The sequence below is a fragment of the Mycolicibacterium obuense genome (genome assembly GCF_055397605.1).
Genome location: NZ_LC872746.1, coordinates 114,999 through 170,220, shown reverse-complemented (window position 1 = coordinate 170,220; position 55,222 = coordinate 114,999). Strand labels below are relative to the sequence as shown.

Sequence of the window (55,222 nt, the reverse complement as noted above, 5' to 3'; positions counted from 1 at the left end):
ACGTTGAATCGAGGCCGAGGCCGTAGGACACCACTACCGACGGTGGACGCGAACCGTGTAGGCCGGACAGTTCCAATTCTGTTGTGGCACAGACATTCATTCGTAGGCAAACTCTCCGTGAGGGTGTCTATAGCCTACCATTGCTGATAGGCTATAGACAGCCGCCACTTATGGCGGTGAGCCCTATCTCCTACACGAGAGGTGATGCCCCGCATGAACTCCAGCGCTTCTGTTGACTCCCCGATCGCCTACAGCCTCAACGAGGACCACTGCGACGTACCTATCGCCTACACGCTCACGCCAGCGGGCATGGGGGCGGCGACCCATGCCGCTGCTGGGCTCACTTCTGGAAGGTAGGCCGGGCTAAGGGTCGCCTCGATACCCCGCCTACTCCAGGGTGGACTGCCTCGCAGAACCTGCACCCCACGTTTTCCGTTGACGCAACCCATCGAACGAAAGAAACTACAATGCCTCTCATGAGCCAGCTCCAGCGCCGACCGGTGACCTACACCCCAGAGGAAGCATCATCTCTGGCCATCGCCGCCGCCGGCCTCGCCGGGTTCCCCGACAGCGACTCTGTTCGCGACCTCCTGGCCCGCATGGACCGTGGTGAACTCAACGAAGACCAGGCCGCCGCTGAGGTGGTCGCGCGCTTCACACAGCCGGGATTCAGGGACAGGTGACGTCCTACGACACGTGGGATAGCTACTTCTGGCCTGATGCGCCAGGCGTGCTCAAGAACAAATTCGGCATCAAGAGCTACCCCGACCTAGCGGTTGCCGAAGCGCATGCCGTCGCGCCGCGCATGCGCGGCATCATCCTCGATGACCACTCCGCGCTTCCCGAGACCGTCGACCTCGATTACTACCGCCGCGTGCACCACCGCATCTTCCAGGACGTGTACGCGTGGGCCGGAACAACGCGAGTTGTTCCGGAGAACGCGATGGCAAAGCAGTGGCGCGATGTCGTCAATTTCGCCCCCGACGACCGGTCCGCTCCATGGGTCACCTACCGCTACCCAGCGGGGCGTCTCGTAGAGGAGCAGGCCACTGCTGTGTTTGCCCAACTCCAGCACGCATTGAGTGACCCCGCAAACCTTGCCCCACAATCGTTTATCCCGACGATAGCCCGGCACTGGGGGCAACTCGATCAGGTCCATCCCTTTCGTGAAGGCAACACGCGCAGCCAAACCATGCTGATGGCCACCGTATGCCGCAAATACGGCTACGCCCTCGATGGCGTGCAGCTCCTCGCACGTCGGGAAGAGTTCATCGGCGCCCGCTACCACGGGCACAGCACCGGGCAGTACGGCCGCCTCACAGCGCTGCTGCTGGACACCGTAGAACCTCGCTCAACAGAACAGGTCACTGACCAAGAACGCCGGTGGGCCAAGTCTCTCGCTCCGCCCAGCCACGGCCTCAGCCTCTAGCCGTAGGCACTGGCCAGATAGGTGAATCCGGGAAGCCGACCTGCGATCATCCGAGACCGCGGATCGACCTGCGGCGGGGGCCGCTATCGTGGCCTAATCGCCAGGTTGCTTCGAAAAACTGGAGACTTTCGAAATGCGCGGTTCAGGACGGACGCAGGTTTGGGATGGGCACCGCAAGCGCTCTGATCGCAGTGTGGTGTCGGCGCGCACCCTGCAGTTCAAGGGCTGGACTTCCGGTTCGTCGCCGAACGGGTGACTGCGCCCACCGACTGGTGCTTCCAGGAACCTCACCACGTGTTCGTCGTGCACCGCCGCGGGGATCTTGCGTCGATGGAAATCGAGTTCGAGGACGGGCCGTCGGGCCCCTGCCTTCCGCGTGTGGGCGACGTGTGGGTGATCCCGGCCGAGCGGCGCTACGCCGCGCTGGCACGTGGGTCTACAGTTGGATTCTGCGAAATCACCGTCCCCACAGCTATTTTCGGAGGAAGGGATGTCAACCCTCGTGTCGGCCACGCGGACACGCTGCTGCACCGCCTGGTGGACCGCCTAGCCAGCCAGGCCCTTCAAGAGGGTGCAGCAGCACAGCTGTTCCGGCAGTCGCTGGCCCAGACGATGCAGATGCACATAGCCGACCTGTACCCCGCGACCGATGTACGTCGGCGTCTCGCCCAACCCAAACGCAGCATGGAAATCCACGATCAGCAGATCGTTATCGACTACCTGCACACCGAACTGGACCATCGTATCGATCTGAACAGGTTGGCCAACCTCGTGGACATGACACCGAGTACGTTCCTGCCAGCATTCACAGCCGCCTTCGGTACAACCCCGCACCAGTATCTAATCGAGCAACGCATCGCGCGAGCACGGGAGATGCTATCGGCGAGTTCGGTAACCATCACCGAGATCGCCGCTGCACTGGGATTCTCCACGCCAAGCCACTTCTCCACCACGTTCAAGCGACGCGTCGGTATGAGCCCGACCAGCTACCGCACTCTGTCTGCAGGGGCATAGCGCCTAGCGAATAGGCTGCTCGTTGCGCGAGCACGTCACACGCATCTAGTTTCCGTCGTCGAAGCTGCCGGTGTCGGTGCTGTCGTCGAAATCCGGTGGTGTGTCGTCGATGACACCATCGTCGTTGGAGCTTTCCGGGGTGTCGTCGAATGCGGGGCCATCGTCGGAATCAGGTGGCGGGTCGGTGTCTCCGGTGTCATTTGTGCCGGCATCGCTGGGTTCGTCGGTGTCGATGGAGTCGTCGCCGGGAGTGGTGTCAGTGTCGGGTGTATCGCCGCCGCCGTGGTTGGGGTTGGTGCAGATGGTGCCGTCACAGTCGTCGCCGCCGCCGTGGTTGGGGTTGGTGCAGATGGTGCCGTCGCAGACGACGTAGCTGTTGGTGCCGTCGGGGTTCTTGATCGCGTTGGGTGCGACGTAGGTGCCGGTCGGGCAGGCGGGGTCTTGGTTGCGGGCGCAGTAGTCGTGGGTGAGGTTGTTGCCGGTGGAACCGTCAGCGCCGGCTGGGCCTCCGTTGAGGGGGTTACCGTTGGCGTCCCAATACCCTGGTGGATCACCGCCGCCGTGGTTGGGGTTGGTGCAGATGGTGCCCTCACAGACGACGTAGGTGTGGCTTCCGTCGGGATTCTTGATCGCGTTGGGTGCAACGAAAGTGCCGATCGGGCAGGCGGGGTCTTGGTTGCGGGCGCAGTACTCCTGGGTGAGGTTGTTGCCGGTGGAACCGTCAGCGCCGACCGGGCCTCCGTTGACGGGGTTACCGTTGGCGTCCCAATGCCCGCCGTTGGGGGTCAGCGACACGAACGGCCCGACATAGCTGCCCGGCGTGCAACTGGGATCAAGGTTGTGGCCGCAAAATTGCAGGGTCACGGTGTCCACGGAATGTCCAGCAGGGCCCGATGGCCGTGGCGCGGCCGGGACGCCACGCTCATTGCTGGGCGTTGCAGAGTCGCCTGTGCAGCCGGCCAGCAATAGTGTCAGCAGTGCGCTGGCCACGACGGCGAGAACACGTGGGAACATCAAATCTGTACCCTCATATAGGTATTCGAGCTTTCTGTGCTGGGACGACCGAGAGGCTCGGCATACGCACCGCACTGTGGCGACGGATGCGTCGTAGTTAGCCCCTCTCTCAGGGGCGGGCCGCAAACACCTTAGGGATGGAGCACCTACCAACGCTTTCGAAAAATAACCGGCCTTGCAGAATCCCACCGATTTCACAGACGCTGCCGGCCGGCCGGCAGTTTTAGGTCGGAACCTGGACCATCATCTGTTGATCACGATGGATGTAGAGACCGCGACCTGCCGGCAGGCGGTGGCCCCTGCGGCGGCCCACGAGGTTCGCGATGTCCGGACTGGCCGGTCATGCACTCAGGGCCCCCTCCCGCTGTTTCCTACGATCCGTCCGGCCTCAGCCGTGCCCGCGTCAGTAGAACTACGCCTGGATAGAAGAAGGACACGGACATCGCATGCCTGCTCGCGTCGAGCCTGTCGCGGCCTTAGGTGTCGCGAATGGTCCAGTTCAGGGCCGTTTTCCCGTTGACTTGCCCTAGCTTTAATGGTAGGCTATAGCCATCCACTTAGAAAGGCAGGCGCGTTATGTCCACCTTCACCGTGTACACCAAGCCCAACTGCGTGCAGTGCACCGCGACTTTCAAGGCGCTCGACAAAGCGGGGATCACCTACGCGAAAGTCGACATCAGCGTCGATGCCGAGGCCCGCGACTACGTGATGGCCCTGGGCTACCTGCAAGCCCCCGTCGTGGTAGCCGGCGATGATCACTGGAGCGGCTTCCGACCCGACCGCATCAAGGCCGCCGGCAACCCTGCGGTATCCGCACCCGATGCAACAGCGATGCCCGCATGAGCGCCCACCGGCACTGCCTCGTCAGGCTGTGCGCATGCGCCCCACGCTGACACCCGACCAACGCCACCTCCTGGCGTTCGTCGGCAGATCATCAGGCAGTGCCCTCCTGGACGCATTCCTCGAGGAACGCGCACTGCGATCCCTGCTGGCCCGCGCAGGCGGCGCCAGCGGCCCGACCGCCCCTCACGGCGCACCCGACTGGATGACCAGCTACTGGACCGTCGGATCAAAGTTCATCAGCCCCCGCCCCGGCTCCGGCCCCCCGCGTGCCACGGTCACCGCCACTCAGATTCAACGACTCGGACAGGCCCTGCCAACCGCGCTGCGCAGCCAGATAGCTGACCTGCTGACCGCGACCCGAGCCGAGCAGCACCGCACATGGCAGTGGTGCCGCTGCCCCCACGCCCGCACGCCCCCCAACGCACACAGCCGACCATGCTCTCGCTACCACCCCACGGACGAGGAAGACCGCGAGCATTACCGCCGCACCACAGAGATGCACGAACAGGCCGACGCCCTGCTGCGCCGCGTTCTCGACCTCGGTGCCGACGCTCAGCTCGACCTATTTGACCAGCTGACCTAACCACAAGCCCCACATATTGGATGGCTATCACCATCCATTCTGTGGTAGGCTATAGCCATCACCCATTGTTGAGAGGACCCCCCCATGCTGACGATCACCGACCTCTACTGCGGCGCTGGAGGCTCCACGGCTGGTGCTGTGATGATCAACAACGTCGTGGCCAGGGTCGCCAGTAACCACTGGGACAGGGCCATCGAAACCCACAGCGCCAATCACCCTGACACCGACCACATTCAGGCCGACCTCTCCCAGATTGACCCGCGTCTGTTCCCCACCACTGATCTGCTGTGGGCCAGCCCGAGCTGCACCAAGCACAGCATCGCCCAGGGCCGCAAACGTCAAGACGCCCAACCGGATCTGTTCGGCGAGATTCTCCCCGAGGCCGCCGCCGAGCGCTCCCGCGCCACCATGTGGGATGTCGTGCGCTTCTCCGAGTACCACATGTACCGCGCCGTGATCGTGGAGAACGTGGTCAACGTGGTGTTCTGGCCGCCCTTCCAGGCGTGGCGCATGGCAATGGAATCCATCGGCTACGTCGGCCAGATGGTCTACCTGAACTCAATGCATGCGCAACTGCTCGGTCGCGGCGCCCCCCAGTCGAGAGACCGGTTCTATGCGATCTTCACCCGCGCAGGCGATCCCCGCCCCGACGTCAAGCGGATCGTGTCCCCCTACGCGGTGTGCCCCGCCTGCGGACCGGTCCGCGCCGTCCAGAGCTTCAAGCGCACCGACCGCGCACCGTGGGGTAAGTACCGCGCCCAGTACGTCTACCGCTGCCCCAACGTCGCGTGCCGCAACCAGGTGATCGAGCCGACCTACCGCCCGGCCGCCGACATCATCGACTGGTCACTGACCGGCACACGCATCGGTGAGCGCACCCGCCCCCTGGCCGACAAGACCATGGCCCGCATCGCCGCCGGAATCCAGCGCTACTGGCAGCCCATGCTGGTACCCGTCGAAGGACGCGACGGCAAGAACGCCGCCCCGGTCGACCAGCCGACACGCACCATGACCACGCGCAGCGAGACCGCGCTGCTGGTCCCGACCGGAGGCACCTGGCGCAACGAAGCTGTCGCCGTCGATCAACCCATCGCCACCCGAACCACCCGCGAGAACGACGGCATCGCCTTCGCGCCCTTCATCGCCGAACTCCGCGGCGGCTCCAGCGATGCCCGCTGCACCACCGAAGCACTCTCGACGGTCACCGCATCCGGCAACCACCACGGCCTGGTCTACACCCCCGTCACACGCGGCGACGTGTTCCACGGACGCTGGAACCCCACCGAGCCCCGCCCCCTGATCACGAGCTACTACGGCAAAGGCGGCAGCACCCCTGCCAACGAAGCCCTGCCCACCGTCACCACCGTCGAGCGCCACAGCCTGATCACCAGCGGACCCGCCCCCGCACCGCCACAGCACATCGACATCAACGACGTGTTCTTCCGGATGCTGGAGCCCCGCGAAATCACCGCCGCGATGGACTTCCCCACCGACTACCGCATGCTCGGCACCCGACGAGAGCAAGTCCGCCTGGCAGGCAACGCCGTCACCCCACCAGCCGCCCGCGATCTCGTCGGACTCGTCGTGGAAACGCTGACCGGCGAACCCGCCACCGTCACCACCTGACAGCCCGCACTGCCAGCCCCCTCCCCCAACCCAAGGAGTGTTCCGATGACTGAACAGCACGCCGCCACCCCCGGGCGCCCCATCGCCCTCCCGCTGACCACCGCCCGCATCCACGCCTACCAACGCGACGGGATCACCCCCGCCCATCACCAGCAGCGGACCGAGGCTCATAACCCCTTCTACGCAACCGAACTGGGGGACGTGAACCTCTGGACGCCCAGCGGCCCCCGCCTGATCGCCTACAGCACCGACTTCGATCCGCTCGACCCCCATGCCCGCGCCCGTGATGTCGCCGCCCGCCTCAACCACCACCTGGCGAGCCTTCGCTGACATCCGCGACCCCGCGCGAACGGAGAACACCATGACCCTCAGGCTCGTACACCCCGTCCACAGCAACTCCGATACCCGCCAAGCTCTGCGGCGCGAATTCGAACACGTCGACCCCGCCGTGAACCGCGACGACCACGCACCCTCGGTCCCCGACACCCTCACATACATCACCAACGTCCTCAGCGGCCACCGACGGGCCACCGGCACCCTTGCCAGCCGCGTCGCAATCATCATCACCACCAGCCCGGCGTTGCGCGACGCGATGCTCCCCCTCCTACTGAACGACCCTGATGCCGGTGCGTCGCTATGGACGCGCTTCGCGCGCCAACTCCGATCCAGCGCCCGCGTCGAGGCACTGACTATCGCCGGATGCGCCTACTGCCTCGCCGGGGACAACGTGCGGGCCGCCATCGCATGCGAACTCGCCATCGCCGAAGCCGCCGAGATCGACGGCCGCGCTCCGCGCCTTGCCGACTTGATCGTCTACACCCTCGATATCGCCGTCGACCCCAAAGCGGCCATGCGCCACGCCATTCTGGCCTCACAGAGCGCTACCTAGCTCCCGCGCGTGCTGTGAGCCCGCCACCGCCACAACAACGGGTTCACTGCGGGGTTTGTTGCGCGATTCGCATGTTCCCTTCGGCCGCGCGCCTGCGGCGCGGATGCCCGCCTCGCGGCGGGCGCATCCGTAGCCCCTCACCTTCACACCGTCAGCAGGGGGCGCAGCCTAACCGGCCGGGGGCCCGACCGGTCAACCCACACCGACGTCGACCTACACAGGCCGAGTGACCTTTTCGGCCCTACCAAGCTCGCTGCCGCTCGCGGGCCGAAAACCCTGCTCCACCCGCCGCCGCCTCTTCGGGGTTGACCGCCCACCCTCACCCGGTTGACCGCACCCCAGCGCCGACCGGCGCACCACCAAGTCACACCACGAAACGGAGAACCATCATGCCCATCCCCACCACCGCAGCACTGGCCTACGCCCGAGCCGACATCCACGCCGCGGTCGCTGCCGCCGACGACCCCCACCGCCGCCGCCAATACGCCCTCTCGGCCCGCGACTACGCCGTCACCGTTCTCCTGGCCAACGACGCCACCGCCGACCAGACCCGCCACGCCGACTACTACCTCACCGACGCCGAGGCCTTCATCGCCACCACCGCCGACCACTAGCCCCATCCGCGCCACCGCCTGCGGGACCGCCCCACCCGGGCCAGTCCCGCAGGCCATCGCGCGGACTAGAACTACCGAAGGCTCACCATAGACGAGGCTGGCCGCCCAACAGCGCAGCCTCCACCGCCGCGCCGTCCCAGCCGGAACGCACCGCCGCACGCAACGCCAGCGCCTGCTCCCGCCGTGCCTTCACACCCGCCTGGCGCGCGATCACCGCAGGCGATCCCCCGCCGCGCCGCGCCCGCGCCATCCTCTCCATGTTCTCCCGCTGCGTCCCACCGACCACATGAGGCCGCACCCCGTCGCGCAACTCGTCGGCAGTGATCACACGAACACACATCGGCACATCACACTCGTGCAGCGCCCGCACGTACCCATCGAGTGCCGCACCGTCTGCGGCCACCGCAAGGGCATACCGCGGTGGACGCACCATGCGCAGCCTGCCGTCGCGGCGAATCGCGAACCGACCGTAACCGTCATCACCGATCGCACCGGTCCACAGCCAGCAGTCCTGGCGACCCGGCCCTGCGACCACGCGGCTGAAAAACCTTGCCACCTCTGCCATGTCGCGGTCCGGATCAACCGCCAACTCCCGCGCCAAAGCGCCCACCCGCCGAAGCCTCGCTACGCGCTCAGGCTCGCGGCCGCGCCTACCGTCAGCTCCTCAGCGTCGGTCGCCTCCCTGTCGCCGAGCTCTCCACCAGCAGTGCCTGCGTCCACTCCACTGGCCGACACCACCGCGGCATCCTCAGCGCCGGCTCCCCCGTCCTGCATGGACCCAGCCTGCCCTGCCTGCGCCCCGTCAGGGTCCGCCGCCTCAGCTGCGTCCTGCGAGCCGACCGCCAGCTTGCCCAAGTCGCGCACTCGGTTCTGGCTCTGACCCGTCTGGCTCGCAATGGCCGCCACCGTCTCACCCTGCCCCCGTAGCCGCATCACAGCCTCACCGGCCGCCCGCTCACACCGCGCCGTTTCCTCCCGCGCCGCCTCGGTCAACGTGGCGATTCGTTCCTCGGTCTCCCGTTCAATCCGCTCGACACGTTCGGCGGCCTTCGTGCGCGCCGCCGCTACCTGCTCTTCGAGCTTCATCCCCACCGCCGCCGCACGGTCAACTTCGGCGAGAAACTCCGACAGACCGTCGACAATGGCCGCCTCGCGCGCCTCCCGTGCGGCCTTCTCGGCGCGCCGCGCCTCCAGAACCCGCTGCTTCACTGCATGTTTCGTCGTTGCTTTAGCCATGTTTCCGGATGCTAGCCATCCCTTACGACGCAATCACGCTTCCCTTCTTCCGCAGCCACCCACTCACCCCTGATTTCACCCTCACCACCGTCTCACCCCTGTTGACCTGCATCGTTGCTTTCCAGCCTGGCTTGGTCCCACACACCTCTTGCACTTAGGTCACGAAGGTCGCGAATCAACCTGAAGTTGACGCGTATATCTGGCGCATGGGACCAGCGCCGGATGCGCTTCATTGAACCACTTTCGTGTTCCTCCTGGTAGACGGATTTCGCTCGCAGGTGTGGTAACTTGCGGTTGTCATTGACAACTCTAAGTTGACGATAGATGGAGGTTCTCTTGTGAGCGTTCCGGGGTCGGCGCACTTGGTTCTTGCCTCGGGCGTGGTTCACCTGGACGAGGCCAGCGCAGTCTTCGAAGCGATGCTGTCTGGGTGGGGTCGTCAACAGGCGTCTCGGCTACTCGCTGCTGAGGCCACGATCGAGCCGCGGCTGGCGTTGGTGCGGCGGTTCGCAGAGTTCGCCGGGGCGCCTCCGTGGGACTGGACTGCCGGCGATGTCGAAGACTTCACGGCCGCTTTGATGTCGGGCCCGGAACGCAAAGCACCGTCGACCATTCGCGGCTATCACATGTCGTTGCGGATGTTCTGCGACTACCTACTCGATAGCCGCTACGGTTGGATCGCGCAATGCGAGAACAGGTTCGGACGGATCCCATCGCAGGTCTGTCACGACTACAACACCGCCGCGCATCTGGTCGACTACGAGGGCAAGCCCGCGCGTCGCCCGTTCACCTACGACGAACTGGAAACATTGTTCGATTTCCTCGATGATCGCGTCGATGTTCTCGCTCGGTCCAGGAACAAAGGCGCGTTCGCGGCGCTGCGCGACGCACAGATGATCAAGACGGCCTACGCCTTCGGTTTACGCCGCCGCGAGCTGTGCTATCTCGATCTCGCCGACCTGCGTCCGAACTCGCGGATGCCGGCCTGGGGCACGTTCGGCGCCGTCCACGTTCGCTACGCCAAATCACGTCGCGGCAGCTCTCCCAGGCGTCGCACCGTGCTCGCCGTTCCGGAGTTCGACTGGGTGATCGACGGACTGCGCCAATGGGTCGACCACGGCCGCCCACTCCTCAGCCCCGGGAACCGTCAAGAGCTCTGGCTGACCGAGCGTCGACGGCGCGTGGCGACCAAGACCATGGATAGGCGATTCGCCGTCGCACGGGTGCAAGCGGGACTGCCTGCCGAGCTCACCTTGCACTGCCTGCGGCACTCCTATGTCACCCATCTGATCGAGTTCGGTTATCCGGAGCGGTTCGTCACCGAACAGGTGGGGCACTCGTATGCCTCGACCACCGCGATCTATACCTCGGTGTCCGACGACTTCAAGACCAAAACACTGCAGGCGGCGCTGCGCCGCGTCTACGGATCATCCACGACGACAGGTGAAGGCGGAGATGAGCACTAGGACCGTGCTGCGGTGGAACCTGCGTCAGCTGATGGCCCAGAACGGAATGTTCGCCACCACCGACCTTGTCGCACCGCTGCACGAGCGTGGCGTGGAGATCTCCCGACAGATGGTGCACCGGATCGCGACCAAGCCCCCGCAGCGCATCAATCTCGACCTGCTCGCCGCCCTCTGCGACATCTTGTCGTGCACGCCCAACGACCTGCTCGAGCTCGTCGCCGAACAAGTCCGTGAGGCGCCCGCGGTCAACGACAGCGGACCCGGCATCGGCGACCTGCGACCCATCCGCGCCACCATCCGCCGCCCCCACGACAACCAGTGACTCAGCGGGCCTGCTGGGAGTGTGCAAGCACCATCCGGCTAACCCCACTGACGCACGGGCGTCGCATCTGTGTCGCATGCCGTCGCAGACGGCACTATCACCCCGAGAAATGCCCGCGGTGTGAGACCGTGCGGCCACTGGCGTGGCAGCTCGACGATGCCATCGTGTGCGCCTCCTGCGCCGGTGTCGCATCGATCTTCACCTGCAGCGAATGCGGCCGCGAAGAACACCCCTACGGGTTCTACCGATGCGCCCGCTGCTTCCTACGCGAGCGCCTCACCGAGCTGCTCACCGACCCGATCAGCGGCACGATTCATCACCGACTACGGCCCGTGTTCGACGAACTGATCAACGCCGACCGCCCACAGACGGTGCTCTGGTGGCTGCGAAAGAAGCCCGGTACCGGCCCGCAGCTCCTTCGCGACATGGCCTGCGGAACGCGTGAAATCAGCCACGACACCTTCAGCGATCTTCCCTCGGACCGAGCCCACGATTACTTGCGCAGCCTCCTGGTCGCGGTCGGCGTTCTGGGCCCGATCGACATCCGCGTCGAACGGATGCTGCCCTGGATCGAGGACGTTGTAGCCGAGCTTCCGGCCGAAGACGCCGCCATCATTCGCCGATTCGCGCATTGGCATGTACTGCGCCAGATGCGCAAGGCCTCCCACGAGAACCGGCTGACGAGATCGATGACCGATGCCTGCCGTCGTCGCGTCCGCGTGGCGATTCAGTTCATGGCGTTTCTGCACACCCACGACGCCACTCCGGCGACAGCGACACAGGAGATGCTGGAGCGCTACCAGGCGCTCCACCGGAGGCCGCTCACTGCCGAGTACGCCTTCCTCGTCTGGCTACGCCAATCCCGCATCAACACCACACTGAGGGTCACCGATCCGCCACGGTCACCTCCCTCGGTAACCGTCTCGGATTCCCAGCGGTGGGCCGCCGTCGGGCGGCTGCTGCACGACGACACAATCCGCCGCAAAACCCGCATCGCGGGACTGCTCACATTGTTGTTCGCCCAACCTCTTTCGCGCATCGTCGCCCTGCGATCAAGCCAAATCTCGATCTCCGACGATCACGCCGTGCATGTCGTCTTCGCCGCCATCCCCATCCAAATGCCTCCCCTACTCGACGACCTCATCCGCGAGCATCTGGAGCAGCAATGCGAAAGCCGCTACACCCCATCCCATACGGGCTGGCTGTTCCCCGGCCGACTTCCCGGCACCCACCTGTCCACCGAGAACATCCGCACCCAGCTCGTCGCGGTCGGGGTGAAACCCTACGAACATCGCAAAGCCGCCCTCTTCCAGCTCGCCAGCGACATGCCCGCACCCGTGCTGGCCGAACTGCTCGCGATCACCACCAAGAACGCAGCCGCCTGGGCCAAACTCGCCGCCCGCGACTGGACCGATTACGTCACCGAACGCGGCAGATCAATGCCGCATCGAAGGCGGAGCTAACTCGCAACAGCGATGTCGTAACCACTCCATGCCGCCGAGGCCACGATTCGCCTGCTCTCGTCAAAGTTGTTCTTTGTCAATCCTCCTCGCCACAAGTCAAGCAATCGAGAAACGGGTTCAAGCAGTTGCGCGCCCTCAAGCGTCTGAGACGCCGAACCGCGGGTGACCTGCACTTCGGGTAGCTCACTACCCTGCTGCGAGTCTCCGCACCTCGCTGTGGAACGGAAACCAGCGTACGGCCTCGCCGATGATGGCGACGAATGGTCCTTCGATGCCATCACCGACGCGATTTGCGAGAGGCGAAAAGGGCCCGAAGACCAGCCGGCTCGACATTGTGATTTCGTTGTGCCTAGCGAGCTGAGCGCGCCGGGCGGCCCGTCTTCTTGGTGGCGATGTTCGATTTTATGGCGTCGCTGTCGGTGTTGCGGTGGGCGGCGAGAAAGTCATCGACGATGTTCGCGCAGTCATTGTGAGTGATAGTGCGAAGCCCGGTCATTCGGGCGAAGGCGAGTGGTCCGACGAGTTGGCAAAGCGCCAGTTCCTGGTCGAAGTCGTTGAGTTCGGCTTGAGCTTTTGGGCTGGTGAGTACGGCGTCAAATGGTTGACGATATTGATCGACAACTCGGGTCCGTAGCGCCCCGGATGTGTGGCGGTCTTCCGCTTGGGCATTGGAGCCGGTGGGCCCCAATGAGAGCCACGCGAGTGTCGTGACATGCAGCGGTGCGTCGTTGAAAAGGGCGGCTTGGCGGCTGAGCAATTCGATCAGCTGCTCACGGAGGGGTCCGCTGGTCGGTGCCGGAGTGGTCACTTGTGGAAGTAGGCGTTCGAACGTGGCTGCCAGTAAATGCGACGAACTGTGGAAGTGGCGGTACAGCGTGGTTCGGGCCACTTTGGATGCTTTGGTGACGGCATCGATAGTGACCGCTTCCACCCCACCGGTGCTCAGTAGCGTTGCCGCAGCATCCAGCAGCCGGGTGCGTGACCGGATGAGCCGAGGGTCCACGTCGTCGTCAGGGACGGGCACTGCCTGACTGTCGCTCACTCGTTCACCTCGGCGGTCGATCTTCACGCGATGCTGTCACGGCAGTCTAGCAGTGTGGTACTAACGGTAGCGCAGCGAAACCGATCGTATTGGAGGGTGACGGTGCCCGAAAGCCTGTTGCCGCCCGAGCGGCTGCCCTCGCACACCACGACATGCATGGGTTGCGGCCCGGACAACCCCCACGGACTGCGGTTGGTGGTGCATCGTAGCGGCGACGCGGTGTACACCGATGTGACGTTCGATGAGCGCCATATCGGGGCCCCGGGCCTGGCCCATGGCGGGGCAGTGGCCGCGGCATGTGATGACGTCCTGGGCTTCACGTTGTGGATCGCCGGAACCCCGGCGGTGACCCGCACCCTGACGGTCGAATATTTGCGGCCGGTGCCGCTGCATCAGACCCACCGGATTACTGCCCACATCGTCTCTCGTGAAGGGCGGGCGCTGCATGTCACGGCGACAGGCACGGGTGAGGGTGGGATCGCCCGCTTCACCGCCAGTGCAGTGTTCATTGTCGTCAGCCCTGAGCACTTCGCCGCACACGGCGATGTCAGCGCTTTCGGCGATCTTCTGGAGCAGTTCTCGCGCCGCGGCGGCCTCGACCCGGAGCCGTCATGACTGTCCCTCAGGCGCGCAGCCACGGGAAAACCCCGCCTTCGGAAGCGAACTCGGTCGCTGCAGAGAAGCGAGCCGCTAACGCGTCGCGTTCACGCGCGTCCGCACGGCGCCGGGAGACCATTCTTGATGCAGCTTTGGTCGTGGCCGCGGCGGGTGGTTACGAGGCGGTTCAGATGCGGACAGTTGCCGAGCGGGTCGGCATCGCCGTCGGCACGCTTTACCGCTATTTCCCGGCGAAAACCCACTTGCTGGTGGCAGCGCTGACGCGCGAGTTCCGTCGACTCGACTCGGCCGGGGACTGGGCGAGTGGTGAGGGCACACCGCTGGAACGGCTCGAACGGCTCACCGCACATCTGCATGACCGCTGGCAGCGCGACCCATGGCTGACGACGGCCATGACACGGGCCTTCGCAGTCGCAGATACCCGCGCCGCCGCGGAACTCGACCGCGCGGCCGATGAGATCCAGATCCTGCTGGCCCGCACGCTCAGGGGCGGCGAGCCCACTCCTACCGATCTGCACGTGGCTGGGATCATCTCCGACATCTGGCTGGCCAACCTCGTGGCCTTCAGCGGCCACCGCGCGACAGCCGCCGACACCCGCGACCGCATTGACCGAGCCACCAGGCGCGTCGTGACCAGCGCTGCTAGGCCAGCCGTCTACCGGTAACGATACTGCTGGTATCGCAGCGATACTTGGCGTACTCTTTGGGGATACGGCTCAACGATGCGTCGAAAAGAGACTGCCATGTACACCCAATGGATCGAAAACCTTGTCGTACAACGCCTCTCGCTGCACGGCGGCCTGGTTCTGGATTTCGATGATTACAACGAAATCGTCATCTCCTGCCCCCTACTATTGACGCTTCCTGCCGTCGGCACCTACCCCATCGAGGCGGTGCGTATTGACCCCCTCAGGATCGCGACCCACGAACGCCCGCTGCTGAACCTCGCCGGCGCACTGTGCACCCAGGCCTGGTCCAGCGACGATGGAGGGCTACACCTGAGCTTCTCGCGCGGACATCGCATCGATGTCGATCCCGACGCTGAACAGACAGCGTGGGAGCTCTATGGCATGCGCCACGGCTACATGGCCTGTCTACCTCAAGGACGGGTACGCGTGGTCCGCCATGACCTCCCCGACACCGACGACGCCAACATCGTCAACAGCGTCAGGCAATCATCGGCGGGGTCGGCGCGGCAGACCCACTAATCCGGCCGCGGACACTGCGACGGGTCGACTTGGGCGGCAATACGTGGATCAGGTTGAACGTGGACAGGACCGCCCTGGCGACATCGAGGCGGGCGAGCATTCCCGGATGATGCTGTCGAGGTTTTGTTGCACGCGTTCGGCAGTGATGCCGACCGATGGTGAATACAGCATGATGTGGTCGAGGACGCCGTTGTACCGTCTCAATTGTTCACGGACCTCGTGCGCCGTCCCGGCGACACCCATGGCGTCGATCATCTCCTCGGACACAGCGGCGAACATCGCCGGGAAATCGCGCTGGGCGAATGCTTGCCGGATGGCTCGGCCTTCGCTGGCGAAGCCGTTCACATCGAGTACCGTCTCGTAGGATTTGACCGAGGAGTAGAACGCAATCTGCTGCGCCAGTTCGCGCCTGGCGACCTCGGCGTCGTCGTGGATGGCGCACATCACCATGGAAATGATTTCCACGTCATTGGGGTCGCGGCCGGTGTGCGCGGCGCCCCTGGCGATAGCGGGCCGGACGACCTCTTCGACGTAGGTGGTTGTGAACAGCGGATGTCCGGCTAGGCCGTCGGCCACCCGCCCGGCCGCCTCGCACATCCGGGGCCGGACACCGGCAGTGACGATCGGGATCGGCCTGCTGGAGGGTCCCACGTCGCCGGTCGGGGTGAGATTCATTCTGTAGAAACGGCCCTCGTGATGGATCGGGCCTTCATGCAGGTTCCATATCCGGCGCAGCAGCATCACGAGTTCTTCCATCCGCAGGGCGGGTGCGGAGGTGTCGGGCACGCCGTGCCAGTCGCCCATCATCCGTTTGGTGCCGTTGCCGATGCCGAGTACCAGTCGTCCGTTGGAGAGTTCGTCGAGGTCGCGCGCCTCGGTGGCCAGCACCAGGGGGCTTCGGCCGACGCCGTAGAGAATGGAGGAACCGATCCGACAGTTCTGGGTGCTGTTGGCCATCGCGGCCATGGAGATCGATCCGGACCGAGAATAGAACTCCGAGGCCCATACGGCGTCGAACCCGGCCGCATCAGCGGCCTGGGCGGTCTGGGCCAGTGACTTCAGATCCGCGCCGAGAACCGACAGGCCGTAGGTGCTCATGACTGGTCTCCTGTGCGCGGGCGCAGCCCGTCGAACATGACGGCGCTGAGGGTGCTGGCGACCACCGTCTCGTCGAGGTGGTTATCGGTGACCAGGTACATGAGTGCATTGATGGTGACCGCGCCGAACAGCGCAATCGACGTCGATCGCGCATCGGGCTGAGCGACGAGGGATCCGTCGCGGGCCCCTTCGATGAGCAGGGTTTCGACGGGTTGTTGGTAGGCGGTATTGATCATCTCGGCGATAGCCGGCATGCGGGCCGCTCGTCCCAATTCGCCGATGAGTGCACGGCATACCGCTGGCCGCTGCGCCATTGCCCGCAGTTGTGCGCGGATCACGAGTTCGAGGCGTTCGGCACCGGTGCCGCCGGTGTGCACGATCGCGGTCACAGCATCGAAGATGTCCTTGAGGAGGTCTTCGAGCAGGAAAGCAAGGATGTCCTCTTTACCGGCGAAGTAGTAGTACAGCGTCGCTTTCGGCACACCGGTCACCGCGGCGACGTCTTCGATCTTGGAGTCGTTGAGCCCCTTCTCGGCGAACAAGTCCGCCGCGGCGGGAAGCCGGTCAGAGATCTGACGTGGAATCTTGCGCATTGCCCCCCTGTCCCGTTCGGCCGGTTTAGACTGCGAGTCTAAACCGTCGTTACTTTGGTGGTCGGAGGTCTTGGTGGTCTCGGTGCAAATTCGTTACGACCCGTTCGACGCCTCGATTCTCAACGACCCCTATCCGACGTATCGGTCGTTGCGTGACACGGCTCCGGTGTACCGCGCCGAGGAATCCCATACCTGGGTGTTGAGCCGGCACGCCGACGTCCAGGCCGCAGCACTGGATCACGGCACGTACTCCTCGGTGGACGGCATCTTCCCCACCCCACCGGGATCGGACTTCATCGGCTCGTTCCTGCCGATGATGATCGTGATGGACCCTCCGCGCCACGACCAGTTGCGTGCCCTGGTGAGCCGGGCGTTCACTCCCCGGCGGGTGGCCGGGCTGCAGGGCGCCATCACACAGATGGCCGCGGAGTTGTTCGAGCGCCTCGACGAGGGCTCTGGTTCGGCGGACTTCGTGACCGACTTCGCCGCGATCCTGCCCGCCGCGGTGATCGCCGATCTACTGGGCATTCCCGCCACCGATCGTGATCAGTTCCGATTGTGGTCGAGCCAACTGGTCCAGGTCGACGTCAACCACGGACAAACCACCGACGCACTGACCGCCGCCACCTCGATCTACGCCTACTTCACCGACTTCCTCGCCGACCGCCGCCAAACCCCCCGCGAGGACATGATGTCGGCGTTGGCGAACGCCACAGTCGACGGGATCAGACTGACCGACGAGGAAGTCCTCGGCTTCTGCGCGCTGCTGCTCGTCGCGGGCTACGAGACCACCACCAATCTGCTGGGGAACTCCGCGGTCGTGCTGGCCCAGCATCGGCAGACCCGCCGACGCCTGGCCGCCGATCGAACACTATTGGGGCCGGCAGTTGAGGAGTTGCTGCGCTACGACTCACCGGCACAGGGACTTTCACGAACCCTGACCCGCGACGTCACACTGCACGACACGACCATGCGTCAAGGTGAGAAGGTGCTGCTGCTGTTCGGGTCGGCCAACCGCGACGAGCGCGCCTTCCCCGATCCTGACGTGTTCGACATCGAGCGCACCAGTGAGCACCAGGTCGCCTTCGGTCGCGGCATCCACTTCTGTCTGGGCGCGGCACTGGCGCGGATGGAGGCCCGCATCGCTCTGGATGCTCTGTTGGACAAGGTGCCCGACTGGGAGGTCGATCTTGAATCGGCGCGGCGGCTGCGGTCCGGACCGATCCGCGGCTACACATCGCTGCCCATCACTTGGACCACACCGGTCTAGCCCGTGCCCCTCCTCGACGACGCGTCGTGTGCATCACCGCGCGGCCAGGTTCTTCATCGCCGTCGATATCGAGCACTCCGCCGCGCACGGCGACCTCGGCGCATTCGGCGACATGCTCAAACGATTCGCGGGCTCGAACGGTGATCGACCCATGACCGGACAGGAGAAAGGGGCATGGTGGTGGCAGTGACATTCGCGCACTTCGATGAGCAGATCGCCGACCAGCTGCTCAGATCGCCGAACACAGCAGGTGGACTGTCGAGGTTTCTGAGCTTTCGGCACACCGAACTCGCCGCCGGTCGGCTGGTGGCAGAGATGGAAACCCGTGCCGAACTGCTCACACCCTTCGGCACCCTGCACGGCGGATGTCTATCGGCGATGGTCGACCACTGTCTCGGAGTCGTGTTCTACCCCGTCATTCCGGCCGGATCATGGGTCGCCACCACCGAATTCAAGCTAAACCTGCTGCGACCCGTGTCCACCGGTGTGTGTGTCGCCGTCACCGACATCGTGTCGCTGGGCAAGCGCAGTGGAGTGGCGCGCATCGACATTAGCAACGGCGACAAAGCCGTCTGCGTAGCCCAGGGCACGGTCACGATCGTGAACGCCGCGGGCAACGCACTATGAAGGCGCTTGCTGCCGGGCCCACGCTTCGGGCGGACGACGATCTCGCCAGGAAGGTGTCATGACCTCCGCCGTGCAGCATCGGGTCCGAACCCAGGACGGGATCGCCCTGGCTGCGGACTGCTACGGCCACGATGACGCCCGTCCCGTCGTGCTGCTCCTGCACGGCGGCGGCCAGAACCGGCACGCGTGGAGCACTTCAGCGCGTCGCCTCCACGCATGCGGATACACAGTCGTCGCCTACGACACCCGCGGTCACGGCGACAGCGACTGGGACCCAGCCGGCAGGTACGACATCGAGCGACTCGCGACCGATCTTCTCGCCGTGCGCGAGCACTTCAGCGCCTATACCGCCCCTGCGGTCGTAGGTGCATCCCTTGGGGGCATGACCGTGCTCGGCACGCATCTGTTGACATCCGGGGCGTCGTGGGCGGCGGTCGTCCTGGTCGACGTCACCCCGCGACTTGAATTCCAGGGCGCCCGTCGCGTGGTGACGTTCATGGCCGCACATCCCGATGGCTTTAGCACCCTCTCTGACGCCGCAGAGGTGATCGCCGCGTACAACCCCCATCGCTCGCGCCCGGCCAACGTCGACGGCCTGCGCAAGGTGCTACGGCAGCGTCACGACGGCCGCTGGATCTGGCGGTGGGACCCGGCATTCATTCACTCCAACTTCGACTTTCTCCGCGACGAATCGACCACGGGAACGGAGCAATTCGACGCAATCAGCCACCTGCTGATCGACGGAGCCCGACGGGTCAATGCCCCAACACTTCTCGTAAGGGGCCTCTTGTCCGACGTGGTCTCCCAAGCCACCGTCGACGAGTTCAAGCAACTGGTTCCCCACGCCGAGACCGTCGACGTATCCGGCACCGGACACATGATCGCCGGCGACGACAACGACGCCTTCGGCTGCGCCGTCACCGAGTTCCTCGGCCGGAACCTCCTGTAGGTCGCGACGTTGGTCGAGCACCATCGATCGGCCAGTAGTCAGAACCGATCTTGACTTCACAGCGCGCGAAGCGGAGCCCATGAAGTGTTCTTCGGTTAAGGCCGACTTTGAACTGTGCCGGGCTCTGGTCGAGCTAGACGCCACTACGCACTTGCTGGCCACCATCGGCGTCGAAGAGTTCCTTGGTCCAGCGTTCGAGGATTTCTGCGCTGTCCCAGTCGTCGGGATGAAATCCGGCGCGGGTGTAGGAGCGAAAGCGCGCAATTGCTGCTGGGCTGAATAGCGGGTTATGACGGAAGGCTCGAAGGCTGCGCAGCAAGCGCACCGGGTTGTAGGCGGAACGGTCACCAGCCAGAGAGCGGGTGGTCTGGATGACCAACTCGCTGAACAAGAGGAGGCTGGCGATCCGCATCCCCCAGACCCTGGTGCGTTCGCTTCCACCGACCGTCTCGTAGACATCGAAAGCAACGGCCTTATGCTCGCATTCTTCCAGTGCGTGCCAGAGCAGAATAGGCCGCACTTCGGTGTCGCCGATCAGTTCTTGAGCTTCGTCGCTGGTGAGAATGATCTCGGCGAATGTCGCCGTGTAGTGCTCGAGGGCGGCCGTCACAGCCAGGCGCATCTTGGGAGAAAAACGCTTCTCAAGTCGGCCAACCAGCTTCTTGACATGCCGATCGATCCCCTCGGTGGGATAGCCCATTGCTTGAAGCCGATCGTTGAGCAGCCGATGCTGGTGTCGGTGGGTGGCCTCTTGTGCGATAAACCCCTTGACCGCCTCCTTGAGGTCAGCGTCGCTGATGTGGTCCCGGTACTCGCGGACTGACCGGATAAAGAAGTCTTCGCCTTCGGGGAACGTGGCCGACAAGGTGGACACAAAGTGGCTCATCACCAAGTCGCCATCAACGAAGTGCTGCCGACTGGTCCCAGCAGGCATATCGAATCGAACACGGCGGGGCTTCGGGACGACCCGTGCGGTGGGCCGTGTGGACGAATCGTCGCTCATGTTGTTCTCCCATTCGCCAAGGACGCGCGGTCAATCTGACTCTAAGCCTTGTCAGAATTAGATGGCAAGCTATCCACGTGGTTTCGGCGCGGGTGTATAGCGGAATGTCCGCCGAGGAGCGTCACCGGAACCGGCGCACCCGTCTCATCGAGGCCGCAACGGAGTTGATCGGCACGCGCGGCGTTGCCGCCGCCACTGTGACTGCCGTCTGCGCTGAATCGGGTGTCACGTCACGGTACTTCTACCAGCACTTCTCCGACCGAGACGCACTCCTGCGGGCTGTCTACCAGCAGCTCTATGCCACCTTCCAGGAGGTGATAGTCGACGCGATCCCCGATGCCGGCGAGCCACCGGAGGTATTGGCGTACGCGCCAATCCGCAGGCTGGTCGGCATGATCGACAACGACCCGCGGCTGGGTCGGATCCTGTTCGTGGAATCTGCAACCGAGCCGCTGCTCCGAGAGCTACGCAGCGAACTAATGGCAGGTTTCACCGACCTTGTCTTGCGCGAAGCCAGACTTCACCTCGACATCGCCGACTCTGCCGTGGGGGTTGCCCATTTGGCTTCGACCTTGGGCGTGGGAGGGCTATTCGAAGTCTTGCGCCGCCGACTCGACGGAGAACTGGAATTCACCACAGATGAACTCGTTCAGCACTGCGCAGGTTTCCTGGGCAGCCTAGGCAATTACGTGCTGCTGCAGAACACGGGCCAGTCGGCCACAACCGAAGCGCAAACCTAGAGCTAGCGGCCCCGCTACGCGATGTGGCCGTGCGTGCGCCCGACGACCAACGTCCGAGAACAGCAACAGCAAGACCCTGAACGGCATCCAAGGCCAGTGTCGTCGACTTACAGCGTCAGCCCTGGCTTCCAGAAACCCACTGAGTGTTCGATCATTCCTCTGCCCACTGCGACCGTCGGCCCGGTCCCGACTCGATAGCGGTCGCCGGCCCCTTCGCCAGCCGCGCGCTTTGCGCGGCCTGGCGACGACGGCCCCGCCACCACTTGCACTACATGCGGTAGCGTAGCGATACCGATAGTATCGCTACGATTCGCTACTAGTGGAGGCCCAGTGACCGACGGCACTGCAGATTCCCCAGGCCAGGCCACGCGCCGTGGCCAGCGGGACAACGGATCCCCCAACCCGGCCGAAACCCGCGAGTACAGCGAACGGTTGGCAGCGCTAGCCCGATTCACCCTCCGACACAAAGCGCTGGTCATCGGGGTATGGCTAGGCGCCGCGGTCGTCCTCGCGTTGCTGTTCCCCCAGCTAGAAACCGTGGTGCGCCAACAGTCGGTGGACCTCATCCCTCGCGATGCGCCGTCCTTGCAGACGGTTGACCGCATGAGCGCCGCTTTCGGCGAAGAAGGCTCAAAAACCATGGTGTTCGTCGCCATGGAAGACCCCAATGGCTTGACTCCGACTGCACGGCAGCGCTACGGCGAACTCGTGCGCCGGTTGCAGGGCGAAGGCAACCACGTCCTGCTGGTGCAGGACCTACTGTCCGATCCGATTACCGAAGCCCAGGCAGTCAGCGCCGACCGCAAAGCTTGGTACCTGCCCGTAGGTGTCACCGGCACCCTCGGAGACCCCACGGCCGCCGAATCGGTAAACGCGGTGCGCAACATCGCCGCCGAGGTCTTCACCGGCTCGACCACGACTGTGCAAGTGACGGGACCACCGGCAACCTTCAGCGACATGATCGCATCCGCCGAGCACGACCTGCTGCTGATCTCAATCGCTACCGCGGGCGTGATCGCCCTGATCCTGCTGATCGTCTACCGGTCGGTGTTCACCGCGCTGTTACCGCTGCTAGTAATCGGGTTGAGCCTGGCAGTCGGGCGCGGCGTGCTGTCCGCCCTCGGCGAGATGGGCATGCCCGTCTCCCAGTTCACCGTCGCCTTCATGACTGCGATCCTGCTCGGCGCGGGAACCGACTACACCGTATTTCTGATCAGCCGATACCACGAACAGCGCCGCGCCCAAGTACCCGCCGATCAGGCCGTCATCCACGCCACCGCCAGCATCGGGCGCGTCATCCTCGCCTCCGCCGCCACCGTCGCACTCGCGTTCCTGGCCATGGTCTTCGCGCGGCTCAGCGTCTTCGCCGCCCTTGGCCCCGCGTGTGCCATCGCCGTACTGTTCGGATTTCTGGCCACCGTAACCCTGCTGCCACCGGTGCTGTCGCTAGCCGCCAAACGCGGCATCGGTGAACCCAAACCCGATCGCACCCGCCGCTACTGGAACAGCGTCGCCGTCGCCGTGGTCCGCCGTCCCGTGCCACTACTCATCGTCAGCCTGGTCATCTTGCTCGCCCTGTCGGCAGCGGCAGCAACCATCAAAATCAGCTACGACGACCGCAAGGGCCAACCAGACACCACGGCCAGCAACCTGGGCTACCACCTGCTGGACCGCCGCTTCCGCAAAGACGTCGTCATCAGCGAATTCCTCGTCGTGGAAAATCCGACCGACATGCGGACCGGCAAAGGACTGGCCGATCTTGACGAGATGGCCTCCCGCGTCTCCCAGATCCCCGGCGTCACCAAGGTTTCCGGAGTCACCCGCCCCACCGGAGAGCGCCTCGACCAAGCAGAACTGGCCTGGCAGAACGGCCAGATCGGCGACAAAATGGCCGGCGCCGTCGCCGAGGGCAACTCCCGCAAGGACGACCTCACCAAACTCACCGACGGCGCCGACCAGCTCGCCGACGGCCTCGCCCAACTCGACAGCACCGTGCGCACCGCCTTCACACCACTAGCCGGAATCCTCACCCAAGCCCAATCCGCAGGAACTCAGGTCAACCAATTCCGGCCGCTGCTGCAACAACTTTCCGCCACTGCCCCCGCCGTCGACCAAGCCATCCAATCCGGCCCAGGACTACGACCGCTGGCCAACCAAGCCCAAAACGCAATCACTCAACTCGACCCACTCGTCGGCGCCCTCAACACCTCACCCTGGTGCGCCACCACCCCACAATGCGCCCAAATCCGCAACCAGGTCCAGATCCTGGTCACTCTGCGCGACAACGGATTCTTCAACCAAATCGCCGACCTCGGGGACCGCTACGATCCCGCCACCAATGCCACCGTTGGTGGCACCCTCGCCAACGTCCAGAACGCAGTCGCCTCACTGGACAAGGCATTCGGAGCCCTGGGTGACCCCGCCGACCTGACCACAAATCTCCGCCGATTGCAGGACGGAATCGGACAGCTGGCCTCCGGCGCCCAAGCACTCGCCACCGGCGTCCGCACCCTCGCCGACAGCAACATCGAAATGCTGTCCGGCATGAGCCAGATCGCCACCCAACTACAGAACTCCTCGCGCGCAGCGGCCGACTCCGACTCCTCGAGCGGTTTCTACCTGCCCGCCAACGCATTCGAGAACCGGCAATTCACCGACGTCGCCGAACAATTCCTCTCACCGGACGGCAAAACAGCGCGGTTCATGATCGAAAGCAGCCACGACCCATACAGCGTTGAAGCCATGGACCTCGCCAGCCGCATCACCGACACCGCCAACACCGCACGACCCAACACGTCACTCGCCGACGCCACCGTGTCCGTAGCCGGCTTCCCCGCCGTCAACTCCGATATCCAACGACTCCTCTGGGCCGACTTCGCACAACTAGCCATCGCCACCATCATCATCGTCGGCGTCATCCTGGTCCTACTACTGCGCGCACTCCTAGCACCGCTCTACCTACTAGGCACCGTCGTGCTCAACTACCTCGCATCACTCGGCATCGGCGTCGTAGTCTTCCAATGGGGACTGGGCCACGAAATCGCCTGGCCCGTACCGCTGCTGGCGTTCATCATCCTCGTCGCCGTCGGCGCCGACTACAACATGCTGCTCGTCTCACGGCTCCGCGAAGAATCCGGAACCAACATCCGCGTCGGCGTCCTGCGCACCGTGGCAAACACCGGAGCCGTCATCACCTCCGCTGGCCTCATATTCGCCGCCAGCATGTTCGGCCTCATGGTCGGCTCAGTCGCCATCATGATCCAAGCCGGCCTCATCATCGGCTTCGGGCTGCTGCTCGACACCTTCCTCGTGCGCACCCTCACCGTGCCCGCCATCGCCACACTCCTACGCGAAGCCAGCTGGTGGCCCACCAAAGCAACAAACCCGCGACCCGGTCAGACCAACCCAGGAGGCATTAAGGACGCACCTCACGTGCTGGTCCAGGAGAGGTGAAAAGCGAACAGAGCAATACCCGGCGCTACATGCCGACCAGCGTGAAGGCGTATTCACCCCGAATGAATACGACCCCTGCGCCGGTAGGTTTGGTCACGGCCCGTTCGGATGCTGGCGGAAAGCAGCCTTGGTTTCGTCGTGAGAAATCGGTGCGCTGGGCAGGTGAATGCGGGCATCCACAAGCTCACCGCTGGCTCCGGGTACTTGTACCTGGTGCGGCAGGTGGCTGCCCACGACCGCACCCATGGCCCGGAATCGTTGGGCGACTACTACTCCTCCAAGGGCGAGACACCGGGCCGCTGGGGCGGACGCGAACTGGCCGGCTTGTCCGCGGGCTCGCAGAACTGGACCCGTACCGACGCCGGAGAGCGACTGTGGTCAGTGGCCGAAGGCTCCGAGGTCACCGAGGACCAGATGAAGGCCCTGTTCGGGCTGGGGGTGCACCCGAACGCCTCAGCGCTGACCAAGCAGCTCATTGCCCAAGGGGCACGCAAAAACTCAGCGCTGACCGCGACCACCCTCGGTCGCCCGTTCCGGGTCAACGCCGGCGAAACCGAGCTGCAGCAGCGGCTCGCTGAGGCGTATCGGGATCACAACCTGTCGGTCGGTGCGCACTGGAACGCCGCCATTGACGAGACAGTGCGGGCGCAGATGCGCACCGACATCGCCACCGACATGTTCGAAGAACAGCACCGCCGCGCACCCCTGGACGAGCGCGAACTGACCGGGTTCATCGCCCGCGGCACCCGCGACCAAACCACCTCGGTCGCCGGCTACGACATGACCTTCACCCCGGTCAAAAGCGTGTCCGCACTGTACGCGCTGTGCCCGGAACCGATCGCCAAACAGATCGAGGAATGCCACCGCAAGGCCGTCCAGGACGCCCTGGACTTCCTGCAAGATCAGGCCGCCTACACCCGCATCGGCGCCCAAGGAATCGCCCAAGTCGACACCGAAGGCTTCATCACCGCCGAATTTCTCCACCGCGACACCCGCGCCTCGGACCCCGGCCTGCACACCCACGTCGCGATCTCCAACAAGGTCCGCGCCCGCGGCACCGACGGCATCCCCCGCTGGTACGCCCTCGATGGCCGCCCGCTCTACGCCTCCACCGTCGCGGCCTCCGAGCTGTACAACTCACGCCTGGAGGCCTACCTGGGCGACGAGCTGGGGATGCGGTTCGCCGCCCGCGGCGATGCCCGCGAAGGCAAGCGCGAGGTCCGCGAAGTCGTCGGCGTCAGCCGCGAACTCAACGAACTGTGGTCCTCACGCCGCGCCGCCATCGACGCCGAATATGCGGTGCTGGCCAAGAAATTTCAGGCCGCCCACGGCCGCGAGCCGACCACCCCGGAGTCGATCGCGATGTTCCAACAAGCCACCCTGGCCACCCGCGACGCCAAACACGAACCCCGATCGCTGGCCGAGCAACGCGCAGAATGGCGCACCCAAGCCGTCGGCCTGCTGGGCAGCGACGAAGCGGTCAACGCGATGATCGCCCGCTCCTTGGCCGGGCGCACCACGACACCCGCCGAGGTCACCGCAGGGTGGATCAACGCCCGCGCCGCCCAGGTCATCGCCACCGTCTCCGCAGCGCGGTCCACCTGGAACCGCACCCATGTACTGGCCGAAGCATTGCGGGTGGTCCGCGTCACCGGGCACGCCGGAATCGACGGCATCGCCGAACTCATCACCGACGCCGCCCTGACCGAACCGCGCAGCATCCGACACGCATCCAGTCCTGATACCGACCTCGGTGAGCCCGCGGTGTTGCGGCGCCGCGACGGGACCAGCGTGTACCGCCAAGCCGGGACGCAGACCTACACCAGCCCCGAAATCCTGGCCGCTGAGCGGCAAATCCTGGCCGCCGCCACACTGCGCGACGGCCGCACCGTGCCCGCCGCCGATGTCGAAATTGAGCTACTCGCCCAGGCCGCGCACCGCCGCGAACTCAACGCCGGTCAAGCCCAACTGGTCCGCGAAATGGCGTGCCGCGGGCAGCGCGTGATGCTCGCGTTGGCCCCGGCCGGGTCGGGGAAAACCACCGCCACGGCCGCGCTGGCCCGGTCTTGGGAAGGCGCCGGGGGCACCGTCATCGGGTTGTCTCCCAGCGCCAGTGCCGCGCAATTGTTGCGCGAAGAAATCGACGTCGAAGTCGGTGACACCCTCGATAAGTTCAACTGGCTCACCGACAATCCCGACATCTCCCCCGGCGACCCCGCCCGGCAGTGGTACGACGCGATCGATGAGAACACCTTGATCATCGTGGACGAAGCCGGCAAGGCCGGCACGTTGGCGCTGGCGTCGATGATCGCGGTCGCCTTGGCCCGCGGCGCCAGCGTGCGCCTCGTCGGGGACGACAAACAGCTGTCCTCGATCAGCGCCGGCGGTGTGCTGCGCGACCTGGCCCACGAGCACGGGGCGATCACCTTGTCCCAGGTGATGCGGTTCGCCTCGGCCTCCGAAGCCCAAGCCGGTCTCGCGCTGCGCGACGGCGACCCATCAGGGATCGCGTTCTATCTCGATGCCCAGCGCGTGCATGTCGGCACCCAAGCCGCCGCCTCCGATATGGCGTTCCAAGCATGGCAATCCGACATCGCTGAGGACAAGCACTCGCTGCTGTTGGCGCCGACCCACGAGCTGGTTTCTGAACTCAACGACCGCGCCCGGCTGCACCGGCTGACCGAACTCGGAGAACACGCCACCGGCATCGAAGCGGTGTTGATGGCCGGGGCCCGCGCCAGCGTCGGGGACCTCGTGTTCACCAAACACAACGATCGCACCCTCGCGTTGGGTGCCACCGACTTCGTGCGCAACGGCTACCGCTGGGAAGTCACCGAGGTCGATCCGGACGGCTCGATCACCGTCACGCACTTGGAGTCACACGCACATCTACGGCTGCCCGCCGCCTACGTCCGCTCCCACGTCACCCTGGGCTACGCCCGCACCATCGACGCCACCCAAGGCGCGACCGCCCGCTACCGCTGCCACACCGTGGGCTCCGATCAACTCACCCGCCAACAGGTGTACACCGCGCTGACCCGCGGAGTGCACGGCAACCACATCTACTTCTCCACCGCCGAGCACGACCCCCACCGCGTGCTGTCGCCGAAAGCCACCCACCCCGACACCGCCGTGGACGTATTGACCCGTGCCCTGGCCCGCGATGCTGCGCAAGTCTCGGCCACCAGTGCGGCCCGCGCCGCCACCGACCCGGCTGCCCGCCTGGCCGCCGCCACCCAGATGTACGCCCACGCCGTCGGCACCGCCGCCGAATCACGCCTGAGCCCCGCCCAGCACGCCGAGCTGGATTCCCACGCCGAGAAACTCGTGCCCGGACTGACCACCGCTACCGCCTGGCCGGTGCTACGCCAGCACCTCGCGTTGATCGCCGCCGCCGGCATCCACCCCCTCAAACGGCTCGACAAAGTGGTCGCCTCCGGCGGATTCGACAACGCCGCCGACCCAGCCGCGGTCATCGACTGGCGCCTCGATCCGACCGGTGCACACTCCGGTGGCGCCGGCCCACTGCCCTGGCTGCCCGCCATCCCCGAACGTCTGGCCGCCGACCCGCAGTGGCACACCTACCTGGCCGCCCGCGCACAGCGGGTCACCGACCTGGCCGCCGAGGTCACCGCCACCGCACGCCAGTGGAGCGCAGCGACCGCGCCGCGATGGGCACGACCGCTGGTCGGCACAGACCTTGAACTGGCTGCCGAGCTGGCCGTGTATCGCGCCGCAACCGCCGTCGAGGACAACGACACCCGCATCGCCGGCGCCGAGCAATACCCCGCCCGCACCCGCGCCGCCCAACGCGGACTCGAACAACGCGCCGCCGAACTCATCGGCGCTGATGCCACCACCAACCGCTACGACACCCTCATCGACTCCATCAACCCGCACATCCGCCACGACCCCTACTGGCCGCAGCTGGCCCACCACCTGGCCGCGGCCGCGCGCACCGGAGTCAACATCACCCAACTCGTACGCACCGTCGCCGCTGAGCGCCCGCTGCCCGACGAACTGCCCGCCGCCGCATTGTGGTGGCGACTGTGCGGCACCCTCACACCAGCGGTGTTGGAGACCGCCAACGGTGGGCTGCGCCCGGACTGGCTACCCGATCTGCACACCGTGTTCGGCACCGAACTGGCCGAAACCATCGCCGCCGATCCCGCCTTCCCCGCACTGGTGTCCGCGATCGGCAACGCCGACCCCGACCAGTGGACACCGCGCGATCTGCTGCATGTGGCCGCCGAACATCTCTATGACGCCGACGCCCACCTGACCCACCATTTACGGCCCGACGAGTACGCCCGACTGCTCACCTACTCGATCGAGGTGTTCACCACCGCCGACCCCTATGACCACGACATTCCCCTGCCCGACACCGCGCCCCTGACACCGGAGGAACACGAAGAACTCGCCCATCTGCACCCCGACATCGAGAACACACCACCGGGGCGCCAGCACGCTCACGACGACGTGTTGGCCGACCCCAACAACCTTGCCGCCGCACTCGGACTAGACGACTACGACCTCACCGAGCCCACCGCCCCCGACGATCAACTGCCCCCACCCGAGCACGCCGACGACTACTTCACCCCCGATACAGGGATCGACTTCGACAGCCTGAGCACCGTGCGGCCCAGCCCCGCCGCCGCGCTGGCCGCCCACCGCGCCGACGTCCACGCGCTGCGCGACCGCTACGCCGCCGCCGACGCCCAGGTACGCGCCTTGGCCGCCCACGTGACCGCCGGTGGCGGACCCCACGTCCTGGCCGCCACCGACGAACTGCGGCGCATGCGCGCCGCGGCCGACGCCGACCGGCCTTTCCTGGCACGCGTCGAAGCCGTGCTCGACCAATGGCATCACGCCGAAACCACCTACGCCGAAGCCCTCGAACTCATCGGCCACGCCCGCACCGAACTCGACACCCTGCGCGCCGACCCAGACGCCGACCCCCTCGATATCGCCTCGGCCACCCAGCACCTGAACTTCCTGACCAGCTACCAGCTGCCCCCAACCAGCCCCGCCGAACAGTTCCATCCCGCATTCGACGAAGCCACCGCAGCCCGCGCCGCCGCGGCCGGCGGCAGCGAGCACATCGTCACCCACGCCGACGCCGACGCACTGCTGCGCCGATGCCGCGCCGACGATGACACACTGCTGGCCCGACATCGCGCCGACCGCGCAGCGCTGCGCGACCAGCTCCACCGCGCCGAGCTCGCCGCAGCACAGGCATTCGCGCGTGCACAGCGCAGCACCGCCGAACACATCACCGAGCTGCTGCCCCGCATCGACACCGAACTGCGGGTGCTCGACGCTGCCGGTCAACATGCTTTCCAAGAGCGACTGCCGATCAGCGAACACCCCGACATCGACACCGACCGCCTACGACGGCTTACCGATGCACCGTTCGTGCTGACCGCCGCGCACGCCTCCGACCGGGCCGCGCTGCTGCCCATGATGAAACACCTTGAACGCGCCGCCCACGACGCGCAGCGTCCGCTGATCTGGGCTGCTCCCGCCACCATCTGTGACAATGCGGACCTGTCCCCGATCGCCAACACAGTCATCGACGCCGCCACCCTGGACCTGCACGACAGCGCACCGGGCACCATCGTCGTCATCGACCGCGCCGAACACATTTCCCCCGAAACGATCGCCGACCTCACCGAGACCGCGGCAACCGCCCACGCCCGGATCATCCTGCTCGACACCAACACCGCCACCTGGCCACCACCACCGGCCGCCCCACTACTGAAACTGCTACACACCGAACTGCGGTGGTCGCCAGTGCTCACCGCCGCCACCGGCCGCATCAACCACTTCGACGCCAGCCCCGACAGCAACGCAGCCCTCACCCAAGCCGCCGGACTACACCCCGACCACCACACACCCGCCATCACCACCGCCCTGCAACGCCACCGAAAAGCCCAGCAGCGCAACACCACCGCCCATGATCTCCACACCCGCATGTGGAACGCCGCTCACCGTGACGAGGGATTCAGCCGAGGTGGGTAGGAACCTGTGAACACGCAGCTCGACGCCGTGAACGTCCCCGGCTGCGCTACTGCCGAATCATCGCGCCGCGATATGGCTGGTCCAGGCCGTACCGTCCCACCAGCGCCAGTAGCGCGAATTGTGCGGATCGACGTGCCATCCCGCAGGCGGCAGCGCCGCCGCAAGGGTGTCGGTCTCCACACTGAACGCAGTGAGAGGGCGATTCGGTTCACCATCAGCCCGGATCGGGTTACGTTGGTCTACGGCGCGGTACAGGTCGACCGTCTCGTCGGGAGTGAACCGCGTCGCTTGACTGATATCGGGGGTGGTCACCAGATGGAATACCGGCATGGGTTTACCTGTCACTGGCTGCGTGCCGGTCCTGCTCGGGTCGTACTCAACCACATACTGGCCGTCGAAATCGGTTGGCGTCCCGTCAACTAAACCCAGAATGCGAATCACACACCGGTTGCTGTTGTTCTCGTTCATGTACCCCATCGTCCGCTGCGGGTACGACATGTGCGGAAGCCCTATTCCGCGCTGATTGCGGCTGGTTTTGATCGTTGATTCGGGAGTCGTTTGATCACGAATTTCGGAGTCGCCAGGGTGTCCTTGGAGGCGATTGTGCTCACGAATTTGGGAGTCACCCGGGCAGCTGACGCCGAGTTGGTGTGCTTCGAGGAGCGGGTGGCGCTTTGATCGCGTTCACGGATAATTGAGGAATGTTGCTCCGTTGGGATGACCAGGAAGTGCACGTCAACGATGCTGAAGAGCTGGAGTCTCGTCTTGAGTCACTGGCGAAATCAGGGTCTGCGCCGGTGTTGGTGAGCGTGGCTGGCTCGGCGGGAACCTTGTCGCTGGGGGTGGGGCATCAAAGCGGCGGGCTGCTGCTGTTTGCCGACAACGATCGATCCCAATCGCCGCTTCACAGTGTGGGAGATGGTGATGCCGGCGGCGGTGAAGTGGAGTTCGCCCGCGGTGATGCCACGGTCGGCTTCTTTCCTCGGTGTTTGGTCGACCACGGTGTGATGCTTCAAGCGGCTCGCGAGTTCTTCGATACTGGGACACTGCCCATGTGCGTTGTCTGGGAGGCTGAACCGTCGCCAGCAACCGGAAATGCTGCCGAGCTGGTTACCTAGCAAGGGGTCCGTGGAGGCTCATGGCGGAGGAGCGCTGGTGCAGCTGATCTGCTTGATGAGCAGATCCTCAGTCACCGGTTGGCTGGTTCTGGTTGCTGGTCTTGGCGCGGGTGTGCGCTAGGCGGAAGGAGTCGGTGCCGGTTTCGATGATGTTGCCGCCGAAGGTGAGTCGGTCGACGATGGCTGCGCACAACCGTGGGTCGGTGAACGTTTTGGTCCACCCGGAGAAGCTTTCGTTTGACGCAATGGCCACCGAGGCTTTCTCTTCGCGTTCGGTGAGCACCTGGAACAGCAGCTCGGCGCCGCGGCGATCCAGTTCCATGTAGCCCAGCTCTTGTCTCAAGAGTCAGTTGAATGATGTCTGATTTGACGGCCCAATGGGGTCCGGCGCAACGCTGTTCACGTGGCATCAGGTTCGGGTGAGTGGACGGCCATAGTGATTGATAGTTGCAATACTGAGAGTCCGCCAGCATACGGTTCCACGTAGTGGCTATGGCCTGCTAGCAGTTCGGCGATGTCCACGGCGATCTTCTGCTTACCGCCGAAGTAGGCGAACGGCGGACGTAAGGCAGTTGCTGACAATGCGTTTGTTCCAACCTGGTAAGGGGTCATTCCGAACCGTCGAGAGGTGACGGCAAATCCGGCATATCTTCATCGGTACGCCAGTTCCAGACCGGAAGCCCCGCGATCGATTCGTCGTCGTCGTCGTCCTCGCCTCCACAGCGATCGATGAATGCGGCTATCGCCGGGGCGGTGTCGGTGAAGATTAAAGAGGCCAAGGCTGTGGAACTCCCGTTGTAAGGCAATACCTTCCGGAAACACCGATCATCTGCGATTGCAGTTGTCAGCAGGGTGCGCTCGGCATCGCTGGTGAAGGGTAGCCAGTTGTGATCGGTCGTCATCAAAGAGAGTTGTTCTACGTTGGCGTAACCAGCCCGAGACACGGAGAAGGTAGCTACCGCCACCAACCGCACGTCACCTGCATCAGCCATCTGCCAGAGTTCCAGCTCTGTGGCGAAGCGCTTGGTCATTTTTCGGTACAGGTCTTCATCGAGAAACCAGGGGTGGCCCGGCTGGTGGCGGACCTGCATCTTGAACCCGTGGGCGGCTGGCTCAATCGCCTTGATATCGCCCACGCCGATCAGGAATTTGGTGGGCTTCCCCGGCTGTCTACGCGCTGGAGCCCAAGCCTTAATCCGGCGTTGCTCGATCTCGGCCTTGCAGTCGGCCGAGAAGGGCTCCGGGATGAACAACGATGCGGCGAAGGGGCTTTTGCGGACTAGCTTGCCATCGGCGGCATCCCGGAGCCGGCGGTACACCACACCCCACGGCCGCCGCCCCGCAAAGCCCGGGTGCCACGTCGTCAGTTCCGCCTCATCCCAGAGATAGTGCAGCACAGCGCGTAGGGATAACTTGTTGCCGTCCGACTGCACCGCGCTTGCCGGCGATCCGGAAGGCTCTGGAGCGGCACGATTGCCGGACTTCGACAGCGAAAATCCCAGTCGCAGCGTGGTTGTTCCGTCGGCAGGGTTGTCAACGATCGACCGGTCGGCAACGGCGCCATAGCCCGATAGCTCGCTGGGAGGCAGCCACGACCGGCACCGATGGTCATGTGCGGCCGCCGTGCCGGGCATTCGTTTGACAATGAGGCTGTCGCCAGCGGCAGCGATATACATCTGTACCCCGGCGGGCTGGCACAAACACAGCGGGCGTGATCTCGCTGCTTTGGCCTCTCGGAGAATCTGTTGTCCCTCAAGGCAATGCACATCGTCTACCACGTGTTCCCCGACCTGAAACGGGGTCGCCACGACTGTCATGAGGTCTTCTTCTCCCGCTAGTGTTTGTACCGCTACATGGATAGCTGCGCGAGTGCTGGAGCCGTGACTTCGGAGATGCGGTCGGGTCGGAAGCCGCTCCAGTGCTCATCGCCGGCCACCACGACGGGGGCTTGCAGGTAGCCCAGGGCCATCACGTAGTCGCGGGCCTCGGCATCGACGCTGATGTCGACTTTCGCGTAGGTGATGCCCGCTTTGTCGAGCGCCTTGAACGTCGCGGTGCACTGCACGCAGTTGGGCTTGGTGTACACGGTGATCCTGCTCATCGTCACTCTCCTATTCACCTACGAACTCCCACTGAACTTTTCTCGGCCCCAATGCAATCGATCGGATGGTCCCTGCACGGGCCAAGCTCCTCAGATGTCGATATATCCCTGTGCGCGAGTCCTGTGAGGACCGCGGACGACTCACCAGATGCCAGGTTCGATGACACTCGACCACCCGCATCGCCGTGGGCCGGCGAGGTGCGTGACACACCAGCTCGCAGCCCACATCGAGACGGTGGGTCTGCCACGGTAGAACGCTGGCCAGCTCGGCGCTAGTCATCGGTGCTTCGGCGGCCCGCAACACCGCGACCAGCTGCTCGCGAATAGCGATGGTGTCGGCTGTGGTCACGTTGCTGCCCACCCGTAGTCGCCAAGGTCGAAAAGACGCTCTTGCATCGACAGCACACGGTTTGACCACAAGTGCACCGTGGCGCTATCCCGGTGCTCCCCCACTGGCGTGCACGCCCAGCTGTGTACAGGACTGTGCGCTACCGTATCGCGCTCGGCGCGGATCACGACGGCAGCTTTCGCCTTCGACGCGGCCCGAAGTACCTGCGTCGGGTCGACGCGTGCGTGATGGATGAGACTGGCGCCCTGGGCGCCGAAGACCTCGGTTCGCAGGTCGAGGTAGATGCACACCCCGGGTTGGCGCGCAACCGAGTCGATCAGCTCCACAGGAGCGGCCGATTCCAGGCTCACCCTCTTGATTCGGGTGGCGACCTCGGTCATCTGAGCAATGGCAGTATCATGGCCCGGCGCCGTCCTGCGGTGCGCTGCGGTGTTCTGCCATTGCGGACGCATCCGCGCAGCACCAGTTTGACTATGATTGAGCCGGACCCATACTCGTCGGGCAACCTCCACCTCGTTGGTGTCACGAGGAAGTCGGGAACCGCTAATCGCGGAGGTGAACTCCACCCGCGAGTGCGGGGTCAACGAACAGGCCCGCGCAAGGTCGTCGGGCCGATCGCGTAGGACCCTCCAGAACGTGACCAGCTCGGAATCCACATCATTGACCGTCTCTAGCGGGCTGCACGGCTTGTGAAGCAGAACTTCCAGCGTTCCCGAGAGTGGTTGAACGTAGTGGGTGTGCGGAGGTAACAGGCAGGCAATCTGCCGTTCGGTCTGCTCAGCGCGAGTACGCCGTTCGGCTATCGGTGAGCGAGCGTGGGACGCGGAACTCATTGGCACACCGCTCCTTCGTCGTCGGCCCGCGCTCTGTGCGATCGTGCGGACCCGGACTCTTTGAGTTTTCGCGCATCGATAGCTTGACGTTGAGGGATCAGCAGCGCCAGACCGCGAGCGATACTGCCGTCCTTTGTGGTGAGGGCGCTGATGTCGCGTAGCCACTGCCCCAAGCTGGGACGGTCGTAGGGGGTCAGGGAGGCCAAGGTCATCACCATCGCCATCAGGTCGTACCGATCCGCACCCTGCATTGCTCGCCACAGATCGTCGGTGCTGGACTCGCCGTGGATATCAGCAACGACCGTCAGAGCCTTGTTGTAGAGCTGCCGGCATTCAGCCAGGCGGGCATCACTTTGGGAGTACACCAGCGGAATATCTCCTACACCGAGCAGGTGCCGCAGATGGGCTGCTACAGAGGACTTTTCCAGTAGCAGTCCTGCTCGTACGACAGCACGGTCAGTCCAAAGGTCGTGCCCGTCGTGGCCACGGTGATGCGGTTGCCAACCATCTCGGCTGAACTCGTCGCGGTGCTTCTCAAGCACCGCTGAGAGCCGGTACTGGCTCACGCCATAGAAGTCCGCGACCTCACCGAGGCAACGGGGCTGCTGCTCACCGGGGCCGAGCAGCTCGTCAAGGACGTCCACGACGCGACTGAGCTTGTTGCGGACCTTGCGGTCGCGCCGTTGCTGGGCTACCCGACGTTGCTCGTCGCGGTCACGGTCGGTGCGCCACTGTTGCCAGCAGCCCTGCTCATCGCCCTCACCTGGATGCACCGGACACTCCTTGTCGCCGGGCGTACCGTGCAGCCTTGCGGCTGACCAGGGCCGACCACGACACCGGCCGCAGCCCGTCAAACCCCTTGGCGTTGTCGTGCCATGGCCGCGCAGCCAGTCGTGCGGGAGACTCGAACACCCAGTGATACTTGGGCTGGCCGGGGTTAAACGGAGTCGTCCCCCACGGGGCGCAGCACCCTTGGGCCCGATGTACGTCCACAAGTACGGTTGCGCCGAGCCAGCCTTGCTGGTCGCAATGAAAGGCCATCTCTCGCATACCCAGCTGCTCACCGAGTTCGATGCCAGCCTGGTCGATGCGGGTACCACCGTAAATCAGTACCGGACCGCGATAGTCGGTGGAATCTGTCCGATTCTCGACGTTCTTCCCGCCGATCTGACTCGATACCAGCAGCATTGACGCCCACGGCCTGCGCACAGTCAAACCCATCGCCAACCCGTGTTCTGCGCACGGGTCGGGTGTGTCCAAAACGTCCTGCAGCACGCGTCGGACGCACCCGAAATCCTCAGGTGCACAGTCACAGTCCGCTGCGGTGAGGACCCGACGGGCCTGTGCGAGTTCGTCAACGCTTCCTGCGAGGCGCACCGCATACTCGACCACCGCCGCCGCACGATAAGCAGCGGAGCCACTGGCACAGGGCGCGGGAGACGCAACGTCGGCACCTAGCCGGTGTGGAGCACCACACATGTCGGGACCGGCGGCACGCACGTCGGTGACCCGAGCGTGCCCCCGGACCCGACCGTGGACGCGCAGCAGGGGAAGGTCGCTGGGAAGAGTGCGGCTGGTCATGATCGCGCCACCGCCCTGCTCTGGTGGTCCTGCTGGTGTTCCACGATCAGTCGGTGCAGTTCGTCGGTCCCTCCGTCGCTGTGCACATGAGGCAGCAGCCGCGCGAGCCGTGCCGAGGTGGTGGAATCAGCCGCGGCAGCGCACGGGTACCGGACTTCCTCGGCGTCGTAGGGGCCGACCGCGGTGAACCCTCGCGCATCGATACCAGTGATACGCCATCCGTAGTCATCGGTGAGTGTGGTCGCCGCCCAGTACGCGCGGCGCACCGATGCCGCCGGTTGCACGGCCCCGTGAGGCAGATACCACGGGCATCGCGCATCGTCGGCATGCGCGCGCCCAGCGGGCACGCCCAGGCGCAGCAGGGCGGCGATGGTGCGGGCGGCGTCGTCGCCTCCGTGCGCATCATCGCCGCGGTGCTGTGCGCATTGGTGGAGCAAGCGGCAGGCGTGCAGCGGCAGCAGCGGCGCACCGGGCTGGCCCGGTACCGGCTGTTGCGAGGACGGTGTGTGGTCAAGTGGATCGGCAGCCACGGGCAACTCCACCCCCGATGGGGTGCGAAGCCGCAGCCACCCACCGTAGTCGAGTCCGAAGCTCAGAACCGACCAACCGTGATTGACCATCCGTGACATAGCCCAGTAAGCACGCCCGGTGGTGTTCAGTTCTGAGCCGAGATAGATGCCGGTAGCGGTCATGATGTCCTGCCGTCCTGCGGGGGCTGGGGTTTGCGGCCGGGCGACTCGTTCGGGGTGCTCGAACTCGGCGCCGGAGATTGCTTCGCCGATGGGCGCTGCTGTGTCGGCTGCGTCTCGGTGTGACTATTCGGCGGTGTGGGGGGACGGTTGGTGGGTGCAGCACCAGCGCGTCCCGGCGCGGCCGAAGAACCTGTGCCTGACTTCGGGGTGGCGTGGGCAGCAGGTCCGTTGTCGCGGCTTTTGTTGGCTTGCTGACGTTCGATCACCTTCGACGCGACCACGGCTCCAGCGACTACAGGGGCGGCGGGTCCGGCTGCCGCGGCGGCCGCCGCGCCGCCGCCCGCAGCAGCGCCGCCTGCCGCGCCTGTGCCGGCCGCTGCACTGCCAGTGCCGGTGGCTGCTCCGCGCGCCGCGGTGCTGGCAGCGGCCGATCCGCCCGCGGGTGCGCCCGTAGCGGGTGCGGGGCCTGGGGTGGGTGTGGTTGTCGATGGCGGTGGTGTGCTCGGTGATGCTCCACTCTCGGCGGGGATGCCGGGATTGGGATGTGCTTTGCGGCCCTTGGCTGCCGGGGCGCGGGTTCCCTCATCGCCGGGCTTACCTGAACTTGGCAGACCCACCCCGTCGGCGTTGATGTCGCGGCGCATGGAGCGGCCCATGTCGCGCATCGCGGGGTAGAAGCTCATGGGGCCGGCCCCGACAGCAGCGGTCTTGCGCAGCACCGACATCGGCCCCGGCAGTCCCCGATCGCCGAAGCCTCGCATCAGCGCCCTGAACCCGAAGACCGCGCCGCCGGCGAACAGCAGCATGAGTAGCAGGATCGCGATGGGGTGCTGGATCTCGAACCCGTCGAGTTTCCCGGTCGATACTCGCGACATCAGCACCAAGACAATGCCGAAAGCCGCAGTGGCGAACAGCATTTCCAAGGCGTGGACAATCAGTTTGATGGCGGTGCGTTTGGCGAACTCGCGCTGCGGTCCTGGTGCGACCGCAACCGCGGCGGCGGGCACCAGCACCAGCACGTTCCAGAACGCCTTGAATCCGATCCGAATGACTTCGCAGCCGATGTAGCACAGCAGCATCAGCACCACCAGCACGACGCAGTTGATGAAGAACATCAGCCCGATCGTCTCGCCGCTGAGGAAGTGGGCGTGGGCGTAGGCATCGCTTGCGCCGCACGCCCGCATGGCCTGAACTGGACCGTCGTGGGCTCCCGCCGGTGCGAGTGCCTGAGTCGCGGGAGTCAGGACGGTCGATGCATTGAGTGCGGCGTTCCAGGCTTGTGCGCACCCGTCAATGTTGTCGATCACGCCGCCGAAGTTGGCGATCTGAATGGGGTGGCGAATCAGGGTGGTGGCCATCCATTGCGAGAGCACTTCGACCTGGCCTTCGGCGTTACCCGAGGGGTCGAAGCTGCCATTGTTCGCGATACCCAGCGAGAGCTCGAATCCGATGGCGCGGCCGGCGGCGAGCAGGCCGTTGTCACCGAGTTCCTTCACCGGGTCGTTGAGGAAAAACCCGATCAGCAAGATCACCAGGAATCCGCTGCACATCACCCCGGCGCCGCGCCCGAACCCCTTGGTCAAGGCGATGATTCCGCCGATGAAGACACAGATGATCAGTGCCAGCGGGATGATCTGAAACTCACCGACGAGGTTGTTGATGGCGACCAGCACAGGCGCGGCCAGTGCGGCCAGCCAGCCCAACCATGCCGAGCCCAGTGCGATCTTGATGAACCAGATCCCGACCGCACCCACCATGACCAGGAATCCGCAGAACCATCCGAGGATGACGGCCAGTTGGCTGTAAGTCATGGCGATTTCGAAGCGGTCGGTCAGTGCGGGAATCCAGGAGCCCGGATCGATAATGCTGACGTCGCTGCCTTGGGTGCGGATGGCGTCGAGCATCGACACTGTGCTGATGAAATAGGTGCCCACCGGCTGGTCGTAGGTGTCCACGATGGGGCTGGGCCAGTTGAGCGCGCCAGCGAACCCGGCCGCCACCGCGTGCGGGGCGGTCAGCAGGGCCATCATCGAGCCTCCCCACAGGAGCTGAGTGATCAGCCACGCCCGCCGCAGACGAGGGTGCTCATAAAGCCACGCGCAGTAGGCGGACATCACCGCATCAGCTCCAGCGCCTCGTCCTCCAAGCCGCGGGTATCAAAGGCCTGCCGCAGCTCAGGCTGGACTGGCTGCAGAATGTCGATTAGACCGGTGCTGCCAGCATCGTCAATCATGTAGGCGTAACCGTGACCCTCGGCGGTACGCAGGTTCAAGACCTCGGGGTACTCATCGGGATCAATCCCGATGCGCTTGAACTCTTCGGTCGCTTCTTCTCGCGCAGAGGCCTTGAACGGTGTAATGACCCGCGTCGGCAAGTCTTTGGTGGGAATCCCGTCGAAATACTCGACATGCTGTGCGATGCCGATCAGGCCGTATCGCTGCTTGCGTCCCTGGGTGATCAACTCGGTGGCATCTTCGCGACCGACCGGCGACGCGAAGTACGCCCGGGCTTCTTCGGCAACGAACCATCCGAACTTGCCGGGCCGACGATTGGGTCCGGTGTAGCTCTCCCGTGTGAGCCCAGCGATCATTCCGTAGATGGCTAAACCGGCACGTGCACGCGCTGTTTGACGCTTGTAGAGGTGTAGATCCTCGGTCTGCGAGGTCGTCGGCAACTCCAGGTCGCCGGTCAGCCAGATCACCGCATCCTTCTCAGCGATCGGAGGTATCGGCAGCGACTCATTGAACATTGCCCGCAGATAGTCGATGTTGGCCCACATATCCAGCCGCGCAGCGAGTTCCGCGTACTCCTTGTATGCGCTTCCTTGCAAGCTGTTCAGGTAGCGCACCAGAGCGCCCATGCTTTCGGCGACCCGCTGATCGGGGCGCAGCAGAAAGCGGAGCTGGCGGGCGATCTCGGCATCGGGCTCGACACCCATCATGGGAAGTAGGTGATCAAGGGTGCGCTCAACGGCGATTTCACGGCGAAAGATGCGCAGCCCGTCGACGGAGACTTGACCGCGTGTGGGATCAAGTACGGCCACCCGATCCCCCAGATGTGCCAGCGCACGTACCCACTCGGGATTAGAACCGGGATCAAGGATGCTGCACTGATTGCCGCGGGCAATCAGCCCGTTCACCACCCGTTTCGCGCCTTGGGATTTGCCCCCTCCGGGCGGGCCGTAGAACAGCATTCCGGGTACCTGGCGCCGACGGCTCGCGCCCTCGGGTTCGATCAGGACAGGGGTCGGCCGTCGGGTGGACAGATTGCGGGCGAACAGAATCCCGGTATCGTGGCCGAGCTTGCTGGATACGAGCGGCGAGAACCGCGCCCAGTCGGTGGTGGTCGCCGGTTGGCTGAATTGGCTGCGCGGGCTGCGCTCTTCACTACCTGCCAGCCCGGTCTGCCACAGCCCGATCTGGGCGCTGCCGCGACGTCGACTCAACGTCATGTCGAGGTCTTCTGCGAAGTGCGTTTGCAGTAGTTGGCAGGCCCCGTCGAGTTCGGCCCGCGAGCGCGCCCCGACGGCGATCACCGTCGTGGCCTCCACTTCCCGCTCCAACTTCGACGCCCGCAGCTTGGCGTTGTACTCCTCGGCCGAGGAGTAGCGCTCAATGAGGTCACTGTCGCTGGAGCGACGGCCTGCCCGTTGGAAAGCCTGATCATCGAGGTTGCGCTGAGCGCGGTCGATTCGCGTGAGCGCCTGCTCAGCCGGGCGGGTGGAAATGTGTTGAATCCAGTCGATGTCGGCAGGTGTGTCCACGTCGTAGACGGCAAGCAGGTATTCCGCACGTGGATAGGCCAACCCGCCGCGCGGAATCTGAGCTACGGCCAGCATGCTTTGGAAGCTGTCCAGGCGCTGGGCGCCCCGAATCACCAGCACGGCGGCCAGTGACGGCACCATACGCCGCCACCAGCGGCGGTCCTTCTTGCGGGCTTCCTGATCGCCACAGTCGAAATGCGCCGGCACCACGGGCGCAAAGTCGGCTTCGGTAAGCCGCTCAGGACCGCCGGCACCGTGCGGGAAAGGATCGTTGACCGCACCGATGGCCAGCCGTCGCCGATACCACCAGTGGATCTGGCGCGGGGTGGCCGGTCGCGCGTTGAACTCGGCGGGAATCTTCGACAGGATCGAGGCCGACATCTCCTGGTACCCGGCAAGTGATCGCGGGTCGTCGGGGTCGCGGCCGGCGACGACGGTGGCCGCCTTGGCCAGGCCGCCCACTCCGGATCGTCCAGCGGCTCCCGAGTCCACCGGCACGCGTATGCCGAACACCTGCTCGTAGAACGGCTCGATGGTCAAGAAGTCCTCCCAGTCTCGGACTTCCTGCACCCACGCAGGCTCATTGGTGTAGCCCGAGAGCATCCACCGCAGCAGCCGCCGGTGGTCCAGGCGCACGCAGCAGCCCCACAGCAGCAACCCCGAGGGAAGTTGGCGCACTAAAGGTCGGTGACGCATCGCAATCGCGTCCTTGAGTGCGTAGGGCATCATTCCGCCGGGTTGTCCGTCCACGATGAACTCTGCGTAGACACCTCCGGAGGTGAAACTGAGATTCCCGATCACCTCCTTGGGCGGCGATAGCGCCGCCTCGCCCTCACCGTTGATCCCTGCCTTGCGCTGGGTGTGCAACAGTCCGCCGAGCAGCCAGCCGATCCGGTAGAGCGGGCTGGGTCGAGATACCGGGATTTGGCGTGCGGCGACGGTCAGTGCTGCTGTCAGCGCGAGACCGAACAGCGCGATGGCGATGGCATGTCCGGAGTCAAGCCACTTGCGGGTCGCCCAGACCGTGGAGGTGATACCGATCAGGAAGGTTGCGCCGTCCCAGATACGCCACGGCGCGAACCACAACCGAGTGTTGTCATCGATGTGGGAGACATAGATGGGAAAGTCGCGCACATCGGCGTACACCCGAGCTGTTTGACCGCGAAAGCTGTTCTCACCCACTGCATAACCTCCAGTTTCTCGTAAACACCAGCTCGGTTCCAGGCGCTCTCGACGCCTGGCAGGGCGCTAGCCGAACTGCCCGGTGGTGATGCCCCCACCGTGCTTGTCCACGGTGGTCTTCAGTGAGACGGCCAAGCCGACCGCGCCGAGGATGATGGCTGCGACTGCGACCCCGCCGAGAACCTTGCCCATCGCGGCGCCGAACCCGCGCACGAGCGCGAATGCGCCCGCAACACCTCCAACGAAGATGGCGATGATCGCGAGCGGTATCTGAGCCGATTCCCATAGCGATGGGATGGCGGTCAGCAGATCGCCTGCGGCCAAGGTGGTTTCAGTCATTGCGGTTCCCTTTCCCTTGTGGCACGGCCGCTGGTTGGACGTGCCGGTCAGTTCGGTGTTGCAGAGCTCCAGTCGGTGGACACCGCCGCCGGAACGAGACTGTCATCGGTGGACACCGCCGGGGCTTTGTCGATCGCTGCGACCAGCCAGCGCCCACCAACCCCGCGAAGCGTCAAGGGGTAGACCAACGGCGAGGGAGCGAACTGAGAGTTCACTGCGGTCACGCGGACCAAGACACGAGCCAGCTCACCGTCGGCAGGCACCGACGAGGGAACGCCGAGTGCGGTAACGCCCTGTATGGAAAGGGTTTCGTACGCATTGCCCAATCCGGCGATCATCGAGTCCGTGGTGACGTACTGCTCCACACCCCCGGCAGGGGTCAGATAGGCCTTTAAGAAACCCGTCGCTGTGCTGTAGGCGGGGTCGGCCTCACTCAACGTGCTCGGGTAGCTCAGCGGCAGGTCTGCTCCCGCGCCCGGTCCGCCGATGCGCGCCGGAAAACTCGCGGCGCGGGGACCGAAGCGCGACCACAGCACGGGGACCCGGTACAGCGCCCGGTGCGGTGCAGCTGACTCATAGGGCCGCTGGGTCACACCGACGACCACGGAATACACCTCGGCGTCGGCCTCCTGACCTGCCAGGCCCTCCAATGACACGGCCACGATCGTGGGGGTGTTGATGACCACTGCTGGAGTGGAAGGCAGCGTCAAGGACGCGGGATCGACGCTGATGAACTGACTCAGGCTGGCCGCGTCCTGAGTGTTTGCCTCCAGCCAGACCGCGACGAAATCCTGGGCGAACGCACCGACCACCGCCGAGCGGTTCACCACGGCCCGTGATGGCTCGCTGAGGTCAGGGGATGTGGCAAAGAGAAACTGCCACAGCACGTTTAGGCCCGCCAGGGCCGCCAGAATCAGAACTGCGGGTTTCCCGAACTTCGTCAGCGCACCCTGAGTGCGGCTGATCCGTTGCTGCCAGATGCGGCTCATTGCCATGGTGGTGTGTCCTCGGCGCTATACCGGCTTGTGGCCGATGATCTTCAAGCTCTTTATGGCGAACGCGGCGTCGACCGGATCGCTGTTCTGTTGCCCACCGCCGAGCGCCCCCGGCAGTTGCGGAAGCTCCAGGCCCAGCGGTCCGTTCGGCTTTGTCGGTGCCGTGCTGGCACCACCTGCGGGCTGCGCTGGCGGCCGGGAGGTCTCCCGGATCAACATGCGGATCTTGGATGCCAGCACCCGCTTAATCGGCTGCACCGCTTCACCGTGGACGTTCTTGGTTTCCTGGGTCACCAGCGTGGCGTCGGTGTCGTTGAACGTGTACTGCACCGTGGTAACCACCCGGTACTGCGACCACGGCTTCGACCCGCTCGCATCGGTTCCTACCCAGCCAAACTCACCCGAAATCGCCGTGATCAAGTGCGTACCTGGAAGCTCGATGTCGATGACCTGGCCGTCACCGCCGCCGCGCACACACACGAACGCCGCGTGGGGATCTGTGCCGGCCATCGTTTGTGCTGAGGTCGACCCCTCTGCGCACGAGCCCAGGGCATCTGCGGTGAACGAAATCGGCCGGTCCAGCGTAGGAGCGGCTGCGGGCGCCGGCGCCGCCGAGCGCGTCGGAGGCAAAGCCATCGCGTCGGCCCCGTTGGGAGCGCCGGTCGGTTTTGGCTCATCCGAGCCGTACACGGCGACCGCCCCGACGATCGCCACCAACACGGCTACCAGCCCGGCAGCAGCGAACCCCGCAGCGACCTTGCCATCAAACCTGCGTGCCCGGCGCGGTTCTGCCGCGTCTGTCTGGCCACCACCAACAGGTCCGTTGAGGGCTTGTCCCTCGACCGGGTAATCGTCGTGGTCCGCTACCCCTTCGTCCGGATCAGCGTAGTCATCCTCGGGGTCGCGGCAATCCCCGAATCCGCGCTCGCCAGAATCATTATCAGCGAGTTCGTCGGCCGGATCAGGGGCGACCTCATCCAGATCGGTGTAACCCGCCGGGGACTCTGCGGGAAGGGTGAAGGTCGGAGCCTGAGGGAATCCGAAGCCGTCGTCGTCCTCAGCGGCCAAGTCGTCGGACCACTGGTCATTGGTAAGGGTCATTACCGTCCCCGTTCGCCATGCTGCAAGGTCGATGCACTGCGTGAACTGAGCTGACGGCGCTGGCCTCTACGGCTGACGCGCGGCCCGGGTCGCTGGGCCCGCTCTGGCTCAGGAACCTGATAGACCAGCGCGGCCGGCCACAGTGCAGATCCACCCACCGGGGAAAAACCACCACCGACAGTGTTTACCGATGAATCACTCCAGCGCGTGGCGCCGAACCGATCCGTACGGCGGCACAGACGGCGCACCACAAGCGCCAGCAGCACCACAAAAAGCAAGCTCAGGAGGCCAATCGCAGCGAGCGCAACCAGAAACGCTGCGATGGGGTAGACCATCGCACCGCCCATCGCTACGCTGTCCGTCATGACCATCATGCTGACAGATTACGCAATAGAAGGCAACACGTAAACACATGGTGTTCACATCGAGTGTTGACCGATACGACGAACTGCGCCGCGAATGGATTGCCGAGCACGCGGGCATCTTCTCCATGCAGATACGCCGCGCCGAGCTGCTTAATCGAAGGATTCGCCGACGTGCCCGCGACGTCGCTGGCGCCCGACCCAGCCCCTACAACGACCACCCCAGTCACCCACTGCTCACTCGAGGCGTCAAGACCGTCGAGGGTGTGCTGGAGGTCGTCATCGTCTTCGCCGCGGCCGTGTTGGCTCCCCTTGGTTGGCCGCTGGGCAAGCTGATTTATCACCGTAGCGAATCGCTCATCCCTGACCGGCTTCGCTCCTTCCCAATCCCCGCATTCCTCTGGGCAGCAGTGGCACTGGGGGTGCTTTTGGTTCTGCTGTACCGCCCCTCGGACACCCTGGCCAGTACAGTCCTTGCGCCCTGGCTGCTCGCACAACTTCCAGCAGCAGCTCTCACAGCCGGAATCTACGGAATTCTCAACGGCTGGTTGGCAATCGACGGTTCAACGGACTGGTGGCCACTCTCGCCCACGGCGCCGACAGTGACCCTCTCTCTGCCGCTGCTGCCCGATGATATGACCGCACCATCGCCGTTCCGCACCATCGAGCCAGCCGATCCGATCGACCGCACACCCTTAGGCGCCGGCGCCGTGCGTCCGATGCCACGCTCAGCCAAACTCATCGTCATCGGCCTCGTTGTCAACGCAGCCGGAATCCTGTGGACCCTCGCAGCGGTAGGAGTAGGGATCAAAACTGTTGCAGAACAGGCCTTCACGCCCAGCAGCACCATCGGGTCAAGCTACTGATCCGAATGCGGTGGATCACCGGCGAACGGGGAGCTACCCCTCGCCCACGACCACATCGGTCGATTCGCTCGCACTGGTGCAGTCCTGAAGGTGTTGGGCCGCCGCACGCAAGCGACGCACAATCTCCCACACCGTGAATGCCACCCCGATACCCCCCACGGTCCACGCGAGCGCCGTCATACTCCCACCTCGGCATCGCCGCCGCACACGCCGCGCGGATCATCGCCGCCGACCATCACTGACAGGCCAGGCGCGGGCCCTCGATCCCCCATCTCGCGCATGAGCCGCACAAGATGAAGCTGGGCGTCGATGCCGGTCCGAACCCCTGTCTCGGTGAGATAAATGCTGGGTACGCCGAAGAATTCAGCAACCACGCTCAGCTGTGCATCGAGTGCATCGCCCCTGTAGCCCAATCGAAACTGCTCTAAGCGTGCCGCGCTGATCGCAGGACCGCCACGGGCGGACATGGCCGCGGCGGCAGTCTCTGTACTCAGCGGCGGCTCTGTGCGCGTATGCATGATGTCGAAAAGCAGGTTGATGCGGCGTGCAAGCTCCGGGTCACGCTGCATTGTCGCGATCCAGCCACGCACGGCGCACCATACGGCGAAGCCTTCCCGGTTCCACAGCCCCAGAGCCACCATCCCGGCCGTGAGCTCTGGCCAGGATGGCCTGAGTCGTCTGATCGTAGAACTGCAAAAAGACTGACCAGTCCGGTATTTCGACGCACGTGCCCACCCCCCCGCGGATCAACAGCCGCGCATGTTCGCGGGTCGGTGGCAGAAGCTCCTGCCAGCGCAGAGTGGCACCAAGATCGTTGTTGAGGTTCTTACTACCGTCGTTCTGCCCGAATCCCTGCGGACGTCGGTTGGTCAACCCCGACCAGTGCTCGGCCGCAGTGAGAAGCTCTTCCTCCCGAGCACCGAACATAATCACCGAGGCTGGAAAGATATCGCGCAACTCATTGGTGTCGCTTGCCAGGGTGATGGGACCACCTGATTGCCAGGGGGATGGGACCACCGTGGCGCGTTATTGAGGATGCTCGTCGGCGGGGTCTGGGTCAAGCTGAGGGCGGGTCCGTTGGCGGTAGGACGGTCCTTCGATGACCAGGGTGTGCGCGGCGGAGGTCAGTCGGTCGATGGCTGATTGGGCGAGCAGGGTGTCGGCGGTCATGGTCAGCCATTCGGCGGGCTCGCGGTTCGACGTCATGATCGTGGTCTTGGCGCGGTGGCGCTCGACGACGATTTCGTAGAAGTCGCTGGTTTCGGTGGCGTCGAGGGGGCGTAGCGCGAAGTCGTCGATGATCAGAACGTCGACGGCGGCCAGGCGGCGGATCTCGGCGTCGACGGTGTGGTCGAGGCGGGCGGCGCGCAGCCGGGTGAACAGTTTGTCGGCGCGGCCGAACACGACGGTGTGTCTGCGTCGAATAGCCATGTTTCCCAATGCTGTTGCCAGATGCGTCTTGCCAACGCCGACGGGCCCGAGGACGATCGCGGACTGGCCGGCATCGAGGAACCGTAGCGAGGTGAGATCACCGAGCAGGGTGCGGTCATAGCGCAGGTCGCCGTGGGCGGTCCAGGTATCAAACCGCATGCTCGGATCGAGTCCGGCTTTGGCCGCTCGTAGTGCCGCGGAGCGGGATTCGCGTCGGGAGACCTCGTCAGCCAGCAGTGTTTCCAGGAAGCCGATGTGGCTGAGTTTGTGTTGTCGGGCCAAGGCGGCGCGTTCGGGCAGGGTGTCAGCCAGTGCACCGAGCTTGAGGGCTTTGAGCAGTCGGAGCAGATCAGCGCCGATCGGGTCGGTAGCTCCACGGGCGGTGGTAGTCATGTCAGCGGTTCTCCTCGGAAACGATGGTCAATGATGTTGGGGTGGAGTTGAATTCGGAAGGATCACGGGCGAAGCGGGTCGCGGTGTGACCGACCGCTTTCGGCAGGGCCGGGGAGCTGGTCTCGGTGGCACGCTCGAGCATGGAGGCGATCTTGTTCACCGAGACGACATCGAGATCCAGCGACAATGAACAGGCCTGTTCGACCCGGTCGGCGCCGTAGCGGCGCACCAGACCCAGCAGCCGGTAGACGGTACGCATCTTCGTCCAGGGCAGCCGGTCATCGAGGATGCGTTCGGCGTAGATCCCGACGTTGGGGCCGTGCGCGGCGCAGGTGGCGATCAATGTCGTCACATCGCGCAGCGCGTAGCCGGTCTTGTGTTCGGGCAGATCAGCGGGGTCGGTGCTGCGCCCACCGGCCGGTTGGCGGGGATGGACCTTGACCAGCACGCCGCGGCGATAGAACTTCACCAGCTCGGTGTCGGCGCGCACGTCCAGGTACTGACCGATCCAGCATTCGGGCAGCGAATACAGGGCCTTGGCGACCTCGGCGTGGAAGTCGCGGTGGACCTTGACCGTCTTGAACACCGGCACGTCATAGACCTGCGGCACCGCCAACAGCCGGGGCTGCTCTTCGTCGGTGAACACCTCCAGCGGGCGTGCGCAGGTGGTGCCGTGGGTGCGGGTGCCCGCAGTGTCACGACACCACGCTGTGGCGGCGTCCTGCGCCTGCTGCAGACTGGTGAATGTTTCTCCGTCCCAGAAGTTTCGCCGCACGTACTGCACGGCGCGTTCCACCCGTGGCTTGTCTTTCGGCGAGGCCACCCTGGCGGGGTCGGTCAGAAACCCGCTATGCCCGGCGTAGTCCAGCCAGCCCTGGCTGAACTGCGGGTTGACCGCGTCCGCGGCGGCGATCACCGGTTTGAGGTTGTCGGGGATCAGCACGGCGAACACCCCGCCGAAGAACTCCCAGGCCGCCTCGCAGCCGGCGATCACCGCGGCCAGGGTCTGCGAGTACGACAACCACACGAACATGTGCCGGGAGTACACCGCGGTGAAGATCAGCGCGTGCACCTTGCGGCGGCGCCCGTCAGCAGCGTCGGTGAGCATCCCCAGGTAGCCGAAGTCGACCTGGCACTCCACTCCGGGATCGCCATCAGCGACCCGCACCGTGAGGTCTTTGCGGCCGAAACCGCAACGCTGGCTGGCGAATCGGTGCAACGTCCGATACGGCACCACACACCCCTGCCGGGCCAACAGGGTGTGGATCTTCGTGACCGTCAACGGCCGATGCTCACCGGTGCCGGCCACCCAGGCGGTGATCTGATCTTCGAAGCCCACCAGCTGCTCCCACGCCGCCCCGTGGCCATCGGGGCGCACCGGACGCACCGCCTCGGCAACCATCCCGATCAACGCATCATCGACCGCGCTGACGTCGTCGTCGCGACGCAAACCCGCCGCCTGGGCGGCCTCGACGTAGCGGCGCACCGTCTTGCGGTCCAGGCCGCAATGCGCGGCAATGCTGCGGTACCCCGGCGCCGGCAGTCCCACCACCCCCAGCCACACCCGCAGCACTTCCCTGATCTCATTCACACTGACCTCCCGAAAAGCCATGCCCGCCGACCTCCGTGACCTTGAGCCGTCACGGCGATCGAACGAACAAATGAAAAGACCACCGACGCGACGCGCCGGTGGTCCCATAACTGGCAATCCAGGTGGTCCCATCACCCTGGCAAAAATCAGGTCACACTGGTCCCATCCTCATGGCAGACGACAATTGGCATAGACCGCCCCATAAACCGTGTCGAGCTGTGAGGACGCCTGGACGGCCACCATCAGATTAATGCCAAGCCCACGCCCTTCCCCCACGATGCGTCGCAGGTTAGGAATCGGTGCCGTATTGGGCAGTTCGTCAATGACCATCAGCAGCCGATGCATCGTTTCCCTGGTCGACGTCTTCTCGCGCCACCGACGCACCAACGAATCCAGCAGAGTCACCGCCGCGCCGGCCACAGTGCCATCCGCCGGCGCCAAGATGAACAGGGTTGCCTGGGGGTCATCAAGAAAATCCGGCGTGAACGGCTCAAACCCTTCCCGATCGAGTAGCGAGGTGCGCAGCCAGGGAGTAATCGCTTTGCGCATCGTGATAGCCACCGAGTCACGTTGACGCGGGTCCATTTCCATGATCCGTGCCATACCCATCGCCAACGTCGGGTACTGGTGGCACAGTGCGGCGGCCTGTACCCACCCAGGCTGGGTGCTGTTCTCGGGGTCGATGTTGTCGACTGCCGTCAGCACCCAGTCCATGCCCTTGCCGTTGCCCTCCGGTGAGGCCGCGAAGAGGAACGCCGCCAGCGGCCCGGCGGCCTGCGATTCCCACACCCCGCCGTCAGACACCTGGTCAGCTCCCGAGCCCAACCCGACCGTCGACATCTGCATGATGGTTTCGGCCACGGTCAGGGCTTCATAGGGACTGTCGATCGTGACGGTCGGGTCATAGACGTTGGGAACCACGCCTTCTGGATAAACCGGCGATTTCAGCGGCCGCAGGTCCAGCAACGCCTTTGGTCCCCATCGGCGTTCCATGACGTATTGCATGAGATCGTCCTTGGACGAGACGACCACTGCTGGGCCGCCCCACAACGTGGCGGCCGGCGCCAGCAGGCGCCGACTTTTGCCCGTTTCGGTCGGTGCTGACACCAGCACATGTGCTGCGCTGCTCGGCACGAACATCTCGTTGCCGCCGGCACGGCGTCCGAAGCCGCAATATGGCGTGGATGGCTTGACGTACATAGTGTTTCGCCCCTTTCGCTTAGATGCGCGCAGTGCCGGCCAGGGTGCCAGGAGACTCGTCTAGCGCCATGCGTAGCGCCATCACGAGACAGTCGCGCTGCCGCTGACTCAACCCGGTCAGCCGGGCTACCGAACGCGCCATATGCGGGTGGACTGTGATGCACAGCAGCGCGGCGCGCGCCCACCCCGGCTGCACAGTGTCCTCGGGATCGGCGTTGTCGATCGCCGCACGCACCCATGGCTCGCCTTCGCCGCAGCCCAATGGACCCGCGGCGAACAGAATCACGGCCAGAGGCACAACCGCATGGACCTCCCAGACGGTGGCCCCCGACTGCTTACCTAGACCGTCCTTGCCGAGCTTGAGTAGACCGTGAGCAAGGTCGAGTGCCGCATCCATGCTGGACAGAGACGTGACTGCTTCATCCAACGACATGACCATACAGTGACATAATAAGTCACAATTAGTCAACGCGAAGACGTCAAGTAAACAGCACTGCGCATTGTTCGTCGTCTACTTTCTGACGCCCTCGGGGGTCAGCGCCGATGCGAGCGCCCGGGCCATATCGTCGTCGGTGACATCGAAGGCGGACCGGTCGTCAGTAGCGAGCTGCCTCAGGCCCGCAGAACCCAGTGTGTGTAGCCGGCGGGCACGTTCCCGTTTGCACGCGACCACCACTTTGCGGGCGTAGCGACCGTTGCCCGCGGCATCGAGCGCTGTGCCCTCTTTTGTGGGGATGGCGCGAAGACGGTCAGTTTCTCGCCGTAACAGTTCCCACGCGCTTTCGGCGACGGTGACCTTTTCCTGCTTGGCGATCGACTGACCGATAGCGACGATCTCATCGGCGTTGTAACTGTCGAACGTCAGCGTGAAATGGAACCGACCGGCGAGACCGGGATTGGTTGCCATGAAACGGCGCATCTCGTCGGGGTATCCCGCCACGATGACCACGAGCTGGTCGCGGTAGTCCTCCATGTACTTGAGCAAGGTGTTGATGGCGTCTTTGCCGAATGAGTGCCCATCTGTCTCAGGGGCGAGCCGGTAAGCCTCATCGATGAACAGAACCCCGCCGCGCGCTTCCTCGCAGATGTCTCTCATCTTGGCCGCCGTCTGCGACACATAGCCGACTACGATGTCTTCCTCAGTGACTTCCAGAGGCGTTGGGCGATCGATTTTGCCTAGACCAAAAAGGATTTCGGCGACAATACGGGCGTAACTTGTCTTCGCCGTCCCCGGCGGACCCTCAAACACCATGTGGTTCTCGTTGGCGCTCCCGACCTCCTCGCCTTGTTCTGCCAGCAGAAGATCAATCTCGATTTCCGTGCGCCACACGGCGATCTGTTCCTTTGGCCCCTCAAGACCGATGAACGCAGCCAGCCGCTCCTCAGCGCGGGCCAGCACTTCTTGCCGTGTGGCGTCTCGGTCTGCTTGATCACGGGCAGCGCGGCTGGTGCCGGTAGACGGATCCCATTTGTCGGTGCGGGAGGCGATCGTTTCGGGATCGGTGACTTCTAACCCGAACGTGCGATCGTTGAGGGCGACTTGCGCACGCTGGAAATCCGGCCACTGCACACGGATTCCCGTTAACACGGACTCGGATTCTTCGTCCTCGCTTTGGTGGCGAAGCACTAAAGCACGACAGAACAGTGCGTCGCGTGTCAGTACATCGTTGACGCGCGCTTCCCGCGCAGCCAGACCATTGGTGGGGGTCGGCTTCCCGTCAATGACCCGCTGTGCGGCCTGTAATGCAGGCTGCATCAATCCCAGACTGGCTGCTGCCCAAGCCTCCAGCAGGCTTGCCGCCCGTGCCAGATACACGTCCCGTGGGTTCTGAGTGCACACGCCTACTGCCGTCAACACGTCGGGCCAGCGTTGAGTCTTGGTCGCCAGACATGCGCGCACGTATCCGGTTTCGGGATGATCCGCCGGCAAGCGATCGAGTATGTCGCTCGCCTGCTGGAACTGATCCGACGCGATGAGCGCGGATGCATAGGCCAGGTGCGCGGTGATTTGATCGGCGATCGGAAAGCGCGCGTACTCGATGTCGAAGAACGCGCCCAGATTAGCGGGGCCAAGTTGAAGCCTGCCTAAACCCTCGCCTAGTCGCTCGGCATTCTCCGAGAGCTTGGATAGCACCGCCACCGTGCGTTCCCCGGTGGCGTAGCGACCCAACCATCCATCCGCCAGCGCCGGATCGTCTTGAGTCGCAAGAACGAAAACCTGCGCTGCTCGTTCGGGCGCTGACCCCATCACCTTCATTGCCGCGCGAAGGGCGTCCAACGACCGCTGGCTGATCACGCTCGCACCACCAGGTGTGAGAGGAATTGCGCCTCATTGCGCGGCCGCATGATGCTGAGGCGGACTCCCTGCACACTTGGTGTACCGAGCACGAGTTCGTCGCCGGAGTGCTGCACCAACGTCACATCTGCGCTCGGTTCGGCGACGTCGCTGAGCGTGATCAGGGTGTGTCCACGCTCGCCAGCGGTGAGACCGTGACCCGTGCCGTCAGCGACGATGATGTTCGGCGAGCGCACAGGCTCGCGATCGTTGGCGATGCTGATGCGATGAGAGTTGTCGAGTAGCGGCTGCCATACCTGTGGGCGCTCAGTGTGAATCAGGATGACCGATCCGGCCGCGCTGGCCCTCAACAGCACCGGAATCACCGTGTCCAGAGATGCACACAGCGAAATAGTGCTGGCGCGCAGCGGGTCGGTCAGCGGCATCAGGAACGGCACACCTGTAACCGTCATCCCGAGCATCGGTCCACTGGGCCCCACCGGCACTTTCAGCTCGGCCGGGCTGGTCAGACGCCGCGGTGACATCTCCAAGCGCAGAGCCCTATCGCCAAGCGGCAAACTCGCCAGCAGCGAGTCGAAGCATTGCCCGACGACGGGACGCAGCGTCAACAGGGGTGGATGCGGTAGCGGCGCAGACGTATGAAACCGCACCACCGCGCCCGCGGCGACCACACCGGCCCGATCGGCTGTCAGGCGGACCGCGGTCACCGTGGCATCAGAGCGCACGGTCCAGACATCGTTGAGCACGCGTGTCGTGAGGTCCTTGCCCGCGATCCGATAGGTCGTGACGTACTGCGACACCGTGTCCAGATAACTCCAGCCCTCACGAATCCGGTTCAGCTCTGCGCCGGCGAGCAGGGCTTCTGTGGCCTGGTCCATCTGGTCGGCAGTGCAGGTGATTGCCCGGCAACCGGCTCGCAACACCGACTGGCGCACCCGCTCGGTGGCCGCCGCCGCTGCGGCCGCCGCGTCACCGCGATACACCATTGCCGCCAGACATGCTTGCGGGCACAGGCGCAGCACCAGCCAGCTACGCCGCTCCCCGACCGCGGCGCGGTCGGCGATAATCTCCTCATACTTCGGGGTGTAACGGCCATCTAGGGCCACCCGAGCGCCCGCGGACACGATGTCGGCCGAATGCAGCTCCAGGCCGGCGAACTGATGAAGCTGATCGATGACAGCTTGCACAGGAACCAAACTGGTTGTTTCAGCGCCCGCAGGTACCAGCACCGTCGGCGCAAAAGGCTTGCCGTGCAAGGCAATCATGGTGATTGCATACTGCCCGTCCCAACGCATCCCGACTGCGCCCGCCCCGGGCATGTCGACGGTGAACGCCGCAGGGATTCCCGCCCGCCGCTTGTGTGCCTTCCCGCTGCGCCGGAAGTAGTGAAAGCGCACGGCGCGGACCAGCCATCCCCAGGCGGTGGCACCGTTATAGCTGAGCGTGACCAGTAACAACGCAGCTATAACGATGAGCACCGCGGCCCACCACACCACCGGGGTGATCGCGACGAGAACAGCCAGCGCGATGATCTCGGCAATAACCACCAGCGATAGTCGAAAGTCCAAGCGCCACCGTCGAATTTGCTCGTTCAAACCGGCCTTGGGGCCGGGAATATGCTCGTCTAACATCACCATCGGGATCGGCCCTTTCAGCCTCGTCGCGATTTCGACATAGCGCCGACCGCTAGCACCGTGCCCAGCAGCACCGCCAGAGTCGCGGTACCCACCAGCGCCATCATCATGGGACGGCGGTCCGGTTCGGGCTCAGGTTGTGGTGGCCCAAGGGGGCGCGACAGATTCTCCCGCGGCGTCGGAATCGGCGGCACGTCGTAGTTCAACGCGGCCACCGGGTCGATTGCACCGTAGCCCAGGCGGTTGTCCACTACAGCGGCCGGGGAATGGGCGG

Annotated in this window: 53 protein-coding genes and 1 pseudogene (1 of these 54 running past the window's edge); 25 read left to right on the top strand and 29 right to left on the bottom strand. The window is 64.8% G+C overall.

The genetic code is table 11. From position 1 onward, the window contains the following. Positions 1 to 476 precede the first annotated feature (476 nt). The 3 genes from ACZ50N_RS28060 (at position 477) to ACZ50N_RS28050 (ending at position 2,443) form a co-directional block, all read left to right on the top strand. Positions 477 to 683, top strand: a complete 207-nt coding sequence (locus tag ACZ50N_RS28060) for a hypothetical protein (RefSeq protein ID WP_052765116.1) — start codon at positions 477 to 479, stop codon at positions 681 to 683. After that, positions 680 to 1,429 carry a Fic/DOC family protein gene (locus ACZ50N_RS28055; RefSeq protein WP_046361803.1) on the top strand — a complete coding sequence of 250 codons (750 nt, stop codon included), beginning with the start codon at positions 680 to 682 and terminating at the stop codon, positions 1,427 to 1,429. Before ACZ50N_RS28060 ends, ACZ50N_RS28055 begins: the two co-directional genes overlap by 4 nt. Positions 1,430 to 1,723: 294 nt before the next feature. After that, the gene (locus ACZ50N_RS28050; RefSeq protein ID WP_464475758.1) at positions 1,724 to 2,443 is read left to right on the top strand and encodes a helix-turn-helix transcriptional regulator; all 720 of its coding nucleotides are present in this window, start codon (positions 1,724 to 1,726) and stop codon (positions 2,441 to 2,443) included. 45 nt (positions 2,444 to 2,488) lie between these two features. Here the strand turns inward: ACZ50N_RS28050 and ACZ50N_RS28045 are convergent, their stop codons facing one another. After that, entirely contained in the window at positions 2,489 to 3,457 is a 969-nt protein-coding gene (locus tag ACZ50N_RS28045; RefSeq protein WP_046361805.1) for a hypothetical protein, read from the bottom strand. 576 nt (positions 3,458 to 4,033) lie between these two features. Here ACZ50N_RS28045 and nrdH (ACZ50N_RS28040) point away from each other — a divergent pair. The 6 genes from nrdH (ACZ50N_RS28040) to ACZ50N_RS28015 all read left to right on the top strand — a co-directional run bounded on the left by nrdH (ACZ50N_RS28040) (position 4,034) and on the right by ACZ50N_RS28015 (position 8,012). Continuing rightward, complete coding sequence (gene nrdH, locus ACZ50N_RS28040; protein ID WP_046361806.1) at positions 4,034 to 4,300, top strand: glutaredoxin-like protein NrdH; 267 nt, start codon at positions 4,034 to 4,036, stop codon at positions 4,298 to 4,300. A gap of 34 nt (positions 4,301 to 4,334) precedes the next feature. After that, a complete protein-coding gene (locus tag ACZ50N_RS28035) occupies positions 4,335 to 4,883 on the top strand; it encodes a hypothetical protein (RefSeq protein ID WP_046361807.1) in 549 nt (182 codons plus the stop codon). Between the two features lie 84 nt (positions 4,884 to 4,967). Next, positions 4,968 to 6,509, top strand: coding sequence for a DNA cytosine methyltransferase (locus ACZ50N_RS28030; protein WP_464475757.1), 1,542 nt, complete (start codon positions 4,968 to 4,970; stop codon positions 6,507 to 6,509). Between the two features lie 45 nt (positions 6,510 to 6,554). Then, positions 6,555 to 6,839 carry a hypothetical protein gene (locus ACZ50N_RS28025; RefSeq protein WP_046361809.1) on the top strand — a complete coding sequence of 95 codons (285 nt, stop codon included), beginning with the start codon at positions 6,555 to 6,557 and terminating at the stop codon, positions 6,837 to 6,839. Positions 6,840 to 6,870: 31 nt separating this feature from the next. Continuing rightward, on the top strand, positions 6,871 to 7,398 hold the full coding sequence (locus ACZ50N_RS28020) for a DUF4192 family protein (protein ID WP_157863548.1): 528 nt from the start codon (positions 6,871 to 6,873) through the stop codon (positions 7,396 to 7,398). 389 nt (positions 7,399 to 7,787) lie between these two features. Then, a complete protein-coding gene (locus ACZ50N_RS28015; RefSeq protein ID WP_046361810.1) occupies positions 7,788 to 8,012 on the top strand; it encodes a hypothetical protein in 225 nt (74 codons plus the stop codon). 82 nt (positions 8,013 to 8,094) lie between these two features. Here ACZ50N_RS28015 and ACZ50N_RS28010 read toward each other — a convergent pair whose 3' ends face one another. Then, on the bottom strand, positions 8,095 to 8,622 hold the full coding sequence (locus tag ACZ50N_RS28010; protein WP_464475756.1) for a hypothetical protein: 528 nt from the start codon (positions 8,620 to 8,622) through the stop codon (positions 8,095 to 8,097). Positions 8,623 to 8,636: 14 nt separating this feature from the next. Further along, a complete protein-coding gene (locus ACZ50N_RS28005; RefSeq protein WP_131705479.1) occupies positions 8,637 to 9,248 on the bottom strand; it encodes a hypothetical protein in 612 nt (203 codons plus the stop codon). A 338-nt stretch (positions 9,249 to 9,586) separates the two neighbouring features. On the opposite strand from ACZ50N_RS28005, the gene ACZ50N_RS28000 reads away from it, so the two are divergent. The 3 genes from ACZ50N_RS28000 (at position 9,587) to ACZ50N_RS27990 (ending at position 12,499) form a co-directional block, all read left to right on the top strand. Continuing rightward, a complete protein-coding gene (locus tag ACZ50N_RS28000) occupies positions 9,587 to 10,714 on the top strand; it encodes a tyrosine-type recombinase/integrase (protein WP_046363131.1) in 1,128 nt (375 codons plus the stop codon). After that, on the top strand, positions 10,704 to 11,036 hold the full coding sequence (locus tag ACZ50N_RS27995) for a helix-turn-helix domain-containing protein (RefSeq protein WP_024449211.1): 333 nt from the start codon (positions 10,704 to 10,706) through the stop codon (positions 11,034 to 11,036). Before ACZ50N_RS28000 ends, ACZ50N_RS27995 begins: the two co-directional genes overlap by 11 nt. 128 nt (positions 11,037 to 11,164) lie before the next feature. Beyond that, entirely contained in the window at positions 11,165 to 12,499 is a 1,335-nt protein-coding gene (locus ACZ50N_RS27990; protein WP_046363130.1) for a hypothetical protein, read from the top strand. Positions 12,500 to 12,848: 349 nt separating this feature from the next. On the opposite strand, the gene ACZ50N_RS27985 is transcribed toward ACZ50N_RS27990, so the two are convergent. After that, positions 12,849 to 13,541, bottom strand: a complete 693-nt coding sequence (locus ACZ50N_RS27985; protein WP_011856876.1) for a TetR/AcrR family transcriptional regulator — start codon at positions 13,539 to 13,541, stop codon at positions 12,849 to 12,851. Between the two features lie 102 nt (positions 13,542 to 13,643). On the opposite strand from ACZ50N_RS27985, the gene ACZ50N_RS27980 reads away from it, so the two are divergent. The 3 genes from ACZ50N_RS27980 (at position 13,644) to ACZ50N_RS27970 (ending at position 15,367) form a co-directional block, all read left to right on the top strand. Continuing rightward, positions 13,644 to 14,156 carry a PaaI family thioesterase gene (locus ACZ50N_RS27980; RefSeq protein WP_011856877.1) on the top strand — a complete coding sequence of 171 codons (513 nt, stop codon included), beginning with the start codon at positions 13,644 to 13,646 and terminating at the stop codon, positions 14,154 to 14,156. Beyond that, complete coding sequence (locus tag ACZ50N_RS27975) at positions 14,153 to 14,824, top strand: TetR family transcriptional regulator (protein ID WP_011856878.1); 672 nt, start codon at positions 14,153 to 14,155, stop codon at positions 14,822 to 14,824. The genes ACZ50N_RS27980 and ACZ50N_RS27975 overlap by 4 nt, the downstream gene beginning before the upstream one ends. A gap of 78 nt (positions 14,825 to 14,902) precedes the next feature. Next, positions 14,903 to 15,367 (top strand): DUF6188 family protein, encoded by a 465-nt coding sequence (locus ACZ50N_RS27970; protein WP_024449209.1) that lies wholly within the window; start codon positions 14,903 to 14,905, stop codon positions 15,365 to 15,367. Between the two features lie 48 nt (positions 15,368 to 15,415). Here ACZ50N_RS27970 and ACZ50N_RS27965 read toward each other — a convergent pair whose 3' ends face one another. Both ACZ50N_RS27965 and ACZ50N_RS27960 read right to left on the bottom strand, forming a co-directional pair. Further along, positions 15,416 to 16,465, bottom strand: a complete 1,050-nt coding sequence (locus tag ACZ50N_RS27965; RefSeq protein WP_011856880.1) for an LLM class flavin-dependent oxidoreductase — start codon at positions 16,463 to 16,465, stop codon at positions 15,416 to 15,418. Further along, entirely contained in the window at positions 16,462 to 17,058 is a 597-nt protein-coding gene (locus ACZ50N_RS27960) for a TetR/AcrR family transcriptional regulator (protein WP_011856881.1), read from the bottom strand. The genes ACZ50N_RS27965 and ACZ50N_RS27960 overlap by 4 nt, the downstream gene beginning before the upstream one ends. A gap of 73 nt (positions 17,059 to 17,131) precedes the next feature. Here ACZ50N_RS27960 and ACZ50N_RS27955 point away from each other — a divergent pair, with 73 nt between their 5' ends. The 4 genes from ACZ50N_RS27955 to ACZ50N_RS27940 are packed head-to-tail and all read left to right on the top strand — an operon-like array spanning position 17,132 to position 19,904. Then, a complete protein-coding gene (locus tag ACZ50N_RS27955; RefSeq protein ID WP_011856882.1) occupies positions 17,132 to 18,328 on the top strand; it encodes a cytochrome P450 in 1,197 nt (398 codons plus the stop codon). A gap of 28 nt (positions 18,329 to 18,356) precedes the next feature. Continuing rightward, complete coding sequence (locus ACZ50N_RS27950) at positions 18,357 to 18,518, top strand: hypothetical protein (protein WP_156442342.1); 162 nt, start codon at positions 18,357 to 18,359, stop codon at positions 18,516 to 18,518. Next, complete coding sequence (locus ACZ50N_RS27945) at positions 18,503 to 18,955, top strand: PaaI family thioesterase (RefSeq protein ID WP_011856883.1); 453 nt, start codon at positions 18,503 to 18,505, stop codon at positions 18,953 to 18,955. The genes ACZ50N_RS27950 and ACZ50N_RS27945 overlap by 16 nt, the downstream gene beginning before the upstream one ends. A 58-nt stretch (positions 18,956 to 19,013) precedes the next feature. Continuing rightward, positions 19,014 to 19,904: an alpha/beta fold hydrolase gene (locus ACZ50N_RS27940; RefSeq protein ID WP_011856884.1), complete on the top strand. Its 891-nt coding sequence runs from the start codon at positions 19,014 to 19,016 to the stop codon at positions 19,902 to 19,904. A 133-nt stretch (positions 19,905 to 20,037) separates the two neighbouring features. On the opposite strand, the gene ACZ50N_RS27935 is transcribed toward ACZ50N_RS27940, so the two are convergent. Further along, entirely contained in the window at positions 20,038 to 20,907 is an 870-nt protein-coding gene (locus ACZ50N_RS27935) for a metal-dependent hydrolase (RefSeq protein ID WP_011856885.1), read from the bottom strand. Positions 20,908 to 21,011: 104 nt separating this feature from the next. Between ACZ50N_RS27935 and ACZ50N_RS27930 the strand changes: the two genes are divergently transcribed. From ACZ50N_RS27930 to mobF, 3 genes are all read left to right on the top strand, one after another. Beyond that, on the top strand, positions 21,012 to 21,647 hold the full coding sequence (locus tag ACZ50N_RS27930; protein ID WP_011856886.1) for a TetR/AcrR family transcriptional regulator: 636 nt from the start codon (positions 21,012 to 21,014) through the stop codon (positions 21,645 to 21,647). A gap of 330 nt (positions 21,648 to 21,977) precedes the next feature. Continuing rightward, entirely contained in the window at positions 21,978 to 25,100 is a 3,123-nt protein-coding gene (locus tag ACZ50N_RS27925) for an MMPL/RND family transporter (protein WP_464473615.1), read from the top strand. Positions 25,101 to 25,262: 162 nt separating this feature from the next. Continuing rightward, complete coding sequence (gene mobF / locus ACZ50N_RS27920) at positions 25,263 to 31,121, top strand: MobF family relaxase (protein ID WP_464475755.1); 5,859 nt, start codon at positions 25,263 to 25,265, stop codon at positions 31,119 to 31,121. Positions 31,122 to 31,178: 57 nt separating this feature from the next. Here the strand turns inward: mobF and ACZ50N_RS27915 are convergent, their stop codons facing one another. Then, the gene (locus ACZ50N_RS27915) at positions 31,179 to 31,589 is read right to left on the bottom strand and encodes a DUF2510 domain-containing protein (RefSeq protein ID WP_064284531.1); all 411 of its coding nucleotides are present in this window, start codon (positions 31,587 to 31,589) and stop codon (positions 31,179 to 31,181) included. 233 nt (positions 31,590 to 31,822) lie between these two features. Between ACZ50N_RS27915 and ACZ50N_RS27910 the strand changes: the two genes are divergently transcribed. Further along, positions 31,823 to 32,239, top strand: a complete 417-nt coding sequence (locus tag ACZ50N_RS27910; protein WP_064284534.1) for an Imm1 family immunity protein — start codon at positions 31,823 to 31,825, stop codon at positions 32,237 to 32,239. A 67-nt stretch (positions 32,240 to 32,306) separates the two neighbouring features. Here ACZ50N_RS27910 and ACZ50N_RS27905 read toward each other — a convergent pair. The 5 genes and pseudogenes from ACZ50N_RS27905 to ACZ50N_RS27885 form a co-directional block, all read right to left on the bottom strand. Next, positions 32,307 to 32,573, bottom strand: a pseudogene (locus ACZ50N_RS27905) (ATP-binding protein); the annotation flags it as partial. Between the two features lie 274 nt (positions 32,574 to 32,847). Further along, a complete protein-coding gene (locus ACZ50N_RS27900; protein ID WP_064284535.1) occupies positions 32,848 to 34,056 on the bottom strand; it encodes a DUF1173 family protein in 1,209 nt (402 codons plus the stop codon). A 32-nt stretch (positions 34,057 to 34,088) separates the two neighbouring features. Beyond that, positions 34,089 to 34,340 (bottom strand): glutaredoxin-like protein NrdH, encoded by a 252-nt coding sequence (gene nrdH / locus ACZ50N_RS27895; RefSeq protein ID WP_046366756.1) that lies wholly within the window; start codon positions 34,338 to 34,340, stop codon positions 34,089 to 34,091. A 345-nt stretch (positions 34,341 to 34,685) separates the two neighbouring features. Further along, positions 34,686 to 35,069, bottom strand: a complete 384-nt coding sequence (locus ACZ50N_RS27890; RefSeq protein WP_052765360.1) for a hypothetical protein — start codon at positions 35,067 to 35,069, stop codon at positions 34,686 to 34,688. A gap of 449 nt (positions 35,070 to 35,518) precedes the next feature. Further along, entirely contained in the window at positions 35,519 to 36,295 is a 777-nt protein-coding gene (locus ACZ50N_RS27885) for a hypothetical protein (RefSeq protein ID WP_052765359.1), read from the bottom strand. Between the two features lie 208 nt (positions 36,296 to 36,503). Here ACZ50N_RS27885 and ACZ50N_RS27880 point away from each other — a divergent pair, with 208 nt between their 5' ends. Further along, a complete protein-coding gene (locus ACZ50N_RS27880) occupies positions 36,504 to 36,713 on the top strand; it encodes a hypothetical protein (protein WP_046366754.1) in 210 nt (69 codons plus the stop codon). 386 nt (positions 36,714 to 37,099) lie between these two features. On the opposite strand, the gene ACZ50N_RS27875 is transcribed toward ACZ50N_RS27880, so the two are convergent. The 7 genes from ACZ50N_RS27875 to ACZ50N_RS27845 all read right to left on the bottom strand — a co-directional run bounded on the left by ACZ50N_RS27875 (position 37,100) and on the right by ACZ50N_RS27845 (position 45,549). Beyond that, a complete protein-coding gene (locus ACZ50N_RS27875) occupies positions 37,100 to 37,795 on the bottom strand; it encodes a hypothetical protein (protein WP_064284537.1) in 696 nt (231 codons plus the stop codon). Next, complete coding sequence (locus ACZ50N_RS27870; protein WP_165606828.1) at positions 37,792 to 39,909, bottom strand: hypothetical protein; 2,118 nt, start codon at positions 39,907 to 39,909, stop codon at positions 37,792 to 37,794. The genes ACZ50N_RS27875 and ACZ50N_RS27870 overlap by 4 nt, the downstream gene beginning before the upstream one ends. Next, entirely contained in the window at positions 39,909 to 42,740 is a 2,832-nt protein-coding gene (locus ACZ50N_RS27865; RefSeq protein ID WP_064284541.1) for an ATP-binding protein, read from the bottom strand. The genes ACZ50N_RS27870 and ACZ50N_RS27865 overlap by 1 nt, the downstream gene beginning before the upstream one ends. A 66-nt stretch (positions 42,741 to 42,806) precedes the next feature. After that, entirely contained in the window at positions 42,807 to 43,079 is a 273-nt protein-coding gene (locus ACZ50N_RS27860) for a hypothetical protein (protein ID WP_046364557.1), read from the bottom strand. 47 nt (positions 43,080 to 43,126) lie between these two features. Next, positions 43,127 to 44,074, bottom strand: a complete 948-nt coding sequence (locus tag ACZ50N_RS27855) for a conjugal transfer protein (RefSeq protein WP_046364556.1) — start codon at positions 44,072 to 44,074, stop codon at positions 43,127 to 43,129. 18 nt (positions 44,075 to 44,092) lie between these two features. Continuing rightward, on the bottom strand, positions 44,093 to 45,175 hold the full coding sequence (locus ACZ50N_RS27850; protein WP_046364555.1) for a hypothetical protein: 1,083 nt from the start codon (positions 45,173 to 45,175) through the stop codon (positions 44,093 to 44,095). Continuing rightward, entirely contained in the window at positions 45,175 to 45,549 is a 375-nt protein-coding gene (locus tag ACZ50N_RS27845) for a hypothetical protein (RefSeq protein ID WP_131705548.1), read from the bottom strand. Before ACZ50N_RS27845 ends, ACZ50N_RS27850 begins: the two co-directional genes overlap by 1 nt. Positions 45,550 to 45,587: 38 nt before the next feature. Between ACZ50N_RS27845 and ACZ50N_RS27840 the strand changes: the two genes are divergently transcribed. After that, positions 45,588 to 46,403, top strand: a complete 816-nt coding sequence (locus ACZ50N_RS27840; RefSeq protein WP_064284543.1) for a hypothetical protein — start codon at positions 45,588 to 45,590, stop codon at positions 46,401 to 46,403. Between the two features lie 176 nt (positions 46,404 to 46,579). On the opposite strand, the gene ACZ50N_RS27835 is transcribed toward ACZ50N_RS27840, so the two are convergent. From ACZ50N_RS27835 to mycP, 9 genes are all read right to left on the bottom strand, one after another. Then, positions 46,580 to 46,993, bottom strand: a complete 414-nt coding sequence (locus ACZ50N_RS27835) for a hypothetical protein (RefSeq protein WP_131705549.1) — start codon at positions 46,991 to 46,993, stop codon at positions 46,580 to 46,582. After that, positions 46,962 to 47,420 (bottom strand): hypothetical protein, encoded by a 459-nt coding sequence (locus ACZ50N_RS27830; RefSeq protein ID WP_464475754.1) that lies wholly within the window; start codon positions 47,418 to 47,420, stop codon positions 46,962 to 46,964. The genes ACZ50N_RS27835 and ACZ50N_RS27830 overlap by 32 nt, the downstream gene beginning before the upstream one ends. Before the next feature lie 9 nt (positions 47,421 to 47,429). Next, on the bottom strand, positions 47,430 to 48,227 hold the full coding sequence (locus ACZ50N_RS27825; RefSeq protein WP_138247680.1) for an ATP-binding protein: 798 nt from the start codon (positions 48,225 to 48,227) through the stop codon (positions 47,430 to 47,432). 1 nt (position 48,228) lies between these two features. Beyond that, the gene (gene istA / locus ACZ50N_RS27820; protein WP_406775775.1) at positions 48,229 to 49,839 is read right to left on the bottom strand and encodes an IS21 family transposase; all 1,611 of its coding nucleotides are present in this window, start codon (positions 49,837 to 49,839) and stop codon (positions 48,229 to 48,231) included. A 147-nt stretch (positions 49,840 to 49,986) separates the two neighbouring features. Then, positions 49,987 to 51,018, bottom strand: coding sequence for a type IV secretory system conjugative DNA transfer family protein (locus ACZ50N_RS27815; RefSeq protein ID WP_464475753.1), 1,032 nt, complete (start codon positions 51,016 to 51,018; stop codon positions 49,987 to 49,989). Between the two features lie 19 nt (positions 51,019 to 51,037). Then, positions 51,038 to 51,451 carry a hypothetical protein gene (locus tag ACZ50N_RS27810; RefSeq protein ID WP_046364562.1) on the bottom strand — a complete coding sequence of 138 codons (414 nt, stop codon included), beginning with the start codon at positions 51,449 to 51,451 and terminating at the stop codon, positions 51,038 to 51,040. Positions 51,452 to 51,529: 78 nt separating this feature from the next. Continuing rightward, positions 51,530 to 53,314, bottom strand: a complete 1,785-nt coding sequence (locus ACZ50N_RS27805; RefSeq protein ID WP_131809542.1) for an AAA family ATPase — start codon at positions 53,312 to 53,314, stop codon at positions 51,530 to 51,532. Beyond that, a complete protein-coding gene (gene eccE, locus ACZ50N_RS27800; RefSeq protein ID WP_046364551.1) occupies positions 53,311 to 54,951 on the bottom strand; it encodes a type VII secretion protein EccE in 1,641 nt (546 codons plus the stop codon). The genes ACZ50N_RS27805 and eccE overlap by 4 nt, the downstream gene beginning before the upstream one ends. Before the next feature lie 14 nt (positions 54,952 to 54,965). Beyond that, a protein-coding gene (gene mycP, locus ACZ50N_RS27795; RefSeq protein WP_330218438.1) for a type VII secretion-associated serine protease mycosin crosses the window boundary here: on the bottom strand, positions 54,966 to 55,222 show its 3' end. It continues 1,222 nt past the right edge of the window; the window shows 257 of its 1,479 coding nt (coding positions 1,223–1,479); the start codon falls outside the window, past its right edge; it ends in the stop codon at positions 54,966 to 54,968.

Coding starts and splice junctions, on each gene's coding strand:
- ACZ50N_RS28005 (WP_131705479.1), bottom strand. CDS start 9,248: ATGGCTAAAGCAACGACGAAACATGCAGTGAAGCAGCGGGTTCTGGAG.
- ACZ50N_RS27935 (WP_011856885.1), bottom strand. CDS start 20,907: ATGAGCGACGATTCGTCCACACGGCCCACCGCACGGGTCGTCCCGAAG.
- ACZ50N_RS27975 (WP_011856878.1), top strand. CDS start 14,153: ATGACTGTCCCTCAGGCGCGCAGCCACGGGAAAACCCCGCCTTCGGAA.
- ACZ50N_RS27965 (WP_011856880.1), bottom strand. CDS start 16,465: ATGAGCACCTACGGCCTGTCGGTTCTCGGCGCGGATCTGAAGTCACTG.
- ACZ50N_RS27960 (WP_011856881.1), bottom strand. CDS start 17,058: ATGCGCAAGATTCCACGTCAGATCTCTGACCGGCTTCCCGCCGCGGCG.
- istA (WP_406775775.1), bottom strand. CDS start 49,839: ATGGCTTTTCGGGAGGTCAGTGTGAATGAGATCAGGGAAGTGCTGCGG.
- ACZ50N_RS27825 (WP_138247680.1), bottom strand. CDS start 48,227: ATGACTACCACCGCCCGTGGAGCTACCGACCCGATCGGCGCTGATCTG.
- ACZ50N_RS27945 (WP_011856883.1), top strand. CDS start 18,503: ATGGTGGTGGCAGTGACATTCGCGCACTTCGATGAGCAGATCGCCGAC.
- ACZ50N_RS27970 (WP_024449209.1), top strand. CDS start 14,903: ATGTACACCCAATGGATCGAAAACCTTGTCGTACAACGCCTCTCGCTG.
- ACZ50N_RS28020 (WP_157863548.1), top strand. CDS start 6,871: ATGACCCTCAGGCTCGTACACCCCGTCCACAGCAACTCCGATACCCGC.
- ACZ50N_RS27915 (WP_064284531.1), bottom strand. CDS start 31,589: ATGAACGAGAACAACAGCAACCGGTGTGTGATTCGCATTCTGGGTTTA.
- ACZ50N_RS27850 (WP_046364555.1), bottom strand. CDS start 45,175: ATGACCCTTACCAATGACCAGTGGTCCGACGACTTGGCCGCTGAGGAC.
- ACZ50N_RS28035 (WP_046361807.1), top strand. CDS start 4,335: ATGCGCCCCACGCTGACACCCGACCAACGCCACCTCCTGGCGTTCGTC.
- ACZ50N_RS27890 (WP_052765360.1), bottom strand. CDS start 35,069: ATGACCGAGGTCGCCACCCGAATCAAGAGGGTGAGCCTGGAATCGGCC.
- ACZ50N_RS27840 (WP_064284543.1), top strand. CDS start 45,588: ATGGTGTTCACATCGAGTGTTGACCGATACGACGAACTGCGCCGCGAA.
- ACZ50N_RS27940 (WP_011856884.1), top strand. CDS start 19,014: ATGACCTCCGCCGTGCAGCATCGGGTCCGAACCCAGGACGGGATCGCC.
- ACZ50N_RS28015 (WP_046361810.1), top strand. CDS start 7,788: ATGCCCATCCCCACCACCGCAGCACTGGCCTACGCCCGAGCCGACATC.
- ACZ50N_RS27860 (WP_046364557.1), bottom strand. CDS start 43,079: ATGACTGAAACCACCTTGGCCGCAGGCGATCTGCTGACCGCCATCCCA.
- ACZ50N_RS27855 (WP_046364556.1), bottom strand. CDS start 44,074: ATGGCAATGAGCCGCATCTGGCAGCAACGGATCAGCCGCACTCAGGGT.
- ACZ50N_RS27900 (WP_064284535.1), bottom strand. CDS start 34,056: ATGACAGTCGTGGCGACCCCGTTTCAGGTCGGGGAACACGTGGTAGAC.
- ACZ50N_RS27815 (WP_464475753.1), bottom strand. CDS start 51,018: ATGTACGTCAAGCCATCCACGCCATATTGCGGCTTCGGACGCCGTGCC.
- ACZ50N_RS27810 (WP_046364562.1), bottom strand. CDS start 51,451: ATGTCGTTGGATGAAGCAGTCACGTCTCTGTCCAGCATGGATGCGGCA.
- ACZ50N_RS27995 (WP_024449211.1), top strand. CDS start 10,704: ATGAGCACTAGGACCGTGCTGCGGTGGAACCTGCGTCAGCTGATGGCC.
- ACZ50N_RS27875 (WP_064284537.1), bottom strand. CDS start 37,795: ATGACCGCTACCGGCATCTATCTCGGCTCAGAACTGAACACCACCGGG.
- ACZ50N_RS28025 (WP_046361809.1), top strand. CDS start 6,555: ATGACTGAACAGCACGCCGCCACCCCCGGGCGCCCCATCGCCCTCCCG.
- ACZ50N_RS27930 (WP_011856886.1), top strand. CDS start 21,012: ATGTCCGCCGAGGAGCGTCACCGGAACCGGCGCACCCGTCTCATCGAG.
- ACZ50N_RS28060 (WP_052765116.1), top strand. CDS start 477: ATGAGCCAGCTCCAGCGCCGACCGGTGACCTACACCCCAGAGGAAGCA.
- ACZ50N_RS28045 (WP_046361805.1), bottom strand. CDS start 3,457: ATGTTCCCACGTGTTCTCGCCGTCGTGGCCAGCGCACTGCTGACACTA.
- ACZ50N_RS28030 (WP_464475757.1), top strand. CDS start 4,968: ATGCTGACGATCACCGACCTCTACTGCGGCGCTGGAGGCTCCACGGCT.
- eccE (WP_046364551.1), bottom strand. CDS start 54,951: ATGGTGATGTTAGACGAGCATATTCCCGGCCCCAAGGCCGGTTTGAAC.
- ACZ50N_RS27870 (WP_165606828.1), bottom strand. CDS start 39,909: ATGTCCGCCTACTGCGCGTGGCTTTATGAGCACCCTCGTCTGCGGCGG.
- nrdH (WP_046366756.1), bottom strand. CDS start 34,340: ATGAGCAGGATCACCGTGTACACCAAGCCCAACTGCGTGCAGTGCACC.
- ACZ50N_RS27880 (WP_046366754.1), top strand. CDS start 36,504: ATGTACGTCCACAAGTACGGTTGCGCCGAGCCAGCCTTGCTGGTCGCA.
- nrdH (WP_046361806.1), top strand. CDS start 4,034: ATGTCCACCTTCACCGTGTACACCAAGCCCAACTGCGTGCAGTGCACC.
- ACZ50N_RS27910 (WP_064284534.1), top strand. CDS start 31,823: ATGTTGCTCCGTTGGGATGACCAGGAAGTGCACGTCAACGATGCTGAA.
- ACZ50N_RS27845 (WP_131705548.1), bottom strand. CDS start 45,549: ATGATGGTCATGACGGACAGCGTAGCGATGGGCGGTGCGATGGTCTAC.